Here is a 57,671-nt window from a genome sequence, read left to right as displayed (position 1 = left end):
CCGTGATCCAAGCGAAGAACAGCGACTACGTCACGGCCGCGGAAGCATTGGGCGTCTCTCGACCGCAGACGCTTGTGCGCCACGTGTTGCCCAACGCGGCGGGACCGCTGATCGTGGTGACCACGCTGTGGCTGGGCGTCTTCATCGTCACCGAGGCGACGCTGTCCTATCTCGGCGTCGGTCTCCCGCGCACCGTGGTGTCCTGGGGCGCGGACATCGCCACGGGGCAGAAGGAGATCCGCACCTCCGCCATCCTGTTCTATCCGGCGACGGCGCTGGCGCTGACCGTGCTGAGCTTCATCATGCTGGGCGACGCCGTGCGCGACGCCCTCGATCCGAAGGCGAGGAAGCGATGAGCGAGGCCGACCGGCCGCTGCTTGAGATCACCGATCTGAACGTGAGTTTCACCGCCGACGGCAAGCCGGTGCCCGCGGTCCGGGACGTGAGCCTGTCGGTCTATCCGGGGCAGACCGTGGCCATCGTCGGGGAATCGGGCTCGGGAAAGTCGACCACCGCGCACGCGATCATCGACTTGCTGCCCGGCACGGGCCGGGTCACCTCCGGTTCGATCAGGTTCGACGGCAAGGAACTCACGGCGGCCTCGAAACGAGAGATCGTCGCGGTCCGCGGCAGCGGCATCGGCCTGGTCCCGCAGGACCCGATGTCGAATTTGAATCCGGTGTGGAAAATCGGTTTCCAGATCCGCGAGACGCTCGAAGCCAACGGCATCGCGAAGGGCAAGGCCGCCGAGAAGCGAGCGGTGGAGCTGCTCGAGGAAGCGGGCATGCCCGACGCCGAACGCCGGGTGAACCAGTATCCGCACGAGTTCTCCGGCGGCATGCGCCAGCGTGCGTTGATCGCGATCGGCCTGTCCTGCCGGCCCCAACTTCTCATCGCCGACGAGCCGACCTCGGCGCTCGACGTGACCGTGCAGCGGCAGATCCTCGACCATCTCGAGCGGCTCACCGCCGAGCTCGGCACCGCGGTGCTGCTGATCACCCATGACTTGGGTTTGGCGGCGGAGCGTGCCGAACACCTGGTGGTGATGTATCGCGGCCGTGTCGTGGAGTCCGGGCCCGCTTTGCGGATTCTGCGCGATCCGCAGCACCTGTACACCAAACGGCTGGTGAGTTCGGCGCCGTCGCTGGCCGCGCAGCGGCGGTCGGCGGTGCGGCGTCGGGCCGCGATCCACGCGCAAGCCGTGCAGGTGGCGGCAGCCGACACGGTGGTGCCGGACGACGTACTGGTAGCCGAGCATCTGACGAAGACGTTCCATATTCGCGACCGCACGCCGTGGAAGTCGACCGAGTTCGTCGCGGTGGACGATGTGTCGTTCCGGCTGCGGCGCGGGTCGACCACGGCGATCGTCGGCGAATCCGGCTCGGGCAAGACCACGGTGGCGCAGATGGTCCTCGGACTGCTCGCGCCCACCTCCGGCGCCGTCACATTCGACGGCAAGGACGTAACCACCCTGGACCGAAAGGAATCCTTCGCCTTCCGCCGCCGGGTGCAGCCGATCTTCCAGGATCCCTACGGCTCGCTCGACCCGATGTACACGATCTACCGCACCATCGAGGAGCCCTTGCGCACCCACCGGATCGGTACCGCCGAGGAAAGGGAGGCGACCGTGCGGGAACTGCTCGACAAGGTCGCGCTGCCTGCCGGTGTGCTGCGGCGCTACCCCAACGAGCTGTCCGGTGGGCAGCGTCAGCGCGTGGCGGTCGCGCGGGCACTCGCCCTCCGGCCCGAAGTGGTGGTGTGCGACGAGGCGGTGTCCGCGCTCGACGTGCTGGTGCAGGCCCAGATCCTCCGCCTGCTCAACGAGCTGCAAGCCGAGCTCGGGCTGGCGTATCTGTTCATCACCCACGATCTGGCCGTGGTGCGGCAGATCGCCGACGACGTGCTCGTCATGCAGCGCGGCAAGGTGGTCGAGGCGGCGACGACCGACGAGGTGTTCGACGATCCCCGGCAGGAGTACACGCGCAAACTGCTCGACGCGATACCGGGAGGCGATCTGCTGGCCGGATAGCGAGCCGGGCGCGCGGATCGGTCCGCGCGAGCGCAAGTAGCCTCGTATGCCGTGACCGATCCGCTACAGCCCCTCGTCGATCTTCCCGGTGTCCGGGACGCGGCCGACCGCGCCCGCGACGCGCTCGCCGAGGTGCACCGGCACAAGGCGAACCGGCGTGGGTGGCCCACCACGGCGGCCGAGGCCGCGGTGCGTGCGGCCCGGTCCTCGGCGGCCATCGACGGCGGCAGCACGGACATTCCCGCCGACGGCCGGGTGGCGGACCCGATCCTGGCCGGCTCGCTGCGCGTCGGGCAGGCGTTGGACGGGGACGCGCTGCGGAATCTGGTGGGCACCTGGCAGCGTGCCCCGCTGCAGGCGCTGGCGCGGCTGCATCTGCTCGCCGCGGCCGATCTGATCCCGGAGCAAGAGGCGCTCGGCAGGCCGCGCGGCGACTCCGGCGTCGCGCAGCGGCTGGATCTGCTGGCGCAGACGGTGCTCGGTTCGCGGGCGCCCGCGCCGGTGCTCGCCGCCGTAGTACACGGTGAGCTACTGGCGCTACGGCCGTTCGGCACGGCCGATGGCGTAGTCGCGCGGGCGGCCTCCCGGCTGGTTGCGGTGTCGAGTGGGCTGGATCCGCACAGCCTCGGCGTACCGGAGGTGTTCTGGTTGCGCAGGCGTCAGGCATATCTGGACGCGGCCGCGGGGTTCGGAACCGGGGAGGCGGAGGCGGTCGGCGGCTGGGTGATCTTCTGTTGCGGGGCGTTCGAGGACGGTGCGCGCGAGGCCACGTCGATCGCAGACTCGGCGGCGGGATAACCCCCGTACACGTCAAAGCGGGCGGCGTTGTCTCTCGACCTCACCGCCCGCTAGCACGGACTACCCGGTTACCAAGCGTGCTAGGTGGGTTGTGTTCTGCGGCCTCGGCGACAATCCGGATATCGGCCGGTTCATCCCCGCAACCTGTGCGAGGCCTTCGCCGTCGACTATCCGAATTTCGCAGGCCCACAACGCTTCTGCCCTTGTCGCGGCGCGCTCCGCGTGGGTGCCTGGTGCCCGTGCTGGGAAGAAGGGTCGGGAGACAGTGCCTTCTCTTCCGGTGCTGCCTTGGCCTTCCGTCCTTCCGTAGTTACCTTTCTACACTGTGACTGCACTCACATCAAGGGATGCGAGAACATTGAATAATCGGCGTTTTTCTCGGCGTTTCGTGGTTAAATGCCTGGTCCGCAGCCCCATCGGTCAAGTTGGCTGAGTTAACGGCAAGCCGCTGGCGACCCAGTTGGACGGGCTGCTAGAGCGTCCGATCTCAGCGTCGGCGGCGCAGCATCCGGTAGCTGATCGCGCCGGCCACAACCGCGCTCAAGCCGACCGCCGCGGTGGCCGCGAGCGTCGTCGAGGACGGCGCTTGGAAGCGCGCCCACAGCGACACCGGGTTGGAGAAGGTCAGGATCGGCCAGCCCCGCGCGGTGGCCTCACGGCGCAGATTGCGATCCGGATTGACCGCAGTGGGGTGGCCCACCGCGCCGAGCAGCGGCAGGTCGGTGATCGAGTCGGAGTAGGCGTAGCAGCGGGACAGGTCGTACCCCTCGTCCGCGGCGAGTTTCTCGATGGCGGCGACCTTGCCCTCGCCGTAGCAGTAGAACTCGACCTCGCCGGTGTACTTTCCGTCCGCCACGACCATCTGGGTGGCGGCGGTATGTGCGGCGCCGAGCGCTTCGGCGATCGGGCCGACGATCTCCTCGCCGGAGGCCGAGACGATCACCACGTCGTGCCCCCGGATCTTGTGGTCGGCGATCAAGTCGGCGGCCTCCGCGTAGATCAGCGGATCGACCAACTCGTGCAACGTCTCTGCCACAATGGATTTCACCTGCTCGACGTCCCAGCCCGCGCACATGCTGGTCAGGTGGGCGCGCATCCGTTCCATCTGATCGTGGTCGGCTCCCGACAGCAGGAACAGGAAGTGGGCGTAACTGCTTTCCAGGACCGCGCGGCGGTTCAAAAGCCCCTGCGCGTAGAAGGGCTTGCTGAATACGAACGTGCTCGACTTCGCGATCACGGTCTTGTCCAGATCGAAGAAGGCCGCGACGCGTCCACCTGCGGTGGCTGACTTGTCCACTCGACCAGGATAGGCGGCGGTATGGTCTCCGCTCGGTCAGGTGTCAGGTGTGGTGCGGCCGCTGTGTCCCGTGTCCGGTTCGACCGCGGGTTGCGGGCAGCGCTTTCGGGCCACCGCGCCTGTTGTGTGGCCGTCCTGCCTTCGATCGGCCGCAGATGGGCGGCGGCTGCGCCACGGCTGCCGCTGGTCGGCACGCGTGTTCCCCGCCGTGGCGCGCTGTGGCCGGTGCAGCGACGAAGTTTGCCCCGCAGACGCCGAAGCCACGACGGCCACAAAGATGTCCGTCGGCAGACTTGCGTGGTGGCCGGGGCTTAGGTGTAGTATTGCTGGCACCTGGACATGGTCCAGGCGCGTTCAGCCCGACCCCCCGGGGCTGAACCCCGACGGCCCCAGCCTCCTCCCCCCCCGGCTGGGGCCGTCCTCTATTCAGGGACAGTGCGGTACGGCATCCGGTTCGGATAGCTGTCCACAACCCCGGAGTTGTCCACATTCGGCATATCGCCCCTTCTGTCCCTGCTCCCGTTCCGCGACGCTGACCTGCATGAACCTCGATGCATCGGAGCCGAGCGGGCCGGCGCCCGCCCTTGTGCTCATCGATGACGACCGTCTGCGCGACGAAGTCCGGCGTATCGCGGCGGCCGCCGAACGGCCACTCGATGAGCGGACGCGACTCGTCGGCCGACATGCCTGGACCGGCGCTCCACTGGTGATCCTGGACGCCGATACGGCGCGCGAAGCGGCCGCCGCGGGCTACCTGCGCCGCGCCGGCGTCGTGGTGGTAACCGATGGTGAGCCAGGGTTGCTCGACTGGCAGGCCGCCGCCGCGGTCGGCGCGGAGCGGGCTATCGCCTTGCCCGGCGCGGCGGTGGGGCTCATCGAGATGTTTGCTGAATACGGCGAGCAGCGTGCGGGTGACGGCGTGGTGCTCGCCGTCGTCGGCGCGGGCGGCGGGGCCGGTGCGTCTACCCTCGCCGTCGCGGTCGCGCTGCGCGCCGCCGCGGAGGGGTTCCGGCGCGAGACCTTGCTGGTCGATGGCGCACCCTTCGCGGGTGGTCTCGACCTGCTGCTCGGTGTGGAGAACGCGGCGGGCCTGCGCTGGCCCGACCTGGTGGTGGAGGACGGGCGCGTCTCCGCGACCGCGTTGCACGGCGCCCTACCCGTCGCGGCGCCCGGGCTCGCGGTGCTGTCCTGTGGGCGCTGCGGTGCGGGACGATTGCCACGTGAGCTCGGCGCGCCCGCGGTCCGCGCTGTCATCGAAGCGGGCCGTGTCGCAGGCGATTTCATAGTTTGCGATATTTCCGGTGAGCGCGGGCCGCATGCCGACCAGATGCTCGACTCCGCGGACCTCGTGGTTCTGGTCGTTCCGGCCCGGCTGCGTGCGGTCGCCGCCGCCGAAGCGGTGTCGGCCCATATAGCGCGGCGAAACCCGAACCAGGGCTTGATCGTTCGCGGTCCGGCGCCCGGGGGCCTGCGCGGAGCCGAGGTCGCCGAAGTGCTCGATCTCCCGCTGCTCGCCGCCGTCCGCGCCCAGTCCGGTCTCGCGCATCGGCTGGAGCGCGGCGGGATGCCGGTAGGCCGCCGCGGGCCGCTGCGCGATGCGGCCGACGCCGTCCTCGGCGTACTGAGTGCGCCACCGGGACAACGGCGGTGAGGAGGGGGCGATGAGCGCGATACTGACCAGCGAGCTGCTGGACCGGGTGCGGGAGCGCCTTGCGGGCGAGACCGGCGACCCGGATCCGGCTCAGGTCGCCGCCGCGATCCGGGCCGAAGCGGGCGGGGTGCTCGGCGACACCGACCTGCTGCGGGCTCTGCGACTGCTGCAGACCGAACTCACCGGCGCGGGCGTACTCGAACCGCTGCTGCATGATCCGCGAGTGGCCGACGTCCTGGTGACCGGTCCGGACGCGGTGTGGATCGATCGCGGGCACGGCCTGGAGAAGACCTCGATCACCTTCTCCGACGAGGCCGCGGTCCGGCGGCTGGCGCAGCGCCTGGCACTGTCGGCGGGCCGCCGACTCGACGACGCACAACCATGGGTGGACGGTCGGCTGTCCGGAATGGCTGCGGCATCAGGGGATTCGTTCGGGGTCCGCTTGCACGCGGTCCTCGCGCCGGTCGCGCACGGCGGCACTTGTCTGTCGTTGCGGGTACTCCGTCCGGCCACCCAGGGGCTGTCCGCGCTCGCCGTGGCGGGCTCGGTGCCCGCCGACGCGAAACTCCTGCTGGAACGAATCATCCGGGCGAGGCTGGCGTTCCTGGTCGTCGGCGGCACCGGAGCCGGGAAGACGACGCTGCTGTCGGCCCTGCTCGCCACGGTGGGCCCGTCCGAGCGGATCGTCTGCGTCGAGGACGCGGCGGAGCTCGCGCCACCGCATCCCCACGTGGTCCGGCTGGTGGCCAGGACAGCGAATGTGGAAGGCGTCGGCGAGGTCACCGTCCGTGACCTGGTCCGTCAAGCGCTGCGCATGCGGCCGGATCGGATCGTGGTCGGCGAGGTCAGGGGCGCCGAGGTGGTCGACCTGCTGACCGCGTTGAACACCGGACACGACGGCGGGGCGGGCACCGTGCACGCCAACTCACCGCAAGAAGTCCCCGCCCGGCTGGAAGCCCTTGCCGCTCTTGGCGGCATGGATCGAGCGGCTTTGCACAGTCAACTCGCCGCCGCGGTGCAGGTCGTCCTGCACGTGCACCGCCGATCCGACGGCTCGCGGGGGCTGCGCGAGGTCGGTCTCGTGCACCGCACCGGCGATGGGGGCGTGCGGATCACGCCCGCCTGGCATACCACGGGTGCGGCCCCCGCCGCCGCGGACCTGTCCAGCCTGCTCGCCGAACGGCTCGACCGTTGAGCGGCGCGGTGTTGTGTCTCGCGCTGGCGTTGGTCCTGGTTCCGGCGCCCCGGTCGCAGCGCCGGTTCGGACAGCTGTTCACCGCGCGCGTCGAGTATCGAATGCCGAACCGCGGCACGCTGTTCCGCGTCTGTGCCTGCGTGGGCGTGGTGATCGTGCTCGCCGTCTTCGGTACGGGTCCTTTCCTCGCGGCCGGCCTGGTGGCCGGAACCGTCGGGCTACGGGCTCGCCGGGCGGTACGGGACCGGCGCGGGAAAGCCGAGCAAGGGTACCTACTCGATGCCTTGGAGGCTGTGATCGCGGAATTGCGGGTGGGGGCGCATCCGAGCGCCGCCGCCGAGGCCGCCGCACGTGAGGTGTGGGGCGAGTCGTCCCGCGCGTTCACCGTTGGCGCCGCGCGCAGCCGACTCGGTGGCTCGGCGGCCGAGGGTCTGCGCCGGCCGGATTCCCCGATCGCCGCGGAACTCGCCCGGGTCGCCGGGGCGTGGCAGGTGGCCGAGCAGCACGGCTTGGCGCTGGCCGAGTTGCTGTCCGCGGCCCGAACGGATCTCGCGGGACGCATCCGATTCCACGGCCGCACCACCGCCGCGCTGGCCGGCGCACGGGCCACCGCCGGTGTCCTGGCGTGTCTGCCGCTCCTCGGCATCGCCCTCGGCCAAATGATGGGCGCCGCGCCGCTGCACGTCCTGTTCGCCTCGTCCGCGGGGGCGGTGCTGTTGCCGGTCGGCGCGGGCCTGGCCTGCGCGGGCCTGCTGTGGACCGATGCCATCACCCGAAAGGTGCTGATATGAAGTCTTCTTCGATGGCTGGTCGCGGCCGGTCGAAGCAGTTGTCGAACTCGAAGCCGGTTGCGATCGGCGGGGAGAGGCGGTTTGCGCGCGATCCAATCGGACTGCAGCACATGGCGGATGCGCACCACCTCGACGGCGCGTTCAACCCTGGCTACCCGCAGACCGGCCGAATCTACGGTCGCGCTGCCGAGCGGCGACGGGTCAGCCTCATCGGTCCGCTCTCCGGCGACGGCACGCAGGTGACGCGTGGTGTGCCGTCGCATGGCCTGACCGCGGGGCGTGCACGAGGTCGTCGCACAACAGGATCGCTGAGGAAGGCTGATGATGGCGTTCACCTCTGGGGCAGTACTGCCGTTGCTGCTGATGGCGGCCGCACTCGCATCGCTGCCGGGACGAGTGGCCGTGAGCAGGCGGTTGCATGCCCTCGGCCGGACGCGCAACGCACCGGCCGAGACGCCGCGCCGGCCGAACCGGGAGACCGATCCGCTGGCTGTCGCCTCGGTGCTCGACCTGCTGGCCGCCTGCCTGCGTGCTGGGCTTCCCATGGCAGGGGCGGCGCGGGCCGTAGCGCCGGAGGCACCGGAACCACTCGGCGAAGCACTGCGACGGGCGGCGGACCTGCTCGCGCTAGGTGCCGACGCGGCCACGGCCTGGCACCAAGTGGCGCGGGATGCGAACGGGCGCCCAGGAGCCGACGAGATCGAGTCGCTGGCCCGGATGGCGCGGCGTTCGGCGCGGTCCGGATCGTCGCTGGCGGCAGCGGTCATGGAACTGGCCGAGCAGCGCAGGGCCGCGGTGGAAGACATCGCGGCCGCGAAGGCGGAACGCGCGGGCGTCCTGATCGGCGGCCCGTTGGGGCTTTGCTTCCTCCCGGCCTTCGTCTGCCTCGGCATAGTGCCGGTGGTCATCGGCTTGGCGGGCCGAGTCCTGGGCGGTGGGCTGCTGTAACCCCGCACCGGGCAGTGGCCACGCCGCCCATGGTGTCCGCACCGAAGCGTTCACGCGGGGCTTTCGCGCAGGTTCGGCGGACCGTGACCGGGCGGCCCGCGCTCGCGGATCCGCCTCGAATCGCATCGGGAGAACGGCGGACGGGCGGGCCCGCGTCGTTCATGAGAGCGGGTCAGGTGGGTGGCTCGGTGCCCCCGCACCGTCGCGGGCGCCACCGGTCGGGAAGGCCGTCGCGGGGCTGGTCGGTCCGCCTACGGACCGGCAGCTCGGCGGTGTGCCGCGCACTCGGCGCTTCGGTGGCTGCTTTGCGCGCCGAGCCGTATCCAGCGTTCGGTCGCTCATCGAACCCGGCGCTGCCGCTGATCGCCACCCGCCGGCGGTTCGTTGTGGACCGAAGCGAAGGAGACCGTGCTCGGACGTCAGCGTCGCGCACTGCATCGGAGGAAGCGTGCTCGTGCGGACCGGCCGCACGGGCCGGAAAGGAGGAATCGGGTGCGTATCCAGGGGGTTGTGAAGTCCGTGGACCGCAGGGTGCGGGCTGTATATATCAGCCTGCGTGCGCGGGCGCTGCGGGCGATGGTCGCGGAGGACGGCATGAGCACGGCGGAGTACGCGATCGGCACGATCGCGGCGGCGGCATTCGGCGCCGTGCTGTACGGGGTGGTGACGGGCGACAGCATCGTGAACGCGCTGACGAAGATCATCGACCGGGCACTGAACACATCGGTGTAGCTGTCGCCACACCGTGGCCCGGCGACGATCGGGGAGGGGTGACGATCGAGGCCGCGCTCGCCCTGACCTCGGTCATCGCTACCGTCGTGCTCTGTCTCGGGGCTCTGCTGGCGGCATCGACCCAGGTCCGCTGTGTCGATGCCGCCGGCGAGGCCGCCCGCCTCGCCGCGCGGGGCGATCACGCGAACGCCCGCCCGGCGGCGGAGCGCATCGCCCCGCCGTCGGCCGACATCACACTCCGCACCGAGGGCACTCGTGTGATCGCCGTGGTTTCCGCGCGGACCCCGCTTCTGCCGCTGCTCACCCTCCGCGCGGAGGCGGTCGCGACTCTCGAGCCCGGAGCCACCGAATGAAGGCGGTGCTGATGGTGGTCTGGCTTCTCGTGGGCGTCGGTGCCCGTCACTCCGGTGCAGGGTGGCGCACCGACCGGGGTGCACGGTCGGCGGCGTTTGCGGAAGCTCCGCGGGTCGGCTGGCTACGCCGTACACGGTGGCCACGGTTCGATCTTGGGGGTGGTGTTCACACACCAACCGCCACCGCCGGAGCGTTATGTGCGGTGGGGTCGGATTCCGGTTCGCGACGCTGCCCGGAGCGAGACATGACAGGGAACGCTGAGCGGGTTCGGATCAGCGAGCGCAGCCCGCGGCGTGTCCCTCGCATGCTGCGGGTTCGGGTAAGCGACGAACAGGGGCTGGCCACCGTGTTCACCTGCTGGGCGCTCATAGCCCTGATCGGGGTGACGCTCTTGATCGCGCAGGTGGGGGCCGTGGTGGTGGCGCGGCATCGGGCGCAGGCAGCTGCCGATTCGGCGGCGCTGACCGCGGCGGGAGCCTTGGTCGATGGCGTCGACATCGCATGTGCTGAGGCGGACCAGGTGGCACGGCGGATGGGTGCGCGAATCCGTGTTTGCGAGGCGGTGGAGTGGGACGCCACGGTGGCTGTGGAAAGGAATGTACCAATAGGTCTGTACGGCGATCGGATCGTTCGGGCGAGCGCACGGGCCGGACCGGTTGAAGAGTGATGGAGTTCGATACACAGTCGGCCCCGCGTCGCTTCCAGTGGCGGAAATCGGAAACTTAACTGGCAGGTTTAAAAGCGGACTCAGGGAAATGCCCGTGTGGACCCGGGATATCTAAAAGGGTGGAATGCGCATGTCGACAAACGATGAAGTGGCAATAGTCTAGTTAACATGAATCTATTCCTCTTTATTCGGCAGGGGTGAAGCGGCGTCATTCCACTGGGAGTTCTCCCAGCCCTCCCAGCGTGCGCGCTGGCAAGGTCGACAATTGGTCACATGTCCGGCTCTGCGCTGTCACGAATCGAGCGGCGCGTCCGCACCAGCGGACAGTTCGGCGAGTACGGCGGTGAGCAGGCGCGCCGCTGCCGCCTTGTCCAGTGGGTGGTTCCCGTTGCCGCACTTGGGTGATTGGACGCAGGAGGGGCAGCCCGCCGCGCAGCCGCACGACTCGATGGCCGACAAGGTCGCCGTAAGCCACTGGCGCAGTTGGGCGAACCCGCGCTCGGCGAATCCCGCCCCGCCGGCTTGGCCGTCGTAGACGAAGACGGTGGGCAGTCCGGTATCCGGGTGCTCGGCGGTGGAGACACCGCCGATGTCCCACCGGTCGCAGGTCGCCACCAGGGGCAACAGCCCGATCGCCGCGTGCTCGGCCGCGTGCAGCGCCCCCGGGACGTCCTGGGGCGCGATCCCCGCCAGCGCCAGCAATTCCGGTGTCACCGTGTACATGACCGCCCTGGTCGGCAGCGTCTGCGGCGGCAGGTCGAGTTCGACCAGGTCGAGCACTTCGCCGGTGATCAGTGTGCGCAGATAGCCGATCACCTGGCTGGTGACCCGCACCCGGGCCAGGCCGGCCGTCACGTGACCGTGGGCACGGTGCTCGGTCACCGCGTCGATGACGATCGAGGTCACCTGGCGCGCGCTGGTGGTCCACCCGGGCTCGGCGGCGTGCACAAAGGCCACGCCGTCATCGAGATCCAGCTCGTCGACTACATAGGTCTCGCCCTGGTGCAGGTGCACGGCGCCCGGGTGCAGCGTCGCCCTGGCCCGCCCCGCATCGGCGGTGCCGAGCAGCCTGCCGGTCTCGCCATCCACGATGGCCACCGGTGCGCCGATTCCACCCCGGACGTCCACCGCGTCGTGCGGCTGCGTCTCCGCGGTCACGTACCAGCGCGCGCGATCTCCCGTTCCACGCCGCCTGATCAGTCCTTTCACGGTCAGCTCGGCCAGCACTTCACGGGCGCCCAGTTCGTCCACCTCGGCGTCGGTGAGCGGCAACTCCAGCGCGGCGCACAGTAGTTGCGGACCCAGCACATAGGGGTTGCGCGGGTCGGTGATGGTGGCCTCGACGGGCTTGCCGAGCAGCGCTTCGGGGTGATGGACCAGGTAGGTGTCCAATGGATCGTCCCGCGCCACGAGCAGCACCAGTGACCCCTGAGTGCGCCGTCCCGCCCGCCCGGCCTGCTGCCAGAACGACGCGACCGTTCCGGGAAAACCCGAGATGACCACGGCATCCAGTCCCGCGATGTCGACGCCGAGTTCCAGTGCGCTGGTCGTCGCGGCGCCGAGCAGCGATCCGTCCGACAAAGCGGCTTCCAGCTCACGCCGATCCTCCGCGAGATAACCCGCCCGGTAGGACGCCACGCGTGCGGCGAGGTCCGGATCGACCTCGCCCAAAAGCCTTTTGGCATCCATCGCGGTCAGCTCCGCGGCTCGGCGGGAGCGCACGAAAGTCAAGGTACGCGCGCCTTCGGCCACCAGATCCGCCATGATCCGCGCCGCCTCCGCGGTGGCGGACCTGCGCACCGGCGCACCGTTCTCGCCGGTCACGGCGGTGAGCAGCGGTGGCTCCCAGAGCGCGATAGTCCGCGGTCCTTGCGGCGATCCGTCCCGAGTGACCGCGGTGCACGGCGCGCCGATCAGGCGCGACGCGGCCTCCGCCGGTTCGGCTGAGGTCGCCGAGCAGAGCACGAACACGGGGTCGGCGCCGTATCGTGCGGCGATCCGCCGCAGCCTCCGCAACACCAGCGCGACGTGCGAGCCGAAAACACCACGGTAGGCGTGGCATTCGTCGACCACCACGTAACGCAGCCTGCGCAGCACCCGCGCCCAGCGCTGGTGCGATCGAAGTATGCCGAGGTGGAGCATGTCCGGATTGGTGAAGATCCAGCGCGCGTTGGCCCGTACCCACTGCCGGATCTCGGCAGGCGTATCGCCGTCGTAAGTGGCCGGATGTATATCGCGCAACGGACCTTCGTGGGTGAGCTCGCCGACCGCGCGCAGCTGATCGGCGCCGAGCGCCTTCGTCGGCGACAGATACAACGCGGTGGCCTTCGGATCGGCTTGCAACGTCGTGAGCACCGGAAGCTGATAGCCGAGCGATTTGCCCGAGGCGGTCCCGGTGCTCACGACGACGTGCCGTCCGTGGAACGCCTGCTCCGCGGTGTCCACCTGGTGCCGCCATGGCGCCGCCGCGCCCGTCTCACGCAATGCCGCAATCACTTCCGGCGATGCCCAGACGGGCCATTCGGAGTGTTCGGCGGCTCGCGCGGGCAACTCGGCCACATGCGTGAGCCTGGGGTCGCCATCGAGGCCTCCGGCTAGGACACGATTCAGCAACGATGTCCCGTAGCCGAGCTCGGTTCCCGGCCGTCCGCGCAGCGCGAAGTCGGGCGGATTCACGATCGGAACCCCGCAACACGCTCGGGGAGTGTGAAACGTGTGTGTCCGGGAACCTCCACCTGCCTTTTCGATACCAAATAGCGACCTGGGTCACAGCTTCTTTGCTGAACGTCGACTCGGTTATCACCAGGCAAACGAACCCCAAGTCTGGATTCCGCCATTGTGTCCCTTACCTGCGCATTCGCAAGATCAACTTTTTTGCAAATTGTCGGTAACTCGACTGTTGAATTGCCCGAAGACATGGTTCACTGGTTCCTGGTCGCAAGCTTCTGTGTTCGAGGGACGGATCCAAAGTCCAAACCGTCAGCAGGATCGATGTTGCGAACGGTGTGCTTGGTGCTTTCCTGCAGGGGGAACCAACAGTACAGCGGTCGGAACGGACCCGGTGGACGAACCCAGTTGTCCGCCGTTCCGGTAAGAAAAGAGAAGGAACAGAATGGCACAGGGAACTGTGAAGTGGTTCAACGCGGAGAAGGGGTTCGGCTTCATCGCGCCGGAGGACGGCTCCGCTGACGTCTTCGTCCACTACTCCGAGATCCAGGGTTCGGGTTTCCGCACCCTCGAGGAGAACCAGAAGGTCGAGTTCGAGGTCGGCCAGGGCACCAAGGGCCCGCAGGCCACCGGAGTGCGTGCGCTCAGCTGAGCGGCGCAAGGATCCACAGCTCGTCCCTCACCACCGGCAACGGGGTGAGGGACGAGCTATATCTGGGGTAGTCACGGCTCGCGTGCGCCGGCGGAACGGTCCGCCGAGCATGCCGCGGCGCAGGTGTGGCGAAACGGCAAGGCATACTGATTCGAACTCACGGGCGTACGCTCGGTGGTTCGAGTCGCAAGCACTCGACCACACGCGGCGTCACGGTATAAACGTGTCTGGTGCGATGTTCAGCCGTCGCAGCCGCTCACCCCAGCCGCGCGCAGCGGAAAAGACGCAGCGCGGGTCGATCAGGAAAGGTGTATTCGCCGGTGGCAACACGAGACCTCGGTGCAGCCGACCAGGGTCGTCCCCTGCGTCGTCTCGTGATCGTCGAGTCCCCGACCAAGGCCCGCAAGATCGCGCCGTACCTCGGTCGTAACTACACGGTCGAGGCGTCGGTCGGCCATATCCGGGATCTGCCGCGTGGTGCGGCCGATGTCCCGGCCAAGTACAAGGGCCAGTCCTGGGCGCGTCTCGGCGTGGACGTCGACAACGACTTCGAACCCATCTACGTCGTGAGCCCGGACAAGAAGGCCAAGGTCACCGAGCTCAAGAGTCTGCTGAAGGACGCCGACGAGCTCTACCTGGCCACCGACCCCGACCGCGAGGGCGAGGCGATCGCCTGGCACCTGCTGGAGACGCTCAAACCCAAGGTGCCGGTCCGGCGGATGGTGTTCCACGAGATCACCGAGCCCGCCATCCAGGCCGCCGCCGCGGACACCCGTGACCTCGACAACGATCTGGTGGACGCCCAGGAGACCCGCCGCATCCTGGACCGGCTCTACGGCTACGAGGTCAGTCCCGTGCTGTGGAAGAAGGTCATGCCGCGGCTGTCGGCCGGTCGCGTGCAGTCGGTAGCCACCCGGGTGATCGTGCAGCGCGAACGCGAGCGGATGTCGTTCCGTTCGGCCGAGTACTGGGACATCGCCGCCAAGCTCGACGCGGGCAACGGCGAGGCGAGCGACGCCACCAACCCGAGAACCTTCGGCGCGCGACTGGTCACCGTCGACGGCGCACGGGTCGCCACCGGCCGGGATTTCGGATCGGACGGACGGCTCAAGTCCACCAACGGCGTCGTCGTGCTGGACGAGGGCTACGCGCGGCGGCTGGCCGAGGCGCTGGACGGCGCCGACCTGGTGGTCTCCTCGGCGGAGGCCAAGCCGTACACCCGCAAGCCCTATCCGCCGTTCATGACCTCGACGTTGCAGCAGGAGGCGGGGCGCAAACTCCGGTTCACCTCCGAGCGGACCATGCGGGTGGCGCAGCGACTGTACGAGAACGGCTACATCACCTATATGCGCACCGACTCGACGACGCTGTCGGAGTCGGCCATCGCGGCGGCGCGCGCGCAGGCTACCCAGCTCTACGGCTCGGAGTACGTGCATCCGACCGCGCGGCAATACAACCGCAAGGTGAAGAACGCGCAAGAGGCGCACGAGGCCATCCGGCCAGCGGGCGACACCTTCGCCACGCCCGGCCAACTGCACGCGCGGTTGGACAACGACGAGTTCCGCCTCTACGAACTCATCTGGCAGCGCACGGTCGCCTCCCAGATGGCCGACGCCAGGGGCACCACGCTGACGTTGCGCATCACCGGCGTCGCGGGCACCGGCGAAGAGTGCGTGTTCTCCGCTTCCGGCCGCACCATCACGTTCCCCGGCTTCCTGAAGGCCTATGTGGAGAGCGTCGACGAGGAGGCGGGCGGCCAGTCCGACGACGCCGAGTCCAGGCTGCCCGCGCTCGAGGAAGGCCAGGCGGTCACCGCGGTCGAGCTGAATCCCGACGGGCACAGCACGAATCCGCCCGCGCGCTACACCGAGGCGTCGCTGATCAAGACGCTCGAAGAGCTCGGCATCGGCCGCCCGTCGACGTATTCGTCGATCATCAAGACGATCCTCGACCGCGGCTACGTCTACAAGCGCGGCAGCGCGCTGGTGCCGTCGTGGGTGGCGTTCGCGGTGATCGGCCTGCTCGAAGAGCATTTCGGCCGACTGGTCGATTTCGACTTCACCGCCGCCATGGAGGACGACCTCGACGCCATCGCCGGTGGCCGCGAGCAGCGCGGAAACTGGCTGTCCAGCTTCTACTTCGGCGGCGATCACGGCGTGGAGGGCTCGGTCGCGCGGTCCGGCGGTCTGAAGAAGATGGTGGGGGAGCGGCTCGATGACATCGACGCCCGCGAGATCAACTCCATCAAGCTGTTCAGCGATGCCGCCGATCGAGACGTCGTCGTCCGGGTCGGCAAGTATGGGCCCTATTTGGAGCGGATGGTCACCGATCCCGATGACCCCGAAGGCAATGCGGTGTCTCAGCGGGCCAATCTCCCCGACGATCTCCCGCCGGACGAGCTGACCCCTGAGGTCGCCGAGAAGCTGTTCGCCACTCCGCAGGAAGGCCGTTCGCTCGGCGTCGATCCCGAGTCGGGGCACGAAATCGTCGCCAAGGAAGGACGTTTCGGTCCGTACGTCACCGAGGTCCTGCCCGAACCGCAGGCCGACGAGGGACAAGAGCCCGCCAAGAAGACCGCGAAGAAGGCCGCGGCGCCCAAGCCGCGCACCGGTTCGCTGTTCAAGTCCATGGATTTGGCCACCATCACACTCGACGACGCGCTGAAGTTGCTGTCGTTGCCGCGTGTGGTCGGCACCGACCCGGCCAGCGGCGAGGAAATCACCGCGCAGAACGGGCGTTACGGGCCGTACCTGAAGAAGGGCACCGACTCGCGTTCGCTGAACACCGAGGATCAGATCTTCACCGTCACGCTGGACGAGGCGCTGAAGATCTACTCCGAGCCGAAGCGCCGTGGACGGCAGGCATCGAGCGCCGCTCCGCTGCGGGAACTCGGAAACGACTCCGCCACCGGCAAGCCGATGGTGATCAAGGACGGCCGCTTCGGCCCGTACGTCACCGACGGCGAGACCAACGCGACACTGCGCAAGGGTGACGAGATCGAATCGATCACCCCGGAGCGGGCGATGGAACTGCTCGCCGACCGGCGTGCGCGCGGACCGGTGAAGAAGACCGCCAAGAAGACCGCGGCGAAGAAGGCGCCCGCCAAGAAGACCGCGGCGAAGAAGACCGCCGCCAAGAAGGCGACCACCACCAAGACGGTGGCCAAGAAGACCACGGCGCAGAAGGCGGCGGCGAAGAAGACCGGCGTCGGGAAGTCGTGAGTTCCCGGCTCGTGGCCACAGCCGTAGCCTGAGCGCCATGAGTACCGAACAGGAGCGCGAGGATCTGATCGCGATGCTCGCCGACCAGCGCGAGCTTTTCCGGATCACGCTGCGCGGCATCGATGACGAGCAGGCGCGGCGGCGGACCACGGTCAGCGAGCTGACCCTCGGCGGGCTGTTGCACCACTTGGTCAGCTGCGAACGTCATTGGACCTCGGTGATCGTGCGACGGGACGAGAACGCGGAGCTGGATGTCTCGAAGTTCGGCGGCGAGTACGTCATGGCGGAGGAGGAGACCGTGACCGGCCTGCTGGCCGGCTGGGACGAGGTGGCGGCGGAGACGGCCGAGCTGATCCGTTCGGTGGACAGTCTCGACACCTCGATTCCCACGCCGACGGCGCCGTGGGCTCCGGAGCGGATCTGGCAGTCGGTGCGCTACACGGTGCTGCACATCTTGCGGGAGATCGCGCATCACTCCGGGCACGCCGACATCATCCGGGAGGAGCTGGACGGGGCGAACAGTACGCAGCAGCGCGCCTCCTAGTTCCGAACAGGGCTTGCGGCCGCATGGGCTGACAAGATCCATAGCGGTCCGACTCAGCCGACTCCCGCCGAGCGGCGTGTGCACGGCTCAGCCAGACAGCGTGTGACCGGCCGAGCGGTGCGTGGCGAAGTCGGGTGGTGTGGGCCCGCCGGGCGTGCGCGGGTGAGCCGGACGGTGTGTCCGGGTCTTGTGTATGTGGGTCGTCGATGGTGGCGAGCGTGGTGTCCGAGACCGTCCGGGATCTGTCGGGAGGGGCGGCTAGGGTGTACGACGTGGCGGGAGTCTTCGATCGGTTGGTCGGCCAGGAGGCGGTCGAGTCCGAGTTGACGGCTGCCGCGGTCGCCGCGCGCGGGGGCGTGATCGAGGGTGCGATGACGCACTCCTGGTTGTTCACCGGCCCGCCCGGATCGGGCAGATCCGTTGCCGCGCTGTGTTTCGCGGCGGCGCTGCAGTGCACGGATCCGGCGATGCCCGGGTGCGGTAGGTGTCACGCCTGCACCACGACCATGGCGGGCACGCACGGCGACGTTCGCCGGGTGGTGCCGGAGGGACTGAGCATCAGCACCAAGGAGATGCGCGAGATCGTGCAGGTGGCCTCGCGCAGGCCCAGCACGGGGCGCTGGCAGGTGGTGGTCATCGAGGATGCCGACCGCTTGACCGAGGCGGCGGGCAACGTGCTGCTCAAGGTCGTCGAGGAGCCGCCGGACCGGACGGTGTTCCTGCTCTGTGCGCCCTCGGTGGACCCGGAGGACATCTCGATCACGTTGCGTTCCCGCTGCCGCCACGTGCATCTGGTGACGCCATCGGTGCCCGCCATCGCGCGAGTGCTCCGCGAGCGCGACAACCTCGATGAGAAGACCGCTACCTGGGCCGCTTCCATCAGCGGCGGACATGTCGGCCGTGCCCGCAGGCTCGCCACCGACGAGGAGGCACGCGCCCGCCGTCAGCGTGCCTTGGCTCTGGTCACCGCGTCCGGGAAGCCCGGTGCGGCCTACGCCGCCGCCGACGAACTGGTGCGCGCGGCCGACGACGAGGCCAAGCAGATGAGCGCGGCCCGCGACGAACGCGAGCGCGAGGAACTCGCGACCGCGCTGGGCGCGGGCGGCACCGGCAAGGGCGCGGCGAGCGCCACCCGCGGTTCCGCGGGCGTGCTCAAGGACCTCGAGCGGCGGCAGAAGTCCCGCGCGACCCGCACCGGCCGCGACGCCCTCGATCGTGCCCTTATCGACGTCGCGGGCGTCTATCGGGACGCACTGGCCGTGCGGTTCGGGGCCACCCGGCTCGGCTCCGGCGTCGCGCTCACCCACCCCGACCTGTCCGACGAGATCCACGATCTGGCCGACCGCGTGCGCCCGGAGGGCCTGCTGAAGTCCATCGAGGCCGTTCTGGCCTGCCGCACCGCGCTCGACCAGAACGTCAAACCCCGTTTCGCCCTCGCGGCCATGGCCGCCGCCCTCATCGCAGCCCGCGCGCAGTGACCGTGACCACCCGTTTTCGCGATCGGGCCCGCGAGACGATAGACTTCCCTGGCCGAAAGGCACGCCGCCTTAGCTCAGTCGGTAGAGCGCTTCACTCGTAATGAAAAGGTCGGGGGTTCGATTCCCCCAGGCGGCTCCACTTTTCCGGGTTTACGCCTCGGCTGGTCGGCAGTCAGCTTGACGGGCATGGAGCGGTAGGCGTGCAGATTTCGCAGGGGATGGGGGATCGGCGGGCCGTCCAGGCTCAAATTCGGGTACCGATCGAAGAGGGTCCGCAGTGCGACGGCGCCTTCCAGCCGCGCCAACCTGGCTCCCAGGCAGCCGTGGATCCCGCTGCCGAACGCGAGATGTTCCGCGGCGTTGTCCCTGGTCACATCGAATAGGTGGGGAGCGGGGAAGACCGCGGGATCGTTGTTGGCGCCCGCCAAGGACAGCAGGACCAGGGACCCTGACTTGATGTGCTGATCAGCGATCTCGACGTCACAGTTCGCGACCCGGCCGGTCATTCGCACGGGACCGTCGTAGCGCAGGATCTCCTCGACCGCGTTCGGCCACAGATCCGGCTGGGCGGCCAGCAGTTCCAGCTGGTCCGGGTGGTCAATCAGTAGGACGATTCCGTTGCCGAGCATGTTCACTGTCGTCAAGAAGCCGGCGTCCAGCAGCAGCGCCGCATTCGCCACCTGCTCGCGGCGGGTGAGCTCGCGATCTGTCGCCAGCATGCTGAGTACGTCGTCGTTCGGTTCGGCGGCGAGCTCGTCGAAGTGCTGGTCGAAGTACTGCTTGACCTCGCCCAGGTCTTCGATGGCGTGGCGGTAGGTGGTCCAGCTCAGGCCTCGTTCGAGCAGTGGCGCACCGGTGCCTCCCCATTTCAACAGGGTCGAATGCATGTCGGCGGGCAACCCGAGGATCTCGGCGATGATCGTGACCGGCAGCTGTTCGGAGAAGTCGCTGATCAGATCGGGGCGAGGCTTCGATTCCAGGCGTTCGAGCAGGTCGTTGGTGGCTTCGGCGATTCGATCCTCCAGCGTGGCGATCGCCTTCGGACCGAATGTTTGCCGGACCATGCGCCGGTACCGCGTGTGATCCGGCGGATCGGCCACCAGCATCGATGGCGGCTCTCCGATGTTGGGAAGTCCCAGATCCGTCTTGGCCAGCATCCAGCGGATCGGCTTGGGCAGGGCTGGATGGAACGGGGTGACCACACCGAAGCGCCGGTCTCGCAAGATGAGTCGGCACAGTTCGTAGTCTGCCGTCACGTGTACGCCCGACATCCCAGGAATTCGGCCGCGCCGCCGGATCTCCTCGATATACGGCGATGAGCCGAGCAAGCGATCCTGGCCGACAGCGATTTGCCCGAGCGGGTCACCCCGGTGTGCGGCCCATCGGAGATAGGTCCGTAACAGGCCATGAGTCAGTAGCCACCGAATCCAGGCGCGAGTCAACATCGCCGCCTCCTCACTCCCGACCCACTCCTCATGATAAAGAGTAGCTATTACATTGCTGAACTATTAGCGTTAACGTTTGTCGCCGACAGGGCGGTGCCGATGAGCTGGGCCAGGAAGGTACTACGCATGGTCGTCCATGCGGGTGCTGAAGTGTTGTAGAGCGACGTTCGGATCGAACGAGGGGCACGATGGACCGGCGTGGTTTCGTCAAGAGTGCCGGCTTGGCCGCGACGATGCTCGGTGTCGCCGGTGCGAGCACGGCCGCGTCCGCGGCGTGGGCCGACGATTTCAGCCCGAGCCCGAGAACGTCGATGTACCGCATGTTGGTGCCGGAGATCTTCGCGCCGCTGCCGGATCCAGCCGATCATGTGCCCGCGATCGTCATCGGATCGGGATTCGGGGCGTCGGTCACCGCGCTGCGTCTGGCGCAGTCGGGGATCGAGGTCGCGGTGCTCGAGCGCGGGTCGCGATGGCCGAATGATCCGTGGCGTGACATCTTCGCCACCGACACGATTCCGGACGGCCGCGGCTTCTGGCATCGAACGACCTTTAACGGGGTGAACCGGATTCCGTTGCAGATCGATCCGTTCGGCGGGGTCCTCGATGTCACGAATTACCCGGGCATCGACGTGTGGCGCGGTGCGTGTGTGGGCGGTGGCTCGGTGGTGTTCACCGGGGTGATGATCGAGCCGGAGCAGCGGTTCTTCGACCATGTGTTCCGCGGCGTGGTCGATTTTCGCGAGATGCACGACGTCTATTACCCCAAGGTCCGGGAAATATTGCGGCCCAGCGTGATACCCGACGACATCTACAACTCTTTCGCGTTCGTGCACTCGCGTGCCTGGGACGAACAGGTCCGCGCGGCCGGCTATACGCCGCAACGAATCGACGGCACCTGGAATTGGGATGTCATCCGCGCCGAACTGGCCGGGCGATCGAGGCCGTCCGCGACGGTCGGCTGCTCGAACCTGGGCAACTCCAACGGCGCGAAATTCGATCTGAACCAGAATTACCTGCGCTACGCCGAGGGCACCGGCCGTGCCCGGATCTACCCCGGCCATCGCGTGGATGCCATCGCCGAGGAACCGGGAGCGTCGGGTCGCTATAGCGTCGCCGTGACCAAACTCGACCCGACCGGTGAAGTGCTCCGCACCCGGACGCTGACCTGCGACATGCTGTTCCTGGCCGCGGGCTCCATCGGCACCTCCGAACTGCTGGTGCGTGCGCGGGAAACCGGCGCGTTGCCGAACCTGAACGAGCACGTCGGCGAAGGCTGGGGCAGCAACGGCGATGTCGCCTTGGCGCGGCCGCTCAGCACGCTCGAGGTGGGCACGCAGGGCACACCGTCGGCGAGCCGGATTCTCGACGAGGCGGGCACACCCGTGTCGCTGGAGAACTGGTACATCCCCGGCACGACGCCCTTCGACACCACCCTTCTCGCATCGTTGGGCATCGTGCTCGACGACACCCGCGGCCGGTTCGTCTGCGACCCGGCCGACGGGCGCGTGGATCTGCGGTGGCCGGCCGACGGCGCTGCCGGCTATCTCGCGCGAGCGAGGGAAGTCAACAACAACGCGGCCTGCAACTGTCAGCCCATCTCTCGCCCCGCCTTCGACGCGGACGCCTCGTTCACCTCCCATCCGTTGGGCGGAGCAGTGATCGGCCGCGCAACGGACGGATACGGCCGGGTGCGTGGCTATCGGAACCTGTACGTGATGGACGGAGCAGCTGTGCCGGGTAGCACCGGAACAGTGAATCCTTCATTGACGATCAGCGCGCTGGCGGAGCGCAATATCGAACAGATCATTCGTTCCGGGGGGTAGTGGGCGAGCGCGCCTATCGACGCCGACCCGGGTCGAGTTCGCCACGATACGTGAGTTCTCGGATCAGCCCTTATACAGTCGAGCTGTGAACGAGACTCCGGCCACGAACAGTGGACGGTCACTCGCCGAACGGCTGGCGATCCGGTTGCTGTATCCGACAGCCCGGCCCACCGAGGAAGCACTGCGGGCGGCTGTCGCCGGCAAGGTGGTGCTGGTGACCGGGGCCTCGCACGGTATCGGCAAGGCCAGTGCGCGGAAGCTGGCCGCGGCGGGGGCGGTGGTGCCGCTGGTGGCCCGGTCCCGCCCGGAACTGGAACAGCTGGCCGCCGACATCGCGGCCGACGGTGGCACGGCCCGCGCGTACACGACCGACCTGACGGACCTGGATGCCGTCGACCTGCTCGGCCGGACACTGCTGGCCGAGTATGGACACATAGATGCCGTGATCAGCAATGCGGGAAAGTCGATTCGGCGGCCCATCGCCGAGTCCTACGATCGTTTCCACGATTTCACCCGCACCATCGACATCAACTATCTCGGCCCGGTGCGGCTGCTGCTTACTCTGTTGCCCCATATGCGTGCACGCAAGCAGGGGCATATCGTGAATATCTCCACCTGGGGCGTGCTCCTGCCGCCGAGTCCACGCTGGTCGGCCTACATCGCCTCGAAAGCGGCCTTCGATGTCTGGCTGCGCAGCGTGGCCGCCGAAATCGCCTGCGACGATGTCACCACTACATCGATCTACATGCCCCTGGTCCACACCAGAATGAGCGCGCCCACCGACTTCAGCCGCACCCCCGGCCTGACCGTCGACGAAGCCTCCGACCTCGTCTCGCACGCTGTCACGGCCAAACCCCGCGACATCGCCCCGTGGTGGGCAATCCGGGTCCAAGCCTGGTCTGCCGTTCACCGCAACCAAGCCCAGCGCATTCTGGAACGTAGGTTCCGCCGCTGAACACCGGACCGGAGGTGCGGGCCGGGCCTCGGGTGCCACGAACGGGTTACCGAGATCTCGCCCTGGTCGCTGATCACTTCGACCAGCACATCCTTCGAGTGAAGGTACGTCCAGGCCTGAGCTACCTCCGCCCCAGGCGTGACGCACTGAAACGCGGTGAGTGTGCGGCGGGCCACCTCCAGTTCGTGGAACGCTGCCGCGCAGCGCCAGGAAAGTAGGGTCGGCACCGCAATGACAGAATGGCGGGCGGCCATTACAGACCAGAGGAGTTATCTCGGGTGGAACTGCCCGTCGAACTTGTCGAGGCCCTCGACCGGGCATGCGCGGGCGTTCCCCAGCGGCAGCTTGCCACCTCGGTCGACCGGCTGATCTCGCGCTACCGGGACCCGCGCCCGGCGGCGGCGCCGATTCTCGCTTCGACCGCCGACGTCACCGCCTACGCCGCTTATCGCATGCCCGCGACGTGGGCTGCTGTGCACAGTGCGCTCGAGCGGTTCGCCGAGCAGGCGCCCGGCTTTCGGCCCGAGACGCTGCTCGACGTCGGCGGGGGCACCGGTGCGGCGCTGTGGGCGGCGAGCGAACTGTTCCCTTCCTTGGCCGGGGCGACCGTACTGGATCAGGTGGACGAAGCACTCCAACTGGGGCGCAAGCTCGCGGCCGACGCCACCTCCGAGGCGATGCGCTCCGCCGTGTGGCGGCCGACCTCGTTCGCCGCTCAGGAAGCATTCGGCGGAGCGGACCTCGTCACGATTTCCTATGTGCTGAGCGAACTCTCCGAGGCAGACCAAGCCGATCTGGTGGCCCGGGCGGCCGATGGGGCGGAAGTAGTGGCCGTCATCGAGCCGGGAACTCCGGACGGCCATCGCAGGATCCTCACCGCCCGCGACGTCTTGATCGAAGCCGGTCTGACGGTCGTGGCCCCCTGCCCGCATCAGCAGATGTGCCCGCTCGCCGTCGGGACGGACTGGTGCCATTTCAGCACGCGAATCAACCGGACGTCCCTGCACCGGCGGTTGAAGGGCGGCGAACTCGGCCATGAAGACGAGAAGTTCTCCTATGTGATCGCCTCTCGGACCGCGCACGCCCCCGCCGCGGGTCGAATCCTGCGACATCCGCTCAAACGTAAGGGCCTGGTCACGCTGGAAGTCTGCACGGCCGACGACGGCGTGCGGCAAACCCTCGTCTCGAAGCGACAGGGCGAGGCGTACCGCGAGGCAAGGGACGTGGAATGGGGCGACGCCTGGCCCCCATCCCACCGCAGTCGCGATCAGTCCGCCGAGCCCGAAGATTGATCCCCGCCTGACCCGCCGCTCGGCAAGCTGTGCCGTGGGTCGCCTGCGGCCGGAACACGACGCCGGGGTTTATTGAGCCGCCAACTAGTGGCACAATTCACAACGATCCAATATTTACGTAAATCGGGCGTAACCGTGTTCCGCTCAGACCGTTGAGGAGCGACACCAGTGCAGATGTCGAGGCGCGATCCCGGCTCACGACCGCGCTGTGCTGGGGCTTCCGCGTTCCGGGCGTCGGTGCCGCCCATTGGTCGAGTTCGTGAGGGGGCGAGGTGATCCCTGTGTGGCGCTCGGTCGGGGGCTCGGCGCAGGCCCCTCGACGGTCCGGCCTTCTTCTGAAATCGAGGAGATCCGTCAAGTGCTGGAAACGCAAACCAAGGTCGTACGAAGTCTGGTTCCCGCTCGGATGGACCGGCTTCCGTGGACCAAGTTCCACTGGCTCATCGTCGTCGGGCTCGGGGTTTCCTGGGTCCTGGACGGAATCGAGATCCAGATCGTCAGCAGCATGGGTGGACCGCTGCAAGACGTCGAAACGCTGCATCTGACCTCCGGGCAGGTCGGCGCGATGGCCTCGTGGTACCTGGCCGGTCAGGTCGTCGGCGCACTCGTGTTCGGCAGGCTCACCGACCGGCTCGGTCGCAAGAAACTGTTCATCCTGACCCTGGCGATCTATCTGATCGGTAGTGGGTTGGCCGGTTTCTCATGGAACGCATGGTCGCTGTACTTGTTCCGCTTCATCGCGGGCACCGGAATCGGTGGCGAATACACGGCAATCAATTCGGCGATCGACGAGATCATGCCGTCCAGATATCGGGGCCGGGTCGACATCGCGATCAACGGCACCTACTGGGGTGGCGCGGCATTGGGGGCGGCGGCGAGCCTGATCCTGTTCAACGAGCAATTCATCCCGACCGGCTGGGGATGGCGGATCGGATTCTTCATCGGACCCGTCCTCGGGTTCATCATCATCTTCCTGCGCAGGCACATTCCGGAGAGCCCGCGCTGGCTGCTCACCCACGGGCGGGCCGAGGAAGCGGAGCGGACCGTCGACGAGATCGAAGGGCAGTTGCGAAGTCGGGGGATCGAGCTCCCCGCGGTCGACGAGAGCAAAGCCTTGGACATCGTGGACACCGATCGGCTCTCCTACCTGCGGATGGCCCGGATATTCTTCGGACGATACCCATCGCGTTCCTTTCTCGGATTCACGATGATGGCCACGCAGGCTTTTCTCTACAATGCCATCTTCTTCACCGTCGGCCTGGTGCTGATCAATTTCTACAACGTGCCGGCCGATCACACGGGTTATTATTTCTTCCCGTTCGCGGTCGGTAATCTGATCGGCCCACTGGTACTCGGCCCGCTCTTCGACAGTATCGGCCGCCGGAAGATGATCTGTGCCACGTATGTGGGCTCCGGTTTGTTGCTCTTCGTTTCCGCATGGGCATTCAATGCGGGCATTCTCAACGCCACCACCCAGACCATCTTCTGGTGTGTCATCTTCTTCTTCGCCTCGGCGGGGGCGTCGTCTGCTTATCTCACGGTCAGCGAGATCTTCCCGCTGGAACTGCGTGGTCAGGCCATCTCGTTCTTCTTCGCCATCGCACAGGGCGCGGGCGGGGTCGTCGCGCCGTTCCTCTTCGGGCATCTGGTCGGCGGCGCGGACAACCCGAACCCCGACCGGTTCCCGCTCACGGTCGGGTACCTCATCGGCGCCGGGTTCATGATCTTCGGCGGCCTGGTCGCCTGGTTCTTCGGAGTGAACGCCGAGGGGCAGTCCTTGGAGGACATCGCGGACCCGCTGTCCGTGGCGAAACCAACAGCGACTGCTCAAGGGGTGGCCGTCGACGGTCGACATGAGGAGCCAGCCGAACGAGATCCGCTGATCAGCGAGCCGATATCTGGCGGCCCATCAGTTGTCGACTCGATGAAGGGCGACTAGCGACATGGTGCAGCCAACTCCTTGGCGAGCGAGTCGAGACCGGCAGCAACAGGCGGGGGCGACGAGCCGCTCGCCGGGCGGTACTCGGAAACGCCGGGTAGACGTCGCCAAACTCCGGGCGCGGGTGCCGAAACTTCGGGGGCGGCCGCCGAAACTCCAGACCCGGTTGCCCCAAATCCGGGCGGCAGTGCAACCGCTGGTGGTCTTGCTCCGGGACAACTCGGGTTACCTGTGTGCCGCGGTCGGAAGCATCATCACGTTCACCCTGCTGTTCAAGCCGTGGCTCGCCACCGGCGGACCGGACGGCACGATCTGGAGCAACGCCTTCGGCCAGACCCACATCACCACCACGCTCGTGGGGCTCTGGTCGAAGAATCCGCCCGCCCACTCCAATCTCAGCGGCACATGGGCCATTTTCGCCACCATCGCGATCTTCCTCACGGTGCTGGCGGCGTTGGCCAATCTCTGGTCCCGCACCGAGGCACTCGCGCGTTTGACGACCGGTTCGGCGGTGGCGGTGGCGGTTTTCATCGCCTTCACGCTGGTCTATCTCAACAGCAAGGGGCCGGAGTTGCGCTCCATGATCGGCTCCGGCCCGCCCACCGACCTCGGCACGCAGGTCGGCTTCGTGATCCGATGGGCTTCCGGCAACGGGCAATATCCGCTGCCAGGGCGGCGAAAGGTCGAGTTCGAGACCGCGAAACTCACCGGTACCGCGCTGTTCGCCGGTGCGACGGCGATGTTCTCGGCCGTGGCGGCCATCGCTCAATGGGTTCGGATGATGAAGTCACGCCGCAGCACCGGCTGAGCCGCCGACTACGTCACGACGAAGACTCCCTTTCCGGGGACGTGGGGAGCGTCCGTCGCGATGAGGACTTCCACGCGGCCCAGCCCGGAGGGAATGGGCACCGGTATCCATGAGCCGGCCACGTTCTCCTCGGCCGGTGTGCTGTCGTCGACCCGGATCGGTGGCAGGGTGCCGTACACGCCGGTGTCGGAATTGCGCCAGGAAACCGTGACTTCCACGCCGCAGGAGCCGCCGGGGCGGTCGGGCGCGAAGACGAACTCGGGGCGGATCCACAGCGTGGGCAGACCGGAGTAGTTGCGGTCGGGGTCGTAGTAGGCGGCGACCATGCCGATGCCCGCGCCGCCACCGTCGCAGAGCGTTCGTGCCGGGGGGACGCCGAGAGGAAGCGCGGATACCACCGGGGCGGTCACACCGAGTGTGCCGATGGCCAGAGCCATGACCGCTACACCATGCCGGACATTCACCGCTGCTCCCTTCGTCGGACACGAATTGTCTGCCTGCTGTGTCGACCTGAGTTCGCCGAGTGTTAACGGGAGCGTACGAAGGGTGCGGTGGGCGGCGGCGATTCGGCGTCGGCGCGCCGGAAATTTCCGATGAGCGACGGTTTTTCCGCAGGCGCGATCGATTCGGTAACGCATTAGCAAACTGAATGGAGACGTCGCCGCGGAGCGGACAGGGTCGCCGACCGTGCTTCGGGAGACGCCGCTCCTGGACCGGGCGCCCTTGACCGGTCCAGGAGAACGTTCTCCGGGGTCAGCCGGCGGCGGCGGAGCGCAGGTGGGCGCGCTCGGCGATGGCGGCCAATTCCGCGTTGAAGCGGTCCGCGGCTTCGATATTGCCCAGATGACCGGTGGGCCAGACGTGGTAGGCGGCCAAATGACCGGTTTCCGCGAGCGCGTCGGCGATGCGGCGCGACATGCGCTCGGGCAGCAAACGGTCGTGTGCGCCCGCGATCACCGTGGTGGGCACGGTGAGGGAGGCGGCCGATTCGGCGAGATCCATGTCGGCGAGTGCTGCGGCGTGCCTGCCACGGGTGAGCGGCCGGCACGAGCGCACGATGCCAAGCGCGAAATCAACCTGGTCCGCGGTCGCGTGCGGGTTCATCACCCGCGCCTTGAGCAGCGCGCTCGTCGGCCAGCCGCCCGGCAGCGGGACGGGGGCGGTGAGCAGCGTCTCGGCGACGATCATGGGCATCCGCACCGTGGCGCCGAACACCGTGATCGGGCGGTCCGCCAAGGTCAACGGCTTGTTCAGCAGCGGAAGCAGATCCGTGTCGTAGCGGATGTTGCCCGACGTACTGTTCAACAGGACGGCGGCTGCGGCCTGCTTACGGACCTGCTCCGGATAGCGAGCAGCCCATGCCTGCACGGTGATGCCGCCCATGCTGTGGCCGACGAGCACGGCCCGCTGCCCTGGGCGCAGCGTGGCGTTCAGCACGGCCGACAAATCGTCGGCCAGCGACTCCTTGCTGGGGACGGACTTGCCGAGTTCGCTCGCGCCGTGCCCACGCTGGTCGTAGCAGACCACGCGGTACCGGTCGGCGAACGCGTTGATCTGCGGGTTCCAGTACTCGATGCTGCAACTCCAGCCGTGGATCAGGACGATGACATCGCCCTGCGCCGGGCCGTACGCGTGTACTCGCAAGCGAGCGCCGTCTTTGGTGGTGACCGGAATGACCGCGTGGCGAGCGGTCGGCGCGTTCAACGACGCGGTACGGAAGGTGCGGGACCGCAGTCCGGCACGGTAATCGGCGGTGAGCGCACCGTTATGCGCGTCCGCCAGCGTCCTCATCGACTTCACCAGCATCAGGCACTCCTTTGTGTCCACCGTCACCGTACAGTGCAAGCAGCGGTGCTTGCTAGTGTTAGCGCCGTACGACGGTATTCCTGGTCTATATCGGGGAGTACCCCCGGATTCGGTACGGCAAAAGATCATTTCGAAAGAAAAAGTCAGACGCGCTTCGTTTGGGATGTCCGACCGCGATGCCAAGATCGCGGCATGACAGCTATCGAGTTCGCCGCGCCGATTCCCGTGCTGCGCATGTTCGACGTCGTGCGGACCTACGAGTTCTACCGGGACTACCTGGGCTTCGCAGTGGACTGGGAGCATCGATTCGGTGCTGACTTCCCGCTCTACGCGCAGTTCTCCCGGGCCGAGGCGACCCTTCACCTGAGCGAACACCACGGGGACGGCACCCCGGGCAGCGTCGTGTGGATCGCGGTCGGCGATGTCTTCGCCTGGCATGCCGAGCTCGCCGCGAAGAGTTATCGCTACGCCGACCCTGGTCGTCCGGAAGACGGTCCGGGCGGTCCGGGATTCGACCTTGCCGACCCGTCCGGCAATGTGCTGCGGTTCGCGCAGCCGAAGTAGCGGGGCGCTGCCGTGGCGGCGCGCCTCATCGCCCGGTTACGGTTGACTCGTGGACATCGCGCACCCTGCCTCCGGGCCCGTGACGGACCCGGGAACCGAGCCGAAGACCGGGTGGCGCGGGGCGGCGCTTCCGCTGCTGGTGGCGGGTGTCGGTGTGGGCGTCGGCGTATTGCTGCACCTGCGCGATCCGCACGTCGAGGGTTCCTACGGCACCTGTCCGGTGTACGCGCTGACCGGCTTTTACTGCCCCGGCTGCGGCGGGATGCGCGCCGTGCACAACCTCACCGACGGGCACGTCATCGATGCTCTGCACAGCAACTTGCTCGCGCTTCCGCTGGTTCTCGCGTTCGCGGTGTGGGTACTGGACTGGACGGTTCAGGGGTGGCGCGGCCGGAAGATGCGGTTGCCGTCGATCAGCCGGACGACCATGTGGACGTTCTTCGCATTGCTGGCGATCTACACGGTGGTACGCAATACGCCTTGGGGAACCCTGTTCACACCGGTGTAACACGCGAATGTACGGGCAGCCCTCAGGTATGAGAGATTCGCTGAAGACCAGGGTGCAGCAGAAACTGCTGCGCCAGCTCATCGAGGACCCGCGGGACACCGAGCACGACGACCCCCGGCAGATCGCCGTGGAGACCGATCTGGACGCGCTGGCCAACGTGCCGGAGGACCACCCGCTGGTCGAGGAACTCGCCGCGCGTTATCTGGTGTTCTGATCAGGCCGTCGATGCGCCGCCGTAAGGAGGCAACTGCGGTAGTCGCTCGGCGAGCAGCCAGCTGTCCCACAGGGGGCGTAGCGACACCAGGCTGTAGTGCCCGGCCAGGTCGGTGAACTCCTCGGTGGTCACCGATGAGTGGCGGTAGCGAATGGTCCATTCCCGGAGCAGGTCGAAGAAGGTCGAGTCGCCGAGTTCCAGGCGCAAAGCGTGCAGGGTGAGCGCACCCCGCTTGTAGACGCGGTCATCGAACATCCGCTGCGGTCCCGGATCGCCGATGACGATGTCCTGGGGCTCGCGGGCCAGGTTGTGCCGTGCGGCGCGGGCCAGCTGATCGGCGGTCGGCCCGCCCGCGGCCTCCGACCAGATCCATTCCGCGTAGCAGGCGAAGCCTTCGTGCAGCCAGATGTCCCGCCACTGCCGGATGGTCAGGCTGTTGCCGAACCACTGGTGGGCCAGCTCGTGCGCGACCAGCCGTTCCGCGCCGCGGCGGCCGTCGCAGTGGTTGGCGCCGAAGATAGAGATGCCCTGCGCCTCGATCGGGATCTCCAGCTCGTCGTCGGTGACGACGACGGTGTAGTCCGCGAAAGGGTAGGGGCCGAATTTCTCGCTGAAGACCTCGAGCATCCTCGGCTGACGAGCGAAGTCGTGGTCGAAGTCGGCGCGTAGCCGCGCAGGCAGGATCGCCTGCATCGGCACCGCGTGCGACGAACCGATGCGGTGCTTGCGATAGTGACCGATCTGGATGGTGGCCAGGTAGCTCGACATCGGCTCGGCCTGCTCGTACACCCACGTGGTCTGACTGGACTTTGTCTGCTTGCGCAGCAGGGTTCCGTTGGCCACGGCGTAGTAGGGCGAATCGGTGGTGATCGAGATCCGGTAGCTGGCCTTGGAACTCGGGTGGTCGTCACACGGGAACCAGGACGCCGCGCCATTGGGCTGACTGGCCACGATCGCGCCTTCGGTGAGTTCTTCCCACCCGACCTCGCCCCACGGCCCGCGCACCGGTTTCGGGGTGCCGCCGTACTGCACCACCAGCGCGAGCACGCCGCCCGCCGGAATCCGCTGTTGCGGCGTCACGACCAACTTGCCGTGCTGATGAGCGAATTTCGCGGCCTTGATCCCGTTGACGGACACCTTCGACACGCTCAGCGCCTGGCCGAGATCGAGTGCGAACCGGGTGCGCGCCTCGGTGGTCACGGCGGTGATCTCGGCGCGCCCGGTGAGCCGGTTGGCGGACACCCGGTAAGCCAGTTCCAGCTCGTACCGGGAAACGCGATACCCCCGGTTGCCGTTCTGCGGGAGGTACTCGTCGATGGGGGCTTCGTAGAACTTGCCCGCCATCAGCGCGCCCCGGGATCGCCCGTGAACCAGGGCGCGATCGGGTTGCCCCACCAGCGCGTCGAGGCGGGCACCGCGTCGCCGCGCATGACCAGGGAAGCCGGGCCGATGGTCGCGCCGTCGCCGAGCGTCGAGGCGGGCAGTGCCACGCAGTGCGGACCGAGGGTGGCGCCCGCGCCGAGGGTGACGGTATCCATGGCCATGATCCGGTCGTGGAACAGGTGGGTCTGCACCACACATCCGCGTTCCACGGTCGCGCCGTCGCCGAGAGTCACCAGGTCCGCCTCCGGTAGCCAGTAGGACTCGCACCATACCCCGCGCCCGATGCCGGCGCCGAGGCCGCGAAGCCAGAGGTTCAGTACGGGCGTCCCGGTCGCCGCGCGCGCGAACCACGGTGCGGCAACCATTTCCACGAACGTGTCGGAAACCTCGTTGCGCCAGACGAACGAACTCCACAGCGGATGCTCCCCGGCGCGGATCCGCCCCACCAGCAACCACTTGGCGGCCACCGAGGCCGCCCCCGCGACGCCGCCCGCCGAAAGCAGCACCAGTCCGCTGAGCAGCGCGGCGGTCAGGTGGCCGAAGGTTTGCGCAAGCCACGCGAGGGAGCACAGCACGCCGAGACCGATCGCGAAGGTCACCAGAACCGGGATCAAGCGGCACGTCTCGACGATGCCGCGGGCGACGCGCAGGCGGGCGGGCGGATCGAAGGTCCGCGCCGTGTCGGCGTTCTCCGCGGCGCGGCGCAGCCGGACCGGTGGGCTGCCCAGCCAGGAAGAGCCAGGTTTCGCCTTGGACGGCGCCGCCGACAGCACCGCGACCAGCCCGTTCTTCGGGACCCGTCGCCCGGGGGCGGTCATGCCGGAGTTGCCGAGGAAGGCGCGCTTGCCGACCTTGGCCGCACCGATGTGCAGCCAGCCGCCGCCGAGTTCGTAACCGGCGATCATGGTGTCGTCGGCCAGGAACGCCCCGTCGGCGACGGTGGTGAACTTCGGCAGCAGCAGCACCGTGGAGGCCTCGACGCTCTTGCCCACCTTCGCGCCCAGCAAGCGCAGCCACAGCGGGGTGAGCAGGCTGGCGTACAGCGGGAACAGGAAGGTGCGCGCGGAATCCAGCAGGCGCTCGGTGGCCCATGCCTGCCAGCCGACCCGGCTGCGCACCGGGTGATAGCCCTCGGTCAGGCCGATGCTCAGCAGCCGGACCGCGACGATGGTCGCCGCGGCGTAGACGCTCAGGCTGAGCAGGGTCGCGAAGGGCAGCACGGCGAATGCGCGCGCGACGCCGCCCGCGAGAGTGCGGGTGTCGCGAACGAACCAAGCCAGGAAAGCGCCACCGGCGCCGATGCCGAGAATCGGCATGGCGGCCAACGCCATCGATGTGACGCCGAAGACGCCGACCCAGCGCCGGGCCCGATCGGGCGTGTGCGCGGGCCAGCGGTGCTGGGCCTTGCCCACCTTCACCGCGGGCGAACCGGCCCACTCCTGTTCCGCCTTCACCTTGCCGGCCACCGCGGAGCCGGGCGCAACCTCGGCGTTCTTACCGATCTTCGTGCCGGGCAACAAGATCGAGCGCGAGCCGACCACCGCGCCGGGGCCGACGGTGATCGGGCCGAGATGCACCACGTCGCCGTCGATCCAGTAGCCGGACAGGTCGACCTCCGGCTCCACGCTGCAACCGTCGCCCAGTTCGAGCATCCCCGTCACCGGCGGGAGGCTGTGCAGGTCGACCCCCTTGCCGATCTTCGCGCCCAGCGCGCGGGCGAACGGCACCATCCAGGGGGCGCCGGACAGATTTTCGGCGCCGCTGGCCTCGGACAGGCGCACGGCCGCCCACAACCGCAGATGCACCGAGCCCCCGCGCGGATAGCGCCCAGGCCGGACACCACGCAGCAGCAGCCGCGCGCCCGCCACGCAGATCGTCATCCGGCCGAGCGGCGAGATGAACAGCAGGAACGCGACCAGCGTCCACCACCAGGACAGCTGTGGCAGCCATGGCAGCGACCCCGACCAGGCCGCGATGTTGCCGACGATCGCCAGCCAGGTGAGCCACTGCAAGCCGGTAAGGGTGGTGAGCGGGATGGTGGCGAGTACCTGCGCGGCTTGCGCGAGCGGTGGCGTCGGCCGCACCGTCCGGTCGGCGACGGCCACGGTGGGCGTGGTCTGCTCCAGCAGCTCGGCGAGCGCGCCCAGGCGGGGATGGTCGTAGACGTCCGCGACGGCGATCTGCGGATACCGTTCGCGCAGGGCGGTGACCAGCTGGGCCGCCGCGAGTGAACCGCCGCCCAGGTCGAAGAAGTCCGCGTCGAGATCGCCGACCTGCGCGCCGAGGATGGCGTCCCAGAGTCCGGCGATCCACAGGGCCGTGCCGGTCAGGTCGTTGTCGTCGTCGTCCTCGGCGGCGTTGGGCAGCGGCCAGGGCAGCGCGTCGCGGTCGACCTTGCCGGAGGTGCGGGCGGGCAGTTCGTCGACCACCGCGAGCCGGGGCACCAGCGGCGCGGGCAACTGTCCGGCGAGGACCGCGCGCGCGGCCTTGGCATCGAAATCCGGTCCTGGTCCGGTCAGATAGCCGACCAGTAGCTTGTTGCCCGCTTTTGTGGTGCGGATGGCCGTCGCGGCGCCGGTGACTCCGGGCAGGTGTTGCAGAGCGTTATCGATCTCGCCGAGTTCGATGCGCCGCCCGCCCAGCTTGATCTGATCGTCGGCGCGGCCGAGGAAGACCAGACCGGCGCTGTCGTTGCGCACCAGGTCGCCGCTGCGGTACGCGCGCTCCCAGCCGACGGAGGCCAGCGGCGCGTACTTCTCGGCGTCCTTGGCCGGGTCGAGGTAGCGGGCCAGCCCGACGCCGCCGATCACCAGTTCGCCGGATTCCCCCTCGGCCACCGGGTTACCCGCCGCATCGACGACGACCAGATCCCAGCCGTTGAGCGGCAATCCGATTCGGATCGGCCACTGACCGTCCAGCCGCGCGGCGCAGGCGACGACCGTGGCTTCGGTGGGACCGTAGGTGTTCCACACCTCGCGCGCCACATCACCGTTTCCGGCGACACGCTCGGCGAGTTCCGGCGGGACGGCCTCGCCGCCGAAGATGAGCAGGCGCACCGCCTCCAGCGCCTCGACCGGCCAGGTCGCCGCCAGGGTCGGGACGGTCGAGACCACGGTGATCCGCCGCCGCACCAGCCAGGGACCGAGATCGGCGCCGGTGCGCACCAGTTCACGCGGAGCGGGCACCAAGCAGGCGCCGTTGCGCCAGGCCAGCCACATCTCCTCGCAGGACGCGTCGAAGGCGACCGACAATCCGGCGAGCACACGGTCACTCGGACCGATCGGGGCGTCCGGAAGGAACAGGTCGGCTTCCGCGTCGACGAAGGCGGCCGCGTTGCGGTGGGTGACGGCAACGCCTTTCGGCGTGCCGGTGGAACCCGAGGTGAAGATGATCCAAGCGTCGTCGCGGGGAGTCGGCAGCGTCGACCAGCCTTCCTCGCGCTGCTCTTCCGCCGCGCGGATGCCCGCGGCGGTGGTCTCGATGCCCGCCGCGGTCACGATCGCGGTGACCTGCGCCTCGCCGAAGACCAGTTGGGCGCGCTCGTCCGGGTCGTCTGCGTCGACCGGCACGTAGGCCGCGCCGGAGTACAGGACGGCGAGGATGGTCACGTAGAGCTCACGGGTGCCCGACGGTATGCGTACGCCGACCCGGTCGCCCGGTCGCACACCAGCGGTGGCGAGACGGGCCATGGTCTTCTCGATCTCGACGACCAGCTCCAGGTAGGAGAGCACTACTCGGCCGTCATCGATGGCAGGGGCGTCGGGGTGGGCGAGCGCCGTCGCGGTCAGGATGTCGACCAGTGTCCTGGCTTCCGGCGCGCGGTCACCACGCGACAACGGGCCCGCGGGCGCGTCGACGTCTGTCTCGAGCATGGTGCTCTGCGCACCTCCCATCGACTCGCCTCACACTTTCCCGTTGTTGTGTCATAGCTGGGTTACCAAAGGGCAAACGCCACGATGGCCAGTTGTCCACGGTACCCGGGGTTGTCGTCGTTCGTTGTTCACCGCAGCGGGCGCCGGATCGGCGGGCGCTGTGCGCGTTGTTGCAGGTGGGATCGATATTCGCCGCCGCGACAGGCCGATCGCTGGTCGGTCCGCCGTCCCTCGGGTTCGCCGGGAGATCGCTCGTGTGCGGGTGTGATTCCGCTCATCGAAGCGGTGCGGACCTCGGGATGGGCACGTGCGGCGTGGAGGCTCGTGGCGCCGGCGACCGGTCCGCCGCCTCGGAGCGCGGTCGAAGGCGTCAGTTGCCGAGGGGCGCGTGGGATGTCGAGGCAGCGGCTCGCGGGCGGTCGTCGGGATGCTTGTAAAGGCTCACGCCTGGTGGTTATCTCCACGCGGTGCTCCTGGGACTCGGGGTCGAACGTGGTTGACAGCGCCGGGGCGCTTCTGCCACCCTCGGGTCAGGTCATGAGTGCCAGCGCGAAGCCCCGGCTTGCTGGCCGGCAACCCTCCTCCGCGGTGGGGTGCTCCGGGTGACGACCCGGCCGCCGCCCGACCGGGCGCGGCAAGCGCGGACTCGACGAATCATTCGATTGCGGGTCCCTTAGCCGACGGGATTCACGTGATGACTACCACTGTCGACAACACCTGTGCCGCTCTCGCCCGGGTCTCCGGCGACGAATTGCTCGTTCCGCTGGTGCAAGGCGGAACGGCCACCTACGCCAACTTCGACTACGCGGCGAGCGCGCCGGCGTTGACGCAGGTCACCGACCGGGTACAGCAGTTGCTGCCGTACTACGCGAGCGTGCATCGCGGCGCGGGCTACGCCTCCCGGATCTCCACCGAGTGCTACGAGGCCGCCCGCGGGTCGGTCTCCCGGTTCCTCGACGCCGCCGACGATCAAGTGGTGGTGTTCACCCGCAACACCACCGACTCGCTGAACCTGCTCGCGTCCTGCGTGCCCGGCGACACCGTGGTGCTCGACATCGAGCACCACGCCAACTTCCTGCCCTGGACCAGGCGGGGCAGGCGGGTCGTGCAGGCCGCCGACACGGTGGAGGAGACCATCGGCAGGCTGGTCGCCGAACTGTGCAGCAGGCCCGCCGCACTGCTCGCGGTGACCGGTGCGTCGAATGTGACCGGCGAGGTGCTTCCGCTGGAGCGGCTGGCCACCGTCGCGCACCAGTGCGGCGCCCGAATCCTGGTCGACGCGGCCCAGCTGGCCCCGCATCGTCGAATCAGCCTGCGCGCCAGTGAGATCGACTACCTGGCGTTCTCCGGCCACAAGCTGTACGCGCCGTTCGGCGCGGGTGTGCTGGTGGGCAGACGGGATTGGCTCGACGCGGCGCGGCCCTACCTCGCCGGCGGGGGCGCGGTGCGTGAGGTGAGTACCGACGCGGCCGAGTGGGCGCCCGCTCCGCAGCGGCACGAAGCCGGGTCGCCGAACGTGCTCGGCGCCGCCGCGCTGGCCGCCGCCTGTGACGCGCTCTGTGTCATCGACGCCGAAACCCTTGCCGCGCACGAACATCAGCTCGCCGACCGTCTCCGCGACGGCTTGGCCGAGATTCCTGGCGTTCGGCTGTTGCGCATCTGGACCGACAGCCCCGACTCCGTCGGCATCGTCGCGTTCACTCTGGACGATTTCGCCCCCGGCCAGGTCGCCGCCTATCTTTCCGCCGAACACGGTATCGGCGTCCGCGACGGACGCTTCTGCGCCCACCCGCTGCTCACCCGTCTCGGCTTGGACGGCGCACTGCGCGCGAGCATCGGCCTCGGCACCACCTCCGCCGACGTGGACCGCCTGATCGATGCCATCGCCACCCTCGTGGCGACGGGCCCCACCTGGAACTACGCCGCCGAGAACGGCGTATGGAACCCCACCCCGGAAACGCGCCCCTTCACCTCCACCGCCCCCACCGGCGCGGCTCCCTGCCTCGTGGGCTGAAACGACGCTTGTTCCTCGATCTCGTCGAAAAGGGCACTAAGGATCCCAGGCGATATAGCATTGATGCTATGGGCGACGAGCGCTCGACCGCTGCATCGCGGAGCGGCATACGGCCGAGGAGGATGAGATCAATGGCTGAGCGTGGTGATTGGGCGGAAATCAGGACCCGCCGGATGAAGGAACCCGGCGCCGCGGAGGCTTATGAAGCGGCTCGGTTGGCTTATGAACTGGGGCGGACAATTCGGCGGATGCGCGAGGAGCGGGGCTGGAGTCAGACCGGGCTGGCCGATGCCGCAGGTATGACCCAGTCCGCGGTCGCCAGGTTCGAGGCGGGTGGGACGGTGCCCAGCCTTCCTGTGCTGGAGCGGCTGGCCCGTGCGCTCGACGCCGAGTTGGTGGTGCAGGTGCGGCCGAGGGTGGCGTAGCGAACTCGGGTCAGTCGCCGAGGGCGGTCGGCCGGTAGTAGCGGCCGTTGTAGTACAGCAGCGGTGCGGCGGAGGGCTTCTCGTCGGTGTTGTCGTGTACCCGGGTGACCAACCCGACGACGAAGGTGTGGTCGCCGATGGGGATCAGTTGGTGCACGGTGGCGCGTAGCCAGATGGGGGTGCCGTGCAGGACGGGTTCGCCGGTGTCGAGGGCGGTCCACAGAGATCGGTCGGTGAAACGCTCCTCCGCCGTTCGGGAGAACCGGTGGGCCAGGTGCTGCTGGTGTTCGCCCAGGAAATGGATGACGACGGACTCGGCGTCCAGCATGCCGGACAGGCTGGAGGAGGTGTGCGCGATGTTGAACGACACCAGCGGCGGGTCCAGCGACAGCGAGGCGAAGGAAGTCGCGGTGAAGCCGACCGGCCCTTGCGGCGAACGCAGCGTGACAACGGTGACGCCGGCCGGATAGTGGCGCATCGACGCACGATATTGCTCCGCGGTGATGCCGCTCAGATCGTCCGGAACCTGTAGTTCCGTCTCGGGCCGTGGTGCTTCGGTCACAACACGAAACTACGCGGCTCTCGCGGCCCGCGGCGGTGGCACATGTCGAGCGCGACCCGGTTGTCATTGGACCGGGCGGATGTCGAGTATCGAAGTTTCGCGGCGTCCGGCACGATCTCGCGACGTCGGCGCCGGTCAGTCGACGTCGATCGGAAGACCCGCGGTGATTCGCAGCAGCTCCGGGAACGACGTGCGGAAAATGGTGTTCGGATGCCCGCCCGCCGCCCATACCTCCCGATGGTGCGCCAGCGCGTTGTCGACCCAAGTGGGCAGGTTGGTCGGGTGGCCGACCGGTGCGACGCCGCCGATGGGCTGACCGGTCACCTGGCGCACCATGTCGGCGGGGGCGCGGGTCAGCGTCCCTTCCAGACGCGCGCCGGTCTTCGCCAGGTCGACCTGATGCGCGCCCGAGACCAGCAGCAACACCGGGTCGTCGTCGAGCAGGAACACCAGTGACTTCGTGATCGCCCCCACGTCGACGCCGAGCGCCCGCGCGGCGTCGTCGGCGGTGTGGGTGGGCTCCGGCTGGGCCACGATGAGACCGTGATGGCCCCGGGAGATGAGGGTGTCCGCGACTCGGCAGGCGACCGGTGGCAATGACGACCTGCGCATCCCACCAGGGTAGAGCGATTGCGGTCGGGACGCCGGGGAAGTCACGCGGTCGGCTCAGTATTCCGGATAGCCCTCGGCCGGGCCGAGCATCCCGGCGATCCGCCCACGGGTTATCCGCGCGAGTTCGGTCACATCTCGCGCCGAGACCGGTTCGTGCGCAACCCCTTCGAAGGCGCGGTCGACGTCCCGCTGAGACAGCGCGAGCAGTTCGACATCGGCCTTGCTCAGCAGCGCGTCCCGATCGGAATAGGGGCGAGCGTCGGCCAGTGTCGCGGCCCACGTGACGTTGCAGCAGCACTCGTACAGCGCGTGCACCGCCCGGCCGCGGGGCATTTCGTTGAAGCGGTCGAGACCGATCCCGCGATGCATCAGCATGACGTCCTCCGAAGCCGGTGAATGAGGTTTGCTGACTTGCTCATGATCCGCTGTTCCGCCCACCGCGAACCAGTACACCATTGCGAAATTTGCGCAGGGTTTACACGCGGCGAGGTTTCTTTCCGAGTCGCGCAGCACCGGGTCGGGACACGGGCTCCGATTTGTCTCGATACGCTGTACAAATGACAGATTGGCAGGCTTTCACCGTCGAAACGAAGGATCACGTCGCGCAGGTGACGTTGATCGGCCCCGGTAAGGGCAACGCGATGGGTCCCGACTTCTGGCGCGAGCTGCCGGAAGTGTTCCAGGCGCTGGACGCCGATCCGGAGGTGCGCGCGATCGTGCTGACCGGTTCCGGTAAACACTTCTCCTACGGTCTGGACCTGCCCGCGATGAGCGGCACGTTCGGCCCGTTGCTGGCCGATCGCGCGCTGGCCGCCCCTCGCACCGACTTCCTCGTCGACGTGCGCAAGATGCAGGCCGCGATCACGGCCGTGGCGGACTGCCGCAAGCCGGTGATCGCGGCGGTGTCCGGCTGGTGCATCGGAGGCGGGCTGGATCTCATCGCGGCGGCCGACGTCCGTTACGCCAGCGCGGAGGCGAAGTTCAGTCTGCGCGAGGCGAAGGTCGCGATCGTCGCCGACGTCGGCTCGCTGCAACGGCTGCCCGGCATCATCGGTGAGGGGCACCTGCGCGAACTCGCCTACACCGCCAAGGACATCGACGCCGCGCGCGCGGAGAAGATCGGCCTGGTCAACGATGTCTTCCCGGACCAAGAGGCGGTGCTGGACGCGGCGCACGCCACCGCGCGGGAGATCGCGGCGAACCCGCCGCTGGTGGTGCAGGGCGTCAAAGACGTACTGGAGCAGCGGCGCAAGGACGACATCGCCGCGGGCCTGCGCTACGTCTCCGCGTGGAACGCCGCGTTCCTGCCGTCGGAGGATCTCGCCGAGGCGGTCAAGGCCGTATTCGAGAAGCGCGCGCCCGAATTCCGCGGCCACTGACACCGGCGGCGCGCTCGCACCCGGGCGAGTGCGCCGTCACCGACCCCAAGGGTGGGTATCGAGGGTGGGCAAGGTGATTCGCCTCAGGGTTGCGTTGCCCTCACCCTAGGGGTGGCTGTGCGAGATGCCGATCGCCCATATCGTTTGAAGCGTCAAAAATTTCATCTCGCATTCAGGAGCAAGAGCGATGCGTATCAAGTCCTTCTTCGCCGCTGGTCTGCTGGCCACCGCTGCCGTCGCCGGGGTGTCGACGGCCGCTACGGCCTCCGCCGCACCGGTTTACCAGGAGGTCGCCTACGGCGGCACCTACGTCGGCACCTACGCCACGCTGAGCGCGTGCCGGGCCGACGGCGAGTCGCCGAGCACCGGCGGCTACTACTGGGAGTGCATCGAGACCTGGGACGGCTACGACCTGTACATCTACTACTGAGCCACCTGTCACAGAGAAGGGGCATCCGGATTCCGGGTGTCCCTTTTCGCCTTTCGTGACACCGACCGGAAGCAGGGAGTCCGGTGTCTACCGGACTCCCCGCTTTCGTTGTGACCGAAGGGGTTCAGTGTCCGCCCTGGTCCTTCAACCGCTGGATGGACGCCTGCACCTCGGCCTCGGCCTCGGCCCGCCCGACCCACTCCGAGCCCTTGACGAACTTGCCGGGCTCGAGATCCTTGTAGCGCTCGAAGAAGTGCTTGATCGCGGCCAGCTCGAACTCCGGGACATCCTTCAGATCCTGGATGTGGTCCCAGCGCGGGTCGCCCGCGGGCACACACAGGATCTTGTCGTCGCCGCCCGCCTCGTCGGTCATCTTGTACATGGCGACCGGCCTGGCCTCCACGATCACGCCGGGGAACACCGAATCGGGCAGCAGGACCAGCGCGTCCAGCGGGTCGCCGTCCTCGCCGAGGGTGTTCTCGATGTAGCCGTAGTCGGCGGGATAGACCATGGACGTGTACAGGAACCGATCGAGCCGGACCCGGCCGGTCTCGTGATCGACCTCGTACTTGTTCCGGGAACCCTTGGGGATCTCGATCGTGACGTCGAACTCCACGCCATCTCCTTTGTGTGTGCATCGGTGCCGAGTTCTGCGACTCGGCTGCTATTCGGCCACTGCCGACTCGGCCGCTGCGGAGTGCGCCGACTCGCCAGGTTGTTCAGGGGAACGGTTGCGCAACGAGGATAGTGTGGTCGTCGGGGACATGGGTGCGGCAGGCGGCTGCTGCGGGAATCGGTCAGGAGAGCGGCGGCGACGTGTTTGGTGGCAACGAGAACATCGGTGGGCTGGCCGCCCGGCGGCGCCGCAACAGATGGCTGTTGATCTCGACCGTGCTGGTCGTGCTGGCCGTGGCCGCCGCGGTGGCACTGCTCGCGGTGCGGCCGTGGACCGACGAGTTCCGGCACGGTGGCCTGACCATCGCCGCCCCGCCCGCGCCGCCCGAGCCGTCCGGGCAGGTCGTCCCGGCCCGGCCCACCGGTTTCGCGCCGAGTTCCGCCGGGATCGCAGCCGCGCTGGCCCCGGTGATCGCCAATCCGGACCTCGGCGCGTTCGCGGGCCAGGTGACCGACGCCGACAGCGGGACGGTGCTGTGGAGCGGCGACGCGAACCGGCCGATGATCCCGTCGTCCACCGCCAAGATCCTCACCACCGCGGCCGCTCTGCTCACGCTGCCCGCCGAGCAACGGGTGACCACGAAGGTGGTCGCCGGTGCGGCGCCGAACGAACTGGTGCTGGTCGGCGGCGGCGATCCGACGCTCACCGCGCAGCCGGACGGCAAGGGGTACTACCCGAACGGACCGCGTCTGTCCGACCTGGTCACCCAGATCAAGTCCGCGGGCCGCGCGGTGGACACGATCGTCGTCGACCTCTCCGCCTACACCGGCCCGACCATGGCGCAGGGCTGGGACCCGGTCGACATCCCCGAGGGTTCCATCGCCCCGATCGAGCCGGTGATGATCGACGGCGGCCGGTTGCAACCGCTCGTCGAGTACTCGCCGCGCACCGCGACGCCCGCTCTGGACGCGGGACGGCGGCTGGCCACCGAACTGGGGCTCGACCCGGCGCGGGTCCGGGCGGGCGCCGCACCCGCGGGCGCGGCCGAGGTCGCCTCGGTGCGTTCGGCGCCGCTGCGCGACCGGCTGCGCGACATGATGGTCTACTCCGACAATGTGCTCGCCGAGGCGATCGGACGGGAGATCGCGACCGCCACCGGCGGCGAGGCCTCGTTCAGCGGAGGGGTCACCGCGGTGCGCACGGCGCTGAGCAAGGCCGGTTTCGATCTGTCCGGCCTGGATATGCACGACAGCAGTGGGCTTTCGGTAGACGACCGGATTCCCGCGCGCTTGCTCGACCGGGTCGTGGCGACCGCGGCCGAGCCCACCGGCGCCACGGCGGTGCGGCCGGCAGGCACCAAGGCCGAGCCCGAGAACGGCCGGGTCGCGGCGACCTTGACGCCGATGCTCGACAACCTGCCGGTCGCCGGCGCCACGGGCTCGCTGACCAGCCGTTACGTCACCCGGGATCGTCAGGCGGCGGGCTGGGTGCGAGCCAAGACCGGAACTCTGTCGGTCTCCAGCGCGTTGGTCGGATATGTGCTGGACGCCGATGGGCGGGTGCTGACCTTCGCACTGATGTCGAACGATCGACCACCGGAGGTGAGCAGGCCCGCGTTGGACGCGATCGCAGGCACGCTGCGAAACTGTGGATGCTCGTGACGGGTGGTTGATCATGACCCAGCAAGGTTCCGAGACAGCCGATTTCGGCTCCGCCGGCGCGGTCGAGCGGCGAAAACTCCGCTCGGGCCTGTCCGGCGTGGTCGATTGGCGTTTGGCCGCGCGGACCGGCTCCGTTCTGGTGCCGGCGGGTCCGCGCACGTCGCGCTATTCGGCCGAGCAGGTGGTCGCCGAGCTCGCCGATGCCTCCGTGCGGGCCGAGGCGCCGGTGCGCGAGGTCAGCGGGTTGCTGGACGACCGGCCGGTCCCCGCGGCCAGAATCGTCGACCGGCCGGGGTGGATCACGGCCGCCGCCGACTCGATGGCCCAGCTCACCGGGGCGGATGAGGCGCAGGCCGACCGCAAGTTCCTCGCGGGCAAACCCGCAGGTGTGCAGGCGGGCGCCATGCTCGCCTTCCTGTCCACCGCGATCCTCGGTCAATACGACCCGTTCACGGGGCCGGACGGCACTCTGTTGCTGGTCGCGCCGAACATCGTCGCGGTGGAGCGGGCGCTCGGGGTGTCGGCGAGCGATTTCCGGCTGTGGGTGTGCCTGCACGAGGTGACCCACCGGGTGCAGTTCTCCTCCGCGCCCTGGCTCGGCGAATACATGCGCGCGAACGTCGAGGTGCTCGGCGAGGCCGGTGACGAGCCGGTGAGCGACATGCTGTCCAGGCTGGTAGAAGAGGTGCGCGACCGCCGTCGCGGAACCGCCTCCGACGATCCGGCCGCGCGCGGTGTGGTCGGGCTGCTGCGTGCCACCCAAGCGCCGCCGCAACGTGCGGCGCTGGACCGCCTGCTCATGCTCGGCACCCTGTTGGAGGGGCACGCCGATCACGTCATGGACGCGGTCGGTCCCGCGGTCGTCCCGTCGGTCGAGCAGATCCGCACCGCGTTCGACCAGCGCCGCAGGCGTCCGACCAACCCGGTGCAGCGACTCCTGCGCGCGCTGCTCGGCGTGGACGCGAAGGTCGCCCAGTACGTGCGCGGCAAGAAATTCGTCGATGAGGTGGTCGCCACCGTCGGGATGACGCGGTTCAACACGGTGTGGACCGAAGCCGACACGCTGCCGCGTACCGACGAGATCGAGCAGCCGCAGCGCTGGATCGAACGAGTACTGGACTGAACGAGGGTTTCCGGCTCGGCGGCGACTCGCCGTGGGCGGTCGGCCGGTAGGCTGCGCCCATGGGGCGTGCGCCAGGAACGACACCCGGGCGCTTCGGGCCGGAGAGCGGGACATCCGGATCCGGGCGGCCGTCCGCCGCCCGGCGATTGCCCGAGACCGCCGCTGTGCTGGCCGTTCGTCGAGCGGTCCGGGATTGGCTGAGCAGATTCGGGCCGAGTGAGACCGAGGAGCAGGCGGTCGCGGTGGCGCTGTCCGGCGGCGCGGATTCGCTGGCCCTCACCGTGGCGGCAGTCGTCGAGACGAGCGCGGTCGACGCCTTGGTGGTGGATCATCGCCTGCAACCCGGTTCCGGCGCCGTCGCCGCCGAGGCCGCGGCACAGGCACTCGCCCTCGGCTGCCGGTCCGCGCGCGTGCTCGCGGTCCAGGTCGGCACCGAGGGCGGTGTGGAAGCCGCCGCGCGCCGGGCGCGCTACGCCGCGCTGGACTCCGCGCGCCACGGTCTTCCGGTGCTGCTCGGGCACACCCTCGACGACCAGGCCGAAACGGTGCTGCTCGGGCTCGCGCGCGGCTCCGGCGGCCGCTCGATCCAAGGGATGTCCGCGTGCGCCGAGCCGTGGGGGCGGCCGTTGCTCGGCGTGCGCCGGGAAACCACCCGGCGCGTGTGCGCCGATCTGGGCGTGACGCCGCACGACGACCCGCACAACGCGGCGCCGGAGTTCACCAGGGTCCGGCTACGCACCGAGGCATTGCCGCTGTTGGAGCAGATCCTCGGCGGCGGGGTGGCCCCGGCGCTGGCGCGTACGGCCGAACAACTGCGGGAGGACGGGGCGGTTCTGGACGCGCTCGCCGCCGAGCTTCGGCACACCGCCGGTGATGGGCGGGCGCTGGTGATCGAGACCCTCGCCACTGCACCCGCGGCTCTGCGGAAACGGGCGATTCGGGCATGGCTGCTGGAGCACGGTGCGAAAGCCCTGACCACCAAGCATTTACAGGCAGTCGACGAACTGGTTACGGCTTGGCGCGGGCAGGGCGGCGTCGCGGTCGGCGGCGGCAGGCCGGGTAGCAGGTTGGTCGCGGGGCGCGAACATGGCAGGCTGACACTGCGGCTGGGTGAGGCTGGCATCGGACCGATGACGCAGACCGAACCGGCCGAACGGGCTCACCACCACGGAAGGGAATCCAGCTGACGTGTACGGGGATGACATCGCGTCGGTGCTGATCACCGCGGAACAGATCGCCGCCAAGACCCAGGAGCTGGCCGAACTCATCGCCAAGCGGTATCCACCCGACGCTCCGGAGGGCGATCTGCTGCTGGTGGGCGTGCTCAAGGGCGCGATCTTCTTCATGACCGATCTGGCCAAGGCGCTGCCGATCCCGACCCAGATGGAGTTCATGGCCGTCTCGTCCTACGGGTCGTCGACCTCGTCCTCGGGTGTGGTGCGCATCATGAAGGACTTGGACAAGGACATCGCGGGCCGCAACGTCCTCATCGTCGAGGACATCATCGACTCCGGGCTCACGCTGTCGTGGCTCAAGCGCAACCTGTCCACCCGTAACCCGGCTTCGCTCGAGGTGGTCACCTTGCTACGCAAGCCCGACGCGCTACGCACGCCGGTGGAGGTCGCGCACGTCGGCTTCGACATCCCGAACGAATTCGTCGTCGGCTACGGCCTCGACTACGCGGAGCGCTACCGCGACCTGCCCTACATCGGCACCCTCGACCCCAAGGTCTACGGCGGCTGAGACGTCAGCCGGGCAGGATGCCGAAAATCGTTGCCGGTGAACCGGAACCGCCGCGATAGAGCGGTCCGCCCACCAGCACCCACGCCCCCGTTGCGGGCAGTGCCGCCAGGTTCGCCAAGCATTCCAAGCTGATCCGGTGCTCGCCGTAGAGCAGCTTCGACACCGCGTACGTCTCGTCGGCGCCCACGTCGGGGCCGAAGGTGTCGATGCCCAGCGCGCCGCGGCGGCCGAGCCTGCCGCCGCGCAGCAGCCATTCCACCGTCTGCACCGCGAAACCAGGTTGCCGACCGGCTGATTCGCCCGTGCCGACGAACTCCGGCGTGCCCCACTTGGCGTCCCACCCGGTCCAGGCGACGATCGCGGCGCCGTTCGGGATCCGGCCGTGTTCGGCCTCCCACCGCTTCAGATCGTCGACCGTGATCGCGTAGTCGCGATCGTTCGCGCAGCGCTGCCGAAGATCGATCTTCACCGCGGGCAGCAGCAGATCGTCGAGGTCGAGTTCGTCGGCGGCCAGTCCGTCCGCGCGGAAATGAATCGGCGCACCCCAATGGGTTCCGGTGTGTTCGCCCTGCTGGATATAGCGCAGGAGGTAGCCGTCGTTCGCGATCGTGGCCACGATGTCGGTGCGGAATTCCGGATCCTCCGGGTACAGCGGTGTGGTGACCGGATCGTGGACGTGCGACAGGTTCACCAGCCGTCCGAGCGGGCGGGGTGTGGTCATCGCGTCCGCTGGGGAATCGCCCTGGCCAGAGCGAGCAGATCCGCTTCCAAGAGCCGGAACAGTCGATAGGTCAGCACGAATGCCAGGATGCCACCCACGCTCAGCACACGCACCGGAACGATCACCAGCTCCAGGTCGTCGGCCTCGACGAAGGTCGCGCTCGCCACGCCGAGCAGCGGAACCGAGGCCGCCACACCGAGGTAGAAACTGCCGCGCCTGGCCAGCGCGCGGAGCTGGCGTTCGTCGTCGGGACCGATACCGCCGCGCACCAGCAGCTGTGGATAGATCGCGCGCACCGAGTAGACCATGATCGGAAAGAACGGATAGGCGAGCGCGATCGCCGCGCACACGATCTGTGCGGCGAAGAAGTGCAAAAAGGTGCCGCGCGGCAGGTCGACACCGGAGAAGGCCAGCCCGAGCGGCCAGATGATGCCCGCGACCAGCCAGAAGCCGAAGGGTATCCACACCGCCCAGTCACCCATCAGCAAGGTGTCGCGGCGTGCTTTCGCGAGCGTGCGCGCGGAGTAGCCGTCGCCACGGCCGAGGCGGTAGGAGATGGCGAGCGGCCGCCGGGTCATGAACAACAGCAGCAGCGCGGCGACCGGGAACGCGATGAGGTTGTTGATCAATCCGACCGCCGCGAACTTCTCCTGGTCCGCGGTCGACATCCGGTCGATGATCAGGGTCTGGTTCAGCTGGATGTTGTAAAAGCTGGCCAGCACGTTCGGCACGCCGACGCACAGCGCCGCGACGGGAAGCAGCCACCCGCGGGCACGGTGGGCGAGGCTGCCGGGCGGGGGATCGACCAGGTCGCGCGCTCGGGTGTCCAGGCAGAGGTCGAGTTGTCCCGCGAGCTCGGCGCCGCCGCGCCAGCGCCGCCGCGGGTCTTCGTGCAGACAGTCCAGCAGTACGCGGCGCAGCGTGGCCGGCGTGTCTTCCGGCAGGCGCGCGAGCGCCGCGGCCGAGACGCCGCCGCGGCGCTCCGTGAGCATCCGCGTGTACGTCTCGGTGCCGGGGTCGTTCTGCTCCAGTGGTGGATCGTCGAAAGGGGTTGCGCCCGTGAGCATCTCCCAGAGCAGCACACCGAGGGAGTAGACGTCGCTGGCGTCGCCGGGGGCGGGCGCGTCGGGGTCGAGGTAGCGGCTCAGCTGCTCCGGAGAGCGGTAGACCAGTGCGTCGGTCCCCCCGGGATCGTGCGGCGCGGTGCGCCCAGGTACCTCACCGAGGGCGAAGTCGGCCAGCTTGGGAATGCCCTCTGCGGTGAACAGCACGTTCGCCGGTTTGATGTCGTGGTGCAGCACGCCATGGTGTGCGGCGTAATCCAGCGCGTCGGCCAGCCGCCTGCCCACCCACGCCACTGTCTCCGGCCAGTTCAGCCGCGCGATCTCGGCGCGCACGCTCGAATCCGACGGCCGGATCTCGCCCTTGGCCTCCATGGCGGTGTCCACCGCGCGCAGCAGCAGGACGCCGCCGTCGGTCACGGGGCCGCGACGGCGTTGCTCGAGCAGGTCGACCGCCGTGCCGCCGGGGAGGTATTGCATGTAGACCAGACGCGGGAGGGTGGTCGTCCTGGACTCCGGTGCGAGGGCCGGTCGCGGGGGCGCGGACGCGATGTCGTCCGGAGGGGCCGCGATGGTCGCGTCCGGATCGCTCGATCGCTCGGTCACCGCGTATGGATGAGCCGGAACCGCGGCGGCGTCACGAGGTTCGGCCGATCGTCCGGAATCGGGAATCAGAGCACTGCGTGGGCGGACCGCAGCGGTCGTGTCGGACGCGCTGACCACGGTCTCGTCATCGATACCTGCTGGCGCGGTGGCTGTCGCATCACCCGTGACGGCCGGGGCGCGCCTCTCGGCGCCGTGCGTGCGCGGGTCGAGGACCGTTTCGTCGTCGCTGGGGTGGCTCGTCGTTCGGGTTGTCGGCGGCACGATGGTCTCGTCGTCGCCGGGGCGGCTCGTCCGGCTGGCCGGGACGGCCGCGGCGTCGAGGTCAAGGCGCGGCGCGGCGATGGCGGTGTTCGCCGCGGTGTGGCGGCCGTTCGCGGGACGACCCGCGACGGTCAGGGCCTGCGCGGCGTCGGCGCTGAGTACTCGCTGGTCGAAGACCCGCACGATGTGGGCGTGATCGAGCTGGGCCATCGTGTGCGCCGCGCCCGCCCGGCCCGCCGAGAACCGGACGGCGACCAGCCGTTGCATGGAACGCTGCCTGGCCAGGAAGACCCGGCCGAGCAGCCCCGCGCCCAGGTCGGTGAGCAGATCGAAGTCATCGATCCGCAGGCCCGGCGCGAGATCGGCGAGCGCGGCGACGGCTTCGCTCGAGTCGGCGTCCGGGTGGGCGTCGTCGGTGGCGAGATCGGCGAGGTGTTCGCGGACCGCGCCGGCGAGGTCCGGGTATTCGGCGAGGAAGTCCTCCAGCGGCAGCGGTCCGCGTCCGCGACGCGCCAGAAATTCCTCGCACAGCAGATCGACCAACTCGGGGCTGGTCTCCACATCGGGGAATTCCTCGCGATAGTCGGCGATCCGTTTGCCGAGCCCTTCGCGCTCCCAGCGTCGCCGCAGATCCACCCGGATCAGATCGACGAGTACCCCGAGGCGCACTTGCGTGCCGTCGGGTACGTAGTCGCGGATCTGTGGCGGCAAGCGATCACCATGGAGACTGCGCTGCCAGTCGGCGGAGAAACGGGCGACGGCATCGGTGCGGGGCAAACTCACGTGTCGGTCTCCACGGCGGTCGCGGGCGCGGTCGGTCGGGCGGATCGGCCCTCGGCGGCCCCCGATTCGGCGGATTCCGGATCGACCACCCGCTCCAGCGCCCGTAGGTCCGCTTCCAGCGCACGGAACAGCAGATAGGTGCCCACGAACGCGATTATGCCGCCCACACACAGCAACCGAACCGCGACGATGACCGAGGGGATGTCGGACGGGGGCAGGAAGGTCACCCCGGTGACCGCGAGCAGCGGCACCGAGGCGGCCACCGCGAGGTAACCGTTGCAGCGCCGGTCCAGGCCGCGCAACCAGACCGCGTCCTCAGGGCTGATGTCCCCGTGCCGGAGGAACAGGGGATAGACGCACCGCACCAGGTAGAACGTCAGCAGGAAGAAGGGATAGGCGAGCGCGATCGCGCCGCACACCACCAACGAGGAGAAGAAGTGCACCACGGCCTGTGCCGATATATCTCCCGTCGACACCTGTAGCGCGATCGGGAAGATCAGTCCCGCCAGCACCCACAGCGAGAAAGCCACGGCCACGGCCCGATCGCCCATCAGCAACGCGTCGCGTCTGGCACGCCGCAGGGTTTCCGGATCGTATCTTCGTCCTTTGCGTAGACCGCGCGTCACCGTCAGCACGTATCTCGCCATATACAGCACGAGCGCGATGCCGACCGGGAAGAAGATCGCGTTCACGACGCCGGTGATGACGAGGAAAGTCTGCTGGGCCTCCTCGGTCATCCGGCTGATGATCAGGTGCTGGTTGTGCTGAATGTTGTACAGCGAGGCGAGCACGTTCGGCAGCGCCATCGCCACCAGCGCCACCGGCACGATGTACGGGCGCAGCCGCAGCCGCCAGCTGTTCGGCGCGGGGTCGACCAATTCTCGCGCGCGTTCGTCCAGGCACATCTCCAACTGCCTGGCCAGGATCGCGCCGCTGGACCACCGGTCGGCCCGCTCGGGGGCGAGGCAGGTCAAAAGGATGCGGCGCAACGCGGCGGGGCAGTCGGCCGGAACCTGCTGCAGCGCGGCCTCGTTCACGCCGCTGCTGCGCCGCTCCAGCATGGCCTCCAGCGTGGTGTCGTCGCCTTGGTCACCCGCCCCCGCCGTGCGGTCGTCGAACGGCTTCGCACCGGTGAGCAGCTCCCACAGCACCACGCCGAGCGAATAGATGTCGGCGCGGGTATCCAGGTCGGCGGCACTGCGGCCGAAACCGGGATGGCAGGCCTCCAATTGTTCCGGTGACATGTAGGCCAGTGATCCGCCGAAGTAGGCCACCGGGCTGGTGCCCTCCACGTTGCGGCTGAAGCTGATGTTGAAGTCGGCGAGTTTCGGCACGCCCTCGGCGGTGAGCAGGACATTGGCCGGTTTGACGTCGCGGTGCAGCACGCCGTGCGAGGAGGCGTAGTCCAGCGCCTCGGCCAGCCTGCGGCCCAGCCACGCCACCGTCTCCGGCCAGCTCAGCGCCGCGATCTCGGCGCGCACGCTGGAGTCGGTCGGCCGGATCTCGCCCTTCTCCTCCATGGCCGCGTCCACGGCGTCCAGCAGAAGCCTGCCGCTGCGCTCCTCGGGTGGTGTCGCGCGCACCCAGCGCAGCACGCCGAGCAGCGTGCCTCCGGGCAGGAACTGCATGTAGAGCAGCCGCAGCCGGCGCGCGGCGCCCTCGGCGTCGTCCAGCAGCCGCTGGTCGAAGACCCGCACGATGTAGTCGTGGTCGAGCTGGGCCAGTGTCTGCGGTTCGGTGCCGTGATCGCTGGAGATCTTCACCGCGACCAGCCGCTGCAGCGAGCGCTGCCGCGCGAGGAAGACCCGGGCGAACGCACCGCTGCCCAGACCGGTCAGCAGATCGAAGTCGTCGATCCGCTGACCGATCTCGATCCGGTCGAGCGGGTCGGAGCGGCCCGGCCCGGTCCCGATCGTCGTGGGCACGGCGGTGGCCGTACCCGTCAGATCGGCGGCGGTCGTTCTGGTCACCTCGGAATCACGAACAGACCCCGCGGTTTGGTTCAATACGGTGTCGGCGAGAACGGAGTCGCTGTGCGCGACCGCGGTCAAGACGGAATCCTCCGGGGTCGCGCGGCGGGTGCTCTGGTCGATCTCGTCGGCGTTCAGCAACTCGCGCAGTTGCTCCGCCTGCCGCGGATATTCGCGCAGGCATTCGCGCGGATCGACCCGCTCGCCGCTCTGGCGGCGGATGACGAACTCCTCGTACACCAAGCCGGCGGGAATATCGTCGGAAGCGAGTTCGGGGAATTCGGCGCAGTAATCGGTCAAGCGCATGCGCGCGGCCGTTTCCGGCGCGGTGCCCGCGCCTTTACCGCGGCCGAGCAGCCAGCGATGACGCAGGTCGACGCGGATCAGCTCCAGCAATGCCTCGCGACGCAAGGTACTGGCGTCCGGCAGATATTCGGCGATCGCCGGTGGGCGCCGGGTGGATTCCCACTCCGCAGTGAACGCGGCCACCGCCTCGGATTCGGCACGTGACACGTCGCCACTCCTCGGCCGGGTCGAAATACCCGTGTCGGGGTCGGACCTTCTCTCAGAGTTCGCACTCATGCTCGGACCTAGTGGCTCGGCGGACGCCGCGGAATCCGCACCGGTTGTTGTCCGATGTGCCGAAAATTTCCGCCACACCCGACACCATCATCCCCCGTGCCGTATTCGAAATGATAACTTGCGGCTCGACAGTGGATCACCCGATTTCGACAACGACGCGACGGGGGATGACCAGCACATGTCCGACGAGGCCGCAATCATGGCGGACGGCTCGATCTCAGCGGGAAACGCCGCTCCGCACACCGCCGTTCCGAACCCGAAGACCGGCGAGCCGATGCCCGCCCGATTGCTGGGAGCCGTCGCAGACGCGCGGCCCGACGGCGCTCCGGAAGCCGAGACCGCCCTCGAACGCGGCCCGGCCGCGACGATCGCGGCGTGCGTGCGAGACGGCCTGCTGCACCCCGGGCAAGTGGCCGCGGATGCCGGGACGCGGATCGCGGCGGCGGACCGGAAACGCCATGCCTTCAGCGTCCTGCGCGCCGAACAGGCGACGGCCGAGTCGGTCGGCCTGATGGAACGCGACGACCTCGACGTGCTGCCCCTGGCCGGTGTCCCCGTCGTCGTCGAGCACGGCGTTCCCCTCGCGGGCGAGCCGGTGCCGTGGGGGCCGGTAGCCGCCGCGGATCACCCCGTGGTGGCCAGGCTGCGCGCCGCGGGAGCGGTGGTCATTGGCCTTGTCGCGGCTCCCGAGCCGAGTCGGTGGGTGACCAGCGCGGGCACCGAGCGTGTCATCCGCAATCCGTGGAACCCCACGCGCTACGCGGGTAGCGCGGCCGGAGCCGCGATCGCGGCCGGACTGGTTCCGGTGGCGCACGGCTGCGACGGCTTGGGGGAGGTGCGGGTCGCGGCCGCGTGCTGTGGAATCTTCGGGATCAAGCCGGGGCAGTACACGGTCCCCGCTGCGGGCCCGTGGTCGAGCCTGGTCGAGAACGGTGTCCTCGCGACAAGCGTGGACGACGCCGCGCTGGCGTTGTCGGTCCTGGCGGCGCGACCGGACCTAGCCGAGGTGGATCCACCCGGCCGACTACGTATCGGACTGGCGGTGGATCCACCTTCTCGCCTGCTGCGCGTCGACCGCCGCTGGACCGCCGCGGCGCGCAGGGCGGCCTCGGTGGCCGCGGCGGCAGGCCATTCGGTGGAACCGACCGCCCTACCGTACGGAAACGCCCTGCTCGTGGCCTCGCTACGCTGGCTCGCCCTCGGTGCCCGCGAGGCCCCCGCGCTACTCCAGCCCGGCCGACTATCGCGGAGAGCCCGGCACCGCCTGGCTCTGGGCCGGACGGTGCATCGGTTACGGCTCGCTCGTCCCGCCCAGATCGACCGGGTGGAGGCGCGACTACTGGAGTTCTTCGAGCGTTACGACGTGGTGATCACTCCCACCCTCGCCGCCCCGCCGCCGACGGCGCGGGCCTGGCACTTCCGCAATCGTCCTGCCACTCTGCTCACCGGCGCGCGGTTGGCACCCTTCACTCCGCTGTGGAATCTGGTCGGCTGGCCCGCCGCCTCCGTTCCCATGGGCATGCATCCCTGGTCGGGTACGCCGGTGGCCGCTCAGCTCGCGGGACCACCGGGCAGCGAATCCACCCTGCTACGGCTGGCAGCGCAATTGGAGACCCTCCGTCCGTGGCAGCGCACCGCCCCCGAGACCCCGCCGGGCCGGTTCAGACGCTGACCGGCGACTGCTGCGCCGCGAACCCGCCCTCGACGGCCCGTCCGGCGAACTCCAGGATGGTCGGCCGGTTGTCGTCGGCCCGCCAGGCCACGGCGAGCTCGCACGGCGCGAGCCCCGACACGGGACGCGCGGTCAGCCCGGGCCAGCGGTACATCGGCACGTTGTTCTCGGCGAGCAGGCACACGCCGAGGCCGAGGCTCACGGCTTCCAGCTTGTCCTCCGCGGTCGCGGCTTCGGCGCCGATCTTCGGCGGACGGCCGCCGCGTCCGTCGTTGCCGAGCCAGAAATCGCGCACCGCACCGGCTTCGGTAGGCAGTGCGACGAACGGTTCGTCGAGCAGATCGGCGAATTCGATGGTCTCCGAGATCGCCAGCGGGTGGTTCTCCGGAAGCAGCACCCAGCGCGGTTCGGTGCGCAGCACCTGCCACCGGTAGCGGCTCTGGTCCGGCAACGGCAGCCAGACCAGAGCGAGATCGGCCTGCCGACCCGCCAGGCCGCTGGAGGGATCGGTCCAGGAGGCCGCGTGCAGTGCGAGACGATGTCCGCTCGCGCTCTCCAGATCACTGAGCAGACCGCGGCCGAGCGTGGATTGGATGCCGACGCGCAACACCTCGCCCGCCTCCTGCAGCGAGACGTTGGTGACCTCCCACAACTCCAGGATCTTGCGTGCGCCTTCGAGCAGTTCCTTGCCCGCGACGGTCAACGCGACACTGCGCTGGTTGCGGTCGAACAGGACCACGTCGAGCTGACGTTCCAGCTGCCGGATCTGACGCGACAGGGTGGGTTGAGCGATGTGCAGCCGCTGAGCGGCGTTCGTGAAATGCAGTTCCTCAGCGACGGCGACGAAATACCGCAGGTCGCGCAAATGCGGGTCCATAGCCCCTTGCTATCAGAATCGGTCCGGAATTTCCAGCCTTATCAGGCCGAAAAGTTCGGATACTGGTGCCGAAACAGTCGGCAGGTTTGTTAGGGACAGCATATTGCCTGCGATGGTGCTGCGCACCAGGTGGTTGGCGAATTTTCGGCATGCCGTGGCGGTTTACCGTCGGGTTCTTCGATTTGGGCACTTGACCAGCATGAATCGGGAGTCTTTGTGGCGGATTATGGACACCTTTGTGGCCGTCGAGTATCGGCTGAGGATTTGCCGCTGGCCCGCTCCGCGATGTCGGCGAGTGCGCGCGTGATTTTCCTCACAATACCGTCGGTGTGTGGCGCTCCCGATGTGCCCGAACACGACGGGGCGCCGCGGCCGAGACGAATCCCGGCCGCGGCGCCCCTGCTTCGCGCCGCGCTCACGCGCCGCGAGCGCGCTCCTCGTAGGCCTTGCGCTTCTCGCCGTCGACGTCGTCGAGGAAGGCGTGGCCGGATCCGAGCGCGCGGCCGATGCTGTCACCGAGCGATTCCGGCAGCAGGCCGACGAACTGTGCGATGAACCCGGCCACCGCGGTCACCCTGACCTTCGACTTCGGCGCGACGATCAGCTTCGCGATGGCGTCGGCGATCTCCTCCGGCTCGGCGGCCCGCATCAGCTTGGGCGCGGTGACGCCGGACCCGAGCTCGGTGTTGGTCAGCGTGGGCAGTACCGAGGAGAAGCGCACGCCGGTGCCGCGGTACTCCTCCCGCAGCGTGTCGGTGAAGCCGAGCACCGCGTGCTTGCTGGCGTTGTAGGTGGCCAGGCCGGGGATATGGGTCTCCCCGGCCAGTGAGGCGATGTTGATGATGTGCCCGCCGCCGCGCGGCAGCATCCGGCGCAGCGCCAGCTTGGAGCCCAGGATCACGCCGTAGACGTTGATGTCCAGGATCCGGCGGGTCAGCGGGTCCGGCTCGTCCACCAGCTTGCCGGTCGGCATGATGCCCGCGTTGTTGATCAGCACATCGATTGGGCCGAGGGTGCGCTCCACCTCGTCGAGGAAGCCGTCGAACGATTCTTGATCGGTCACGTCGAGCTTGCCGTAGAGCTCGAAACCGCGTGCTGTGCCCGACTCCTTGACCGTGGTCTCGTCGATATCGCCGATCGCGATCTGCGCGCCGAGAGCCTGCAGCGCGGTCGCGGTGGCGAGTCCGATGCCGCGTGCCCCACCGGTGATCACCACGACCTTGGCGCGGATCTGCTTCGCTTCGGTCACTTGTCGTCCCCTTTGAGCTTCAGCAGTGCCGGAAGGTCGAGGCGGCGCAGCCCGCGGGCGCCTGCCGCGCGCATGGCGCCGAGCGCGAACAGCAGCTTCGGCATCGAGTACGGGTACCAGAACAGTTCCTTCTGCTGCGTCGGCAGGATCGGCGTGGTGATCGCCTGCTGGCGGCAGTACTTGCGCACGCCGTTCGCGCCGCCCCAGCGGGCGCCGACGCCGGACAGCCCCCAGCCGCCCATGGGCAGGGCGTAGTTGAACAGGTTGGCGAAGACGTCGTTGATGTTGACCGCGCCCGCGTTCAGCTGCCGTGCGATCCGTTCGCCGCGCTCTTTGTCGCCGGTCCACACCGAGGCCGACAGGCCGTACACCGAGTCGTTGGCCAGCCGGATCGCCTCGGACTCGTCGGCCACCTTCATCACCGGCAGCGTCGGGCCGAAGGTCTCCTCGGTGACACAGGCCATGGTGTGGTCGACATCGACCAGCACGGTCGGCTCGAACGCGGTGCCGAATCCGGCCCGCTTGCCCCCGGTGAGCACCTTGGCGCCCGCCGCGACGGCCTCGTCGACGTGGCGCTGCACGATGGCCGCCTGGTTCTCGTTGGCCAGCGCTCCCACGTCGTATTTCGACTCGCGCCCGTCCAAGCCTTGGCGTAGCGCCTGCACATTGGCGGTGAGTTTGGCGACGAACTCGTCGTACACCGGCGCTTCGACGTACACCCGCTCCACGGAGATGCAGACCTGGCCGGAGTTGAACATGCCACCGAAGGCGATGCCGTGCGCGGCGCGATCCAGGTCGGCGTCGGCCAGGACGATCGCGGGATCCTTGCCGCCGAGTTCCAGGCTGTAGGGCACCATCCGTTCCACGCACGCTGCGGCGATCTTGCGGCCGGTCGCGGTGGAACCGGTGAACTGGATGTAGTCGGCGTTGCCCACCACGGCCGCTCCGGTCGCGCCCGCGCCGGTGACCACCGCGAAGATCGGCGGCGCGCCGATCTCCGCCCAGCCTTTCGCCAGTTCGATCGCGGAGAGCGGGGTCACCTCGGAGGGCTTGAGGATGACGGCCGCTCCGGCCGCGAGCGCGGGAAACACGTCCATCACCGGCATGGCGAGCGGGAAGTTCCACGGCGTGATGACGCCGACCACGGGATAGGGCCGGTAGACCGTGGTCAAGCGCTTGACGCGGGCCAGCGGGCTGTGCGGTGACGGGTGGTCGTCGGCGAGGAACCTGGCCGCGCGGCGGGCGTAGTAGCCGATCAGATCGGTCGCGAAACCCGGATCGATCAGTGCGTCCACCCGGGGCTTGGCGGTCTCCGACTGCAGCACGGCGGCAAGGCGGTCGGTGTTATCGATCAACCAGTCCTGGAACTTCAGCAGCCAGACCTTGCGCCCTTCGGGGCCGATCGCCTCCCACTCCGGCTGGTACAGCCGCAGTTCGCGGACCTTGGCCGCGACCGCGTCCGCGGTCTCGTCCGGCACCGTGCCGACGACCTCGCCCGTGCCGGGATTGCGCACTTCGATGACGGCGGGACCGTCCTTCTTCGCGGTCGTTTCGCGTGCCCGCGCCTTCTCGGTCGCGGGCGCTGGTTCGGTGTTGGTCACTGCTGTTCTCCCACTGACGTCGTGTTGAACCGCGGTCTGCTGACTGCTGTGAGGCAGGCCACTGAACTATGATCGTGACACAATCCGAAC

At 68.6% G+C, this 57,671-nt stretch carries 49 protein-coding genes, 1 tRNA gene, 1 pseudogene and 1 riboswitch (1 of these 52 only partly in view); of the genes and pseudogenes, 34 read left to right on the top strand and 17 right to left on the bottom strand.

The window, feature by feature from the left end; all coding sequences use genetic code 11:
• The 3 genes in view from ACWEH3_RS09115 to ACWEH3_RS09105 are tightly spaced (at most 51 nt apart) and all read left to right on the top strand, a layout consistent with a single transcriptional unit that may run on beyond the window.
• Positions 1-356, top strand: the 3' portion of a protein-coding gene (locus tag ACWEH3_RS09115) for an ABC transporter permease (RefSeq protein WP_450018044.1). It extends 601 nt beyond the left edge of the window; 356 of the gene's 957 nt are visible here — the last part of the coding sequence; its start codon lies off the left edge, out of view; its stop codon occupies positions 354-356.
• Entirely contained in the window at positions 353-2,029 is a 1,677-nt protein-coding gene (locus tag ACWEH3_RS09110) for an ABC transporter ATP-binding protein (protein ID WP_450018046.1), read from the top strand. The genes ACWEH3_RS09115 and ACWEH3_RS09110 overlap by 4 nt, the downstream gene beginning before the upstream one ends.
• 51 nt (positions 2,030-2,080) lie before the next feature.
• A complete protein-coding gene (locus ACWEH3_RS09105; RefSeq protein ID WP_450018048.1) occupies positions 2,081-2,827 on the top strand; it encodes an oxidoreductase in 747 nt (248 codons plus the stop codon).
• Between the two features lie 487 nt (positions 2,828-3,314).
• Here the strand turns inward: ACWEH3_RS09105 and ACWEH3_RS09100 are convergent, their stop codons facing one another.
• Entirely contained in the window at positions 3,315-4,124 is an 810-nt protein-coding gene (locus tag ACWEH3_RS09100) for an HAD family hydrolase (RefSeq protein WP_450018050.1), read from the bottom strand.
• Positions 4,125-4,665: 541 nt separating this feature from the next.
• Between ACWEH3_RS09100 and ssd the strand changes: the two genes are divergently transcribed.
• From ssd to ACWEH3_RS09065, 7 genes are all read left to right on the top strand, one after another.
• On the top strand, positions 4,666-5,775 hold the full coding sequence (gene ssd / locus ACWEH3_RS09095; protein WP_450018052.1) for a septum site-determining protein Ssd: 1,110 nt from the start codon (positions 4,666-4,668) through the stop codon (positions 5,773-5,775).
• Positions 5,776-5,785: 10 nt separating this feature from the next.
• Positions 5,786-6,970 (top strand): TadA family conjugal transfer-associated ATPase, encoded by a 1,185-nt coding sequence (locus tag ACWEH3_RS09090; RefSeq protein ID WP_450018054.1) that lies wholly within the window; start codon positions 5,786-5,788, stop codon positions 6,968-6,970.
• Positions 6,967-7,761, top strand: coding sequence for a type II secretion system F family protein (locus tag ACWEH3_RS09085; protein ID WP_450018056.1), 795 nt, complete (start codon positions 6,967-6,969; stop codon positions 7,759-7,761). Before ACWEH3_RS09090 ends, ACWEH3_RS09085 begins: the two co-directional genes overlap by 4 nt.
• 321 nt (positions 7,762-8,082) lie before the next feature.
• The gene (locus tag ACWEH3_RS09080; RefSeq protein ID WP_450018058.1) at positions 8,083-8,709 is read left to right on the top strand and encodes a type II secretion system F family protein; all 627 of its coding nucleotides are present in this window, start codon (positions 8,083-8,085) and stop codon (positions 8,707-8,709) included.
• A gap of 531 nt (positions 8,710-9,240) precedes the next feature.
• Complete coding sequence (locus tag ACWEH3_RS09075) at positions 9,241-9,441, top strand: DUF4244 domain-containing protein (RefSeq protein ID WP_450018180.1); 201 nt, start codon at positions 9,241-9,243, stop codon at positions 9,439-9,441.
• A gap of 38 nt (positions 9,442-9,479) precedes the next feature.
• On the top strand, positions 9,480-9,794 hold the full coding sequence (locus tag ACWEH3_RS09070; RefSeq protein WP_450018060.1) for a TadE family type IV pilus minor pilin: 315 nt from the start codon (positions 9,480-9,482) through the stop codon (positions 9,792-9,794).
• Between the two features lie 245 nt (positions 9,795-10,039).
• Positions 10,040-10,462 (top strand): Rv3654c family TadE-like protein, encoded by a 423-nt coding sequence (locus tag ACWEH3_RS09065; RefSeq protein ID WP_450018062.1) that lies wholly within the window; start codon positions 10,040-10,042, stop codon positions 10,460-10,462.
• A 291-nt stretch (positions 10,463-10,753) separates the two neighbouring features.
• Here the strand turns inward: ACWEH3_RS09065 and ACWEH3_RS09060 are convergent, their stop codons facing one another.
• On the bottom strand, positions 10,754-13,138 hold the full coding sequence (locus ACWEH3_RS09060) for a DEAD/DEAH box helicase (RefSeq protein ID WP_450018064.1): 2,385 nt from the start codon (positions 13,136-13,138) through the stop codon (positions 10,754-10,756).
• A 436-nt stretch (positions 13,139-13,574) separates the two neighbouring features.
• Between ACWEH3_RS09060 and ACWEH3_RS09055 the strand changes: the two genes are divergently transcribed.
• From ACWEH3_RS09055 to ACWEH3_RS09035, 5 genes are all read left to right on the top strand, one after another.
• Complete coding sequence (locus ACWEH3_RS09055; RefSeq protein WP_011206895.1) at positions 13,575-13,781, top strand: cold-shock protein; 207 nt, start codon at positions 13,575-13,577, stop codon at positions 13,779-13,781.
• 374 nt (positions 13,782-14,155) lie between these two features.
• Complete coding sequence (gene topA, locus ACWEH3_RS09050) at positions 14,156-17,002, top strand: type I DNA topoisomerase (protein ID WP_450018182.1); 2,847 nt, start codon at positions 14,156-14,158, stop codon at positions 17,000-17,002.
• Positions 17,003-17,039: 37 nt separating this feature from the next.
• Positions 17,040-17,546, top strand: a complete 507-nt coding sequence (locus ACWEH3_RS09045) for a mycothiol transferase (protein WP_450018066.1) — start codon at positions 17,040-17,042, stop codon at positions 17,544-17,546.
• 272 nt (positions 17,547-17,818) lie between these two features.
• Positions 17,819-19,024, top strand: coding sequence for a DNA polymerase III subunit delta' (locus tag ACWEH3_RS09040; RefSeq protein WP_450018184.1), 1,206 nt, complete (start codon positions 17,819-17,821; stop codon positions 19,022-19,024).
• Positions 19,025-19,087: 63 nt separating this feature from the next.
• Positions 19,088-19,163: transfer RNA gene (locus ACWEH3_RS09035), tRNA-Thr, on the top strand.
• A 175-nt stretch (positions 19,164-19,338) separates the two neighbouring features.
• On the opposite strand, the pseudogene ACWEH3_RS09030 reads toward ACWEH3_RS09035, so the two are convergent.
• Positions 19,339-19,530: pseudogene (locus tag ACWEH3_RS09030) on the bottom strand (cytochrome P450); the annotation flags it as partial.
• Here ACWEH3_RS09030 and ACWEH3_RS09025 point away from each other — a divergent pair.
• From ACWEH3_RS09025 to ACWEH3_RS08995, 7 genes are all read left to right on the top strand, one after another.
• Positions 19,483-19,632 carry a hypothetical protein gene (locus tag ACWEH3_RS09025; protein WP_450018068.1) on the top strand — a complete coding sequence of 50 codons (150 nt, stop codon included), beginning with the start codon at positions 19,483-19,485 and terminating at the stop codon, positions 19,630-19,632. The pseudogene ACWEH3_RS09030 and the gene ACWEH3_RS09025 overlap by 48 nt on opposite strands.
• Before the next feature lie 153 nt (positions 19,633-19,785).
• Positions 19,786-20,343, top strand: coding sequence for a hypothetical protein (locus ACWEH3_RS09020; protein ID WP_450018070.1), 558 nt, complete (start codon positions 19,786-19,788; stop codon positions 20,341-20,343).
• 314 nt (positions 20,344-20,657) lie between these two features.
• On the top strand, positions 20,658-22,292 hold the full coding sequence (locus ACWEH3_RS09015) for a GMC oxidoreductase (RefSeq protein WP_450018072.1): 1,635 nt from the start codon (positions 20,658-20,660) through the stop codon (positions 22,290-22,292).
• A gap of 85 nt (positions 22,293-22,377) precedes the next feature.
• Entirely contained in the window at positions 22,378-23,247 is an 870-nt protein-coding gene (locus ACWEH3_RS09010) for an SDR family NAD(P)-dependent oxidoreductase (protein ID WP_450018074.1), read from the top strand.
• 239 nt (positions 23,248-23,486) lie between these two features.
• The gene (locus ACWEH3_RS09005; protein WP_452358292.1) at positions 23,487-24,539 is read left to right on the top strand and encodes a small ribosomal subunit Rsm22 family protein; all 1,053 of its coding nucleotides are present in this window, start codon (positions 23,487-23,489) and stop codon (positions 24,537-24,539) included.
• A 358-nt stretch (positions 24,540-24,897) separates the two neighbouring features.
• Positions 24,898-26,478, top strand: coding sequence for an MFS transporter (locus tag ACWEH3_RS09000; RefSeq protein WP_450018078.1), 1,581 nt, complete (start codon positions 24,898-24,900; stop codon positions 26,476-26,478).
• Between the two features lie 187 nt (positions 26,479-26,665).
• Positions 26,666-27,286, top strand: coding sequence for a hypothetical protein (locus ACWEH3_RS08995; protein ID WP_450018080.1), 621 nt, complete (start codon positions 26,666-26,668; stop codon positions 27,284-27,286).
• Positions 27,287-27,294: 8 nt separating this feature from the next.
• Here the strand turns inward: ACWEH3_RS08995 and ACWEH3_RS08990 are convergent, their stop codons facing one another.
• Complete coding sequence (locus ACWEH3_RS08990) at positions 27,295-27,723, bottom strand: hypothetical protein (RefSeq protein WP_450018082.1); 429 nt, start codon at positions 27,721-27,723, stop codon at positions 27,295-27,297.
• Positions 27,724-28,039: 316 nt separating this feature from the next.
• Positions 28,040-29,092, bottom strand: a complete 1,053-nt coding sequence (locus ACWEH3_RS08985; protein ID WP_450018084.1) for an alpha/beta fold hydrolase — start codon at positions 29,090-29,092, stop codon at positions 28,040-28,042.
• A 192-nt stretch (positions 29,093-29,284) separates the two neighbouring features.
• Here ACWEH3_RS08985 and ACWEH3_RS08980 point away from each other — a divergent pair, with 192 nt between their 5' ends.
• Genes ACWEH3_RS08980 through ACWEH3_RS08970 form a run of 3 tightly spaced genes read left to right on the top strand, consistent with a single transcriptional unit; the run spans position 29,285 to position 30,378 of the window.
• Positions 29,285-29,656 carry a glyoxalase superfamily protein gene (locus ACWEH3_RS08980; RefSeq protein WP_355079207.1) on the top strand — a complete coding sequence of 124 codons (372 nt, stop codon included), beginning with the start codon at positions 29,285-29,287 and terminating at the stop codon, positions 29,654-29,656.
• Positions 29,657-29,705: 49 nt separating this feature from the next.
• Complete coding sequence (locus tag ACWEH3_RS08975; RefSeq protein ID WP_356963532.1) at positions 29,706-30,164, top strand: DUF2752 domain-containing protein; 459 nt, start codon at positions 29,706-29,708, stop codon at positions 30,162-30,164.
• A 28-nt stretch (positions 30,165-30,192) separates the two neighbouring features.
• Positions 30,193-30,378, top strand: coding sequence for a hypothetical protein (locus ACWEH3_RS08970; protein ID WP_450018087.1), 186 nt, complete (start codon positions 30,193-30,195; stop codon positions 30,376-30,378).
• Here the strand turns inward: ACWEH3_RS08970 and ACWEH3_RS08965 are convergent, their stop codons facing one another.
• Positions 30,379-31,722, bottom strand: coding sequence for a M1 family metallopeptidase (locus tag ACWEH3_RS08965; protein WP_450018089.1), 1,344 nt, complete (start codon positions 31,720-31,722; stop codon positions 30,379-30,381).
• Complete coding sequence (locus ACWEH3_RS08960; protein WP_450018091.1) at positions 31,722-35,633, bottom strand: Pls/PosA family non-ribosomal peptide synthetase; 3,912 nt, start codon at positions 35,631-35,633, stop codon at positions 31,722-31,724. Before ACWEH3_RS08960 ends, ACWEH3_RS08965 begins: the two co-directional genes overlap by 1 nt.
• Positions 35,634-36,166: 533 nt before the next feature.
• Positions 36,167-36,280, top strand: a riboswitch (SAM riboswitch).
• Between the two features lie 47 nt (positions 36,281-36,327).
• On the opposite strand from ACWEH3_RS08960, the gene ACWEH3_RS08955 reads away from it, so the two are divergent.
• Together ACWEH3_RS08955 and ACWEH3_RS08950 are read left to right on the top strand one after the other, a co-directional pair.
• Positions 36,328-37,647, top strand: a complete 1,320-nt coding sequence (locus ACWEH3_RS08955) for an aminotransferase class V-fold PLP-dependent enzyme (RefSeq protein WP_450018093.1) — start codon at positions 36,328-36,330, stop codon at positions 37,645-37,647.
• A complete protein-coding gene (locus ACWEH3_RS08950; RefSeq protein ID WP_452358291.1) occupies positions 37,572-38,072 on the top strand; it encodes a helix-turn-helix domain-containing protein in 501 nt (166 codons plus the stop codon). Before ACWEH3_RS08955 ends, ACWEH3_RS08950 begins: the two co-directional genes overlap by 76 nt.
• A 10-nt stretch (positions 38,073-38,082) precedes the next feature.
• Here the strand turns inward: ACWEH3_RS08950 and ACWEH3_RS08945 are convergent, their stop codons facing one another.
• From ACWEH3_RS08945 to ACWEH3_RS08935, 3 genes are all read right to left on the bottom strand, one after another.
• Positions 38,083-38,634: a flavin reductase family protein gene (locus ACWEH3_RS08945; protein ID WP_355079191.1), complete on the bottom strand. Its 552-nt coding sequence runs from the start codon at positions 38,632-38,634 to the stop codon at positions 38,083-38,085.
• Between the two features lie 135 nt (positions 38,635-38,769).
• On the bottom strand, positions 38,770-39,246 hold the full coding sequence (locus tag ACWEH3_RS08940; protein WP_355079189.1) for a YbaK/EbsC family protein: 477 nt from the start codon (positions 39,244-39,246) through the stop codon (positions 38,770-38,772).
• A 54-nt stretch (positions 39,247-39,300) separates the two neighbouring features.
• Complete coding sequence (locus ACWEH3_RS08935) at positions 39,301-39,621, bottom strand: 2-oxo-4-hydroxy-4-carboxy-5-ureidoimidazoline decarboxylase (RefSeq protein WP_450018096.1); 321 nt, start codon at positions 39,619-39,621, stop codon at positions 39,301-39,303.
• 182 nt (positions 39,622-39,803) lie between these two features.
• Between ACWEH3_RS08935 and ACWEH3_RS08930 the strand changes: the two genes are divergently transcribed.
• Together ACWEH3_RS08930 and ACWEH3_RS08925 are read left to right on the top strand one after the other, a co-directional pair.
• The gene (locus tag ACWEH3_RS08930) at positions 39,804-40,625 is read left to right on the top strand and encodes a crotonase/enoyl-CoA hydratase family protein (RefSeq protein WP_450018098.1); all 822 of its coding nucleotides are present in this window, start codon (positions 39,804-39,806) and stop codon (positions 40,623-40,625) included.
• Positions 40,626-40,812: 187 nt separating this feature from the next.
• Positions 40,813-41,055: a hypothetical protein gene (locus tag ACWEH3_RS08925; protein ID WP_450018100.1), complete on the top strand. Its 243-nt coding sequence runs from the start codon at positions 40,813-40,815 to the stop codon at positions 41,053-41,055.
• A 124-nt stretch (positions 41,056-41,179) separates the two neighbouring features.
• On the opposite strand, the gene ACWEH3_RS08920 is transcribed toward ACWEH3_RS08925, so the two are convergent.
• The gene (locus ACWEH3_RS08920; protein ID WP_355079184.1) at positions 41,180-41,671 is read right to left on the bottom strand and encodes an inorganic diphosphatase; all 492 of its coding nucleotides are present in this window, start codon (positions 41,669-41,671) and stop codon (positions 41,180-41,182) included.
• A gap of 221 nt (positions 41,672-41,892) precedes the next feature.
• Between ACWEH3_RS08920 and ACWEH3_RS08915 the strand changes: the two genes are divergently transcribed.
• From ACWEH3_RS08915 to hpt, 4 genes are read left to right on the top strand one after another with little or no spacing between them, the layout of a single operon-like run.
• A complete protein-coding gene (locus ACWEH3_RS08915; protein ID WP_450018187.1) occupies positions 41,893-43,332 on the top strand; it encodes a D-alanyl-D-alanine carboxypeptidase/D-alanyl-D-alanine-endopeptidase in 1,440 nt (479 codons plus the stop codon).
• 13 nt (positions 43,333-43,345) lie between these two features.
• Positions 43,346-44,455, top strand: a complete 1,110-nt coding sequence (locus tag ACWEH3_RS08910) for a zinc-dependent metalloprotease (RefSeq protein ID WP_450018102.1) — start codon at positions 43,346-43,348, stop codon at positions 44,453-44,455.
• Positions 44,456-44,514: 59 nt separating this feature from the next.
• Complete coding sequence (gene tilS, locus ACWEH3_RS08905; RefSeq protein ID WP_450018104.1) at positions 44,515-45,642, top strand: tRNA lysidine(34) synthetase TilS; 1,128 nt, start codon at positions 44,515-44,517, stop codon at positions 45,640-45,642.
• A gap of 1 nt (position 45,643) precedes the next feature.
• Positions 45,644-46,198 carry a hypoxanthine phosphoribosyltransferase gene (hpt, locus tag ACWEH3_RS08900; RefSeq protein WP_450018106.1) on the top strand — a complete coding sequence of 185 codons (555 nt, stop codon included), beginning with the start codon at positions 45,644-45,646 and terminating at the stop codon, positions 46,196-46,198.
• A 4-nt stretch (positions 46,199-46,202) separates the two neighbouring features.
• Here hpt and ACWEH3_RS08895 read toward each other — a convergent pair whose 3' ends face one another.
• Genes ACWEH3_RS08895 through ACWEH3_RS08885 form a run of 3 tightly spaced genes read right to left on the bottom strand, consistent with a single transcriptional unit; the run spans position 46,203 to position 52,182 of the window.
• Complete coding sequence (locus ACWEH3_RS08895) at positions 46,203-46,919, bottom strand: cyclase family protein (protein WP_450018108.1); 717 nt, start codon at positions 46,917-46,919, stop codon at positions 46,203-46,205.
• Complete coding sequence (locus ACWEH3_RS08890) at positions 46,916-49,630, bottom strand: protein kinase domain-containing protein (RefSeq protein ID WP_450018110.1); 2,715 nt, start codon at positions 49,628-49,630, stop codon at positions 46,916-46,918. Before ACWEH3_RS08890 ends, ACWEH3_RS08895 begins: the two co-directional genes overlap by 4 nt.
• Positions 49,627-52,182 carry a serine/threonine-protein kinase gene (locus tag ACWEH3_RS08885; protein ID WP_450018112.1) on the bottom strand — a complete coding sequence of 852 codons (2,556 nt, stop codon included), beginning with the start codon at positions 52,180-52,182 and terminating at the stop codon, positions 49,627-49,629. Before ACWEH3_RS08885 ends, ACWEH3_RS08890 begins: the two co-directional genes overlap by 4 nt.
• A gap of 178 nt (positions 52,183-52,360) precedes the next feature.
• On the opposite strand from ACWEH3_RS08885, the gene ACWEH3_RS08880 reads away from it, so the two are divergent.
• On the top strand, positions 52,361-53,854 hold the full coding sequence (locus ACWEH3_RS08880; protein WP_450018114.1) for an amidase: 1,494 nt from the start codon (positions 52,361-52,363) through the stop codon (positions 53,852-53,854).
• On the opposite strand, the gene ACWEH3_RS08875 is transcribed toward ACWEH3_RS08880, so the two are convergent.
• The 3 genes from ACWEH3_RS08875 to ACWEH3_RS08865 form a co-directional block, all read right to left on the bottom strand.
• Positions 53,844-54,731 carry a LysR family transcriptional regulator gene (locus tag ACWEH3_RS08875; protein ID WP_039794639.1) on the bottom strand — a complete coding sequence of 296 codons (888 nt, stop codon included), beginning with the start codon at positions 54,729-54,731 and terminating at the stop codon, positions 53,844-53,846. The genes ACWEH3_RS08880 and ACWEH3_RS08875 overlap by 11 nt on opposite strands.
• A 415-nt stretch (positions 54,732-55,146) precedes the next feature.
• Positions 55,147-55,980: an SDR family oxidoreductase gene (locus ACWEH3_RS08870; RefSeq protein WP_450018117.1), complete on the bottom strand. Its 834-nt coding sequence runs from the start codon at positions 55,978-55,980 to the stop codon at positions 55,147-55,149.
• On the bottom strand, positions 55,977-57,581 hold the full coding sequence (locus ACWEH3_RS08865; protein WP_450018119.1) for an aldehyde dehydrogenase family protein: 1,605 nt from the start codon (positions 57,579-57,581) through the stop codon (positions 55,977-55,979). Before ACWEH3_RS08865 ends, ACWEH3_RS08870 begins: the two co-directional genes overlap by 4 nt.
• Positions 57,582-57,671 lie beyond the last annotated feature (90 nt).

Source organism: Nocardia sp. NPDC004718, assembly GCF_053601535.1.
Note: the sequence above shows the minus strand (reverse complement) of the source record. Positions and strands in the feature narration are given on the sequence as shown.

Excerpts from the sequence above, each read along its gene's own strand:
- ACWEH3_RS08980 (WP_355079207.1), top strand. The coding sequence starts at position 29,285 with ATGACAGCTATCGAGTTCGCCGCGCCGATTCCCGTGCTGCGCATGTTC.
- ACWEH3_RS09055 (WP_011206895.1), top strand. The coding sequence starts at position 13,575 with ATGGCACAGGGAACTGTGAAGTGGTTCAACGCGGAGAAGGGGTTCGGC.
- ACWEH3_RS08985 (WP_450018084.1), bottom strand. The coding sequence starts at position 29,092 with ATGCTGGTGAAGTCGATGAGGACGCTGGCGGACGCGCATAACGGTGCG.
- ACWEH3_RS08885 (WP_450018112.1), bottom strand. The coding sequence starts at position 52,182 with ATGAGTGCGAACTCTGAGAGAAGGTCCGACCCCGACACGGGTATTTCG.
- ACWEH3_RS08930 (WP_450018098.1), top strand. The coding sequence starts at position 39,804 with ATGACAGATTGGCAGGCTTTCACCGTCGAAACGAAGGATCACGTCGCG.
- ACWEH3_RS08990 (WP_450018082.1), bottom strand. The coding sequence starts at position 27,723 with ATGGCTCTGGCCATCGGCACACTCGGTGTGACCGCCCCGGTGGTATCC.
- ACWEH3_RS08940 (WP_355079189.1), bottom strand. The coding sequence starts at position 39,246 with ATGCGCAGGTCGTCATTGCCACCGGTCGCCTGCCGAGTCGCGGACACC.
- ACWEH3_RS08875 (WP_039794639.1), bottom strand. The coding sequence starts at position 54,731 with ATGGACCCGCATTTGCGCGACCTGCGGTATTTCGTCGCCGTCGCTGAG.
- ACWEH3_RS08960 (WP_450018091.1), bottom strand. The coding sequence starts at position 35,633 with ATGCTCGAGACAGACGTCGACGCGCCCGCGGGCCCGTTGTCGCGTGGT.
- ACWEH3_RS08950 (WP_452358291.1), top strand. The coding sequence starts at position 37,572 with ATGGAACCCCACCCCGGAAACGCGCCCCTTCACCTCCACCGCCCCCAC.
- tilS (WP_450018104.1), top strand. The coding sequence starts at position 44,515 with ATGGGGCGTGCGCCAGGAACGACACCCGGGCGCTTCGGGCCGGAGAGC.
- ACWEH3_RS09045 (WP_450018066.1), top strand. The coding sequence starts at position 17,040 with ATGAGTACCGAACAGGAGCGCGAGGATCTGATCGCGATGCTCGCCGAC.
- ssd (WP_450018052.1), top strand. The coding sequence starts at position 4,666 with ATGAACCTCGATGCATCGGAGCCGAGCGGGCCGGCGCCCGCCCTTGTG.
- ACWEH3_RS09110 (WP_450018046.1), top strand. The coding sequence starts at position 353 with ATGAGCGAGGCCGACCGGCCGCTGCTTGAGATCACCGATCTGAACGTG.
- ACWEH3_RS09065 (WP_450018062.1), top strand. The coding sequence starts at position 10,040 with ATGACAGGGAACGCTGAGCGGGTTCGGATCAGCGAGCGCAGCCCGCGG.
- ACWEH3_RS08965 (WP_450018089.1), bottom strand. The coding sequence starts at position 31,722 with ATGGCGGGCAAGTTCTACGAAGCCCCCATCGACGAGTACCTCCCGCAG.
- ACWEH3_RS08970 (WP_450018087.1), top strand. The coding sequence starts at position 30,193 with ATGAGAGATTCGCTGAAGACCAGGGTGCAGCAGAAACTGCTGCGCCAG.
- ACWEH3_RS09005 (WP_452358292.1), top strand. The coding sequence starts at position 23,487 with ATGGCGGGCGGCCATTACAGACCAGAGGAGTTATCTCGGGTGGAACTG.
- ACWEH3_RS08935 (WP_450018096.1), bottom strand. The coding sequence starts at position 39,621 with ATGCTGATGCATCGCGGGATCGGTCTCGACCGCTTCAACGAAATGCCC.
- ACWEH3_RS08925 (WP_450018100.1), top strand. The coding sequence starts at position 40,813 with ATGCGTATCAAGTCCTTCTTCGCCGCTGGTCTGCTGGCCACCGCTGCC.
- ACWEH3_RS09090 (WP_450018054.1), top strand. The coding sequence starts at position 5,786 with ATGAGCGCGATACTGACCAGCGAGCTGCTGGACCGGGTGCGGGAGCGC.
- ACWEH3_RS08880 (WP_450018114.1), top strand. The coding sequence starts at position 52,361 with ATGTCCGACGAGGCCGCAATCATGGCGGACGGCTCGATCTCAGCGGGA.
- ACWEH3_RS08955 (WP_450018093.1), top strand. The coding sequence starts at position 36,328 with ATGACTACCACTGTCGACAACACCTGTGCCGCTCTCGCCCGGGTCTCC.
- ACWEH3_RS08910 (WP_450018102.1), top strand. The coding sequence starts at position 43,346 with ATGACCCAGCAAGGTTCCGAGACAGCCGATTTCGGCTCCGCCGGCGCG.
- ACWEH3_RS09015 (WP_450018072.1), top strand. The coding sequence starts at position 20,658 with ATGGACCGGCGTGGTTTCGTCAAGAGTGCCGGCTTGGCCGCGACGATG.
- ACWEH3_RS09080 (WP_450018058.1), top strand. The coding sequence starts at position 8,083 with ATGATGGCGTTCACCTCTGGGGCAGTACTGCCGTTGCTGCTGATGGCG.
- ACWEH3_RS08895 (WP_450018108.1), bottom strand. The coding sequence starts at position 46,919 with ATGACCACACCCCGCCCGCTCGGACGGCTGGTGAACCTGTCGCACGTC.